The following is a 55,768-nucleotide window of genomic DNA, read 5'->3' on the forward strand; positions in this document are numbered from 1 at the left end:
CGCGCTGGCCACCGTCGGGGTCGGCGTCAGTGTCGGCGTGACGGCCGCCGGCGCCCACTACCTGGCCGGGCTGTCCTGGGAATCGGCACTCGTGATGGGCGCGGTGGTGTCCTCGACCGACGCCGCGGCGGTCTTCTCCGTCCTGCGCCGGGTGCCGCTGCCGCGGCGGCTCGCCGGCATCCTGGAGGCGGAGTCCGGCTTCAACGACGCCCCCGTGATCATCCTCGTCGTCGCCTTCTCGGCCACGGACCACGCGACCGGTCACTGGCACGTCCTGCTCGGCGAAATGGTCCTGGAACTGGCGGTCGGCCTCGCCGTCGGACTCGTCGTCGGCCGAGTCGGCGCCCTCGCCCTGCGGCACGTGGCGCTGCCCGCCTCCGGGCTCTACCCGATCGCCGTGCTCGCGCTGACCGTTCTCGCGTACGCCGCGGGCGCGTTGCTGCACGGCAGTGGCTTCCTCGCCGTCTACGTCGCCGCCGTGCTCCTCGGCAACGCCCGCCTGCCGCACCGCCCGGCGACGCGCGGCTTCGCGGACGCGGTGGCGTGGGTGGCGCAGATCGGCCTGTTCGTCCTGCTCGGACTGCTCGTCAACCCCGGCGACCTGTGGAACGACATCGGCCCGGCACTGCTCGTCGGCGGCGCGCTGACCCTGGTCGCCAGGCCGCTGTCGGTGGTGGTGGCGCTGCTGCCGTTCCAGCTGCCGTGGCGGGAACAGGCGATGCTGTCCTGGGCCGGGCTGCGCGGCGCGGTGCCCATCGTGCTCGCCATCATCCCGGTCGTGGGCGGCGTCGAGGACAGCGACCGGATCTTCTCGGTCGTCTTCGTGCTCGTGGTGATCTTCACACTTCTGCAGGGCCCCACGCTGCCCTGGCTGGCGCGGCGGCTCGGCCTCGCGGGCAGTGAGCAGGCCGTGGACGTGGACATCGAGTCCGCGCCGCTCGACCGGCTCCGGGGGCACCTGCTGTCCGTGACGATCCCCGGCGCCTCGCGCATGAGCGGCGTGGAGGTCCGTGAACTGCGGCTGCCCGCCCAGGCCGCCGTCACCCTCGTGGTGCGCGACGGCACCAGCTTCGTGCCGCAGCCGGACACCGTGCTGCGGCACGGCGACGAGTTGCTGGTCGTGGCGACGGACGCGGTACGGGACGCCGTCGAACGGCGGCTGATCGCCGTGGGGCGCGGTGGGAAGCTCGCCGGATGGCTCGGCCGGGGCGGCAGCACGGGGCTGCGGGGGCAGCGGGAGTGAGCGGCAGTGGACTTCCGGACCCGGAATGTTGCACGATGGAGCGTCGTTAGCACTCCATGACCATGAGTGCCAGGAGGAAGACGTGCCGACGTATCAGTATCAGTGCACCGAGTGCCACGAAGGTCTCGAAGTGGTGCAGAAGTTCAGCGATGACGCGCTGACGGTGTGCCCGGCATGCCAGGGGCGGCTGAAGAAGGTGTTCTCTGCCGTCGGCATCGTCTTCAAGGGCTCCGGGTTCTACCGGAACGACAGCAGGAGCAGCTCGGCCTCCGGCAGCCCGGCCTCGTCCTCCGCGGGCGGCAAGGGCGGCAAGGACGGTAAGGAAGGCGGCAAGGAGGGCAAGGGCGGTGAGAAGAAGGGGGAGGCCGCTTCCTCCTCGTCCTCTTCGGGCTCCTCGTCCTCGGCGTCCGCCTCTTCCTCCTCGGCATCGTCTTCGTCGAGCGCCGCAGCCTCCGCCGCATGAGCGCCGGGGGCGGGGACGCCGCCCGGCAGGCGGACATAGGCGTGATCGGCGGTTCCGGGTTCTACTCGTTCCTCGACGAGGTGACCGAGATCACCGTCGACACCCCGTACGGCCCGCCCAGTGACACGCTGCTGCTCGGCGACATCGCCGGCCGGCGCGTCGCGTTCGTGCCGCGCCACGGCCGGGGGCACCATCTGCCGCCCCACCGCATCAACTACCGCGCCAACCTGTGGGCACTGCGTTCGCTCGGCGTGCGGCAGGTCCTCGGGCCCTGCGCGGTGGGCGGGCTGCGCCCCGAGTACGGGCCGGGCACCCTGCTGGTGCCCGACCAGCTCGTCGACCGCACCAAGGGCAGGCCGCAGTCCTTCTTCGACGGCGAGCCCAGGGCCGACGGGACCCAGCCGAACGTCGTGCACGTCTCGTTCGCCGACCCCTACTGCCCGGCCGGGCGCGCGGCGGCGCTCGCCGCGGCGCGCGGGCAGGACTGGGACGCGGTGGACGGCGGCACGATGTGCGTCATCGAGGGGCCGCGCTTCTCCACCAGGGCCGAGTCCCGGTGGCACGCCGCGCAGGGCTGGTCGGTCGTCGGGATGACCGGGCACCCGGAGGCGATCCTCGCCCGCGAACTGGAGCTGTGCTACACCTCGCTGGCGCTGGTCACCGACCTGGACGCGGGCGCGGAGGTCGGGGAGGGCGTGTCGCACGCCGAGGTCCTGGAGGTCTTCGCGGCGAACATCGGGCGGCTGCGCGAGGTGCTGTTCGACGTCGTCGGCCGCCTTCCCAAGGACCGCGACTGCCCCTGCGGGACGGCGCTGCTCGGCCAGGACCCGGGGATCGCCCTGCCGTAGCAGGGGGCCGGATGGGCTCGTGTGGGGCTCGGGTGAGTTTCTGTGGGTGACGAGGTTTTCCACAGGGGCCGGGTTGTCCACAGGTCCGAGCGGGATTCGGCGCGGGCGGGCACGGTGGTGCCATGCAGCGCACACCGGCCCCGGCCCTCTCCGCCTCGTCCCCGGCCCTTCTTGATTCCGCGCCTCTCGATTCCGCGCCCCTCGACTCCGCACCTCTTGCTGCCACTTCCCCGGCTCCCGCTCCTCCGGCTCCGGCTGGTTCCGCGGCGGCGCAGCGTGCCGGGCTGCTCCCGGCCACGGCCGTCCCCGAGTTCGGCCCCGTGCGCCCGCGCGGCGGGCGGGGGCGGCTGCGGCGCGCGCTGCGGCGGCACCGCCGCGCGGTGGCCGCGGCGCTCGCCGTCACGGCGGCGGCCCTGGCCGTCGCGGCGCCCCGCGCCGCGGGGCCGGCGCCGGCCGCGCCCGCCGAGCCGGCCGCGCGGGAGGGGCCGCCGGGCGCCGGGCCGGGCCGCGGCTCCGGCGCGGCGGACGACCGGGTTCTCGCGCCGGTCAGGATCACCGATGCCGACGCGGTGCGGCTGTTGCGGCCGGGTGACCGGGTGGACGTCCTGGCCGCCACCGCGGACGGGGCCGACGCTTCGGCGGCTCCCGCACGGGTCGTCGCCGGACGGGCCCGCGTCGTGGACGTTCCCGAGGCGCCCGAGGCCGCGACCGCGGGCGGCGTGACGGAGGCCGCCCGGGGTGCCCTGCTGGTGCTGTCCGTCCCGCCCGGCACGGCGGCCGCCCTGGCCGGCGCCGCCGCGACCGCGGACCTGGCGGTGACCAAGTGGTGACCATCCGGGGCCTGCTCACCGGAAAGTGGGTACGGAATTGGACAGCTTCGCCCCGGCTGATGCAGCTTGGACGGTTCAAGCAGCGTGCGCAGGCGCGCAGAGCCTGCGGTGTGGACGAGAGGCGTATCCGTGACCGAGGAGAGGAAGGGCGTCCTGACGGGCGTCAAGGACACGATGGAAGGGTTCCGCACCTTTCTCCTCCGGGGGAACGTGGTGGAGCTCGCGGTCGCCGTCGTCGTCGGCACCGCCTTCACCAGCATCGTCAACTCGGTGGTGGAGGGGGTCATCAATCCCCTCGTCGGTGCTTTCGGCACCAAGGACCTGGACGCCTACCAGTCGTGCCTGCGCGGGCCCTGCGAGGTCAACGCGGCGGGCGAGATCGTGTCCGGCATCCCGATCCGCTGGGGCTCGGTCCTCAGCGCCTCGCTGACCTTCCTGATCACCGCGGGCGTGGTGTATTTCCTGATGATCCTGCCCCTCACCCGCTACCAGGCGCGGCGGCAGGCCAAGGTCCCGGTCGCCCCCGTGGTGCAGACGGAGCTGGAGCTGCTCGCCGAGATCAGGGACGAGCTGGTCGCGCAGCGCACGCACCGCACGGAGGCCGTCACCGTCGGTGCCCAGCGGTCGGATCTGCCGGACGAGCCACGCGAACGGGAGTAGCCGCGGCCGGTCAGAGGTGGTGGGGCGGCTTCTCGCTCAGGAAGCGGGCGACGTCCCCGGTCTCGGCGTCCTCCGGCGGGTCACCCCATCCGCGGTCCGAGTCGTCGGACGACCGGCGCTCCAGCGGATCGTCGAAGTCCAGGGCGCGCCCGGTGTCCGCCTGCGTCCGGCCGGGGCGCGAGATGTCACTCATGCTGCCAGCGTACGGCCGCGGCGGCAGCGTCCCGGGACTCAGGGCCTCGTGCCACCAGCAGTCCCGGCCCGGCTGCCAGGGCACCGGGCGGGCCACCTGCGGCACCACCAGGACCGTGTGGACGGTCGGGGAGCCGACGAGCGCCCGGTCGAGCAGGGCCTTGGTCCCGTACACGCGGCCGTTGGAGTGGCAGGCGTCCGCGGTGATCACCACCCGTGCGTCCGAGCCGCGCAGCCGGTGGCGCAGGAGACCGTGCCGGTCTCCCAGCGGCAGTGAGATACGCAGCGCGGAGAGCTGGACACAGGCGAGGGTGACTATCACGGACTCCAGGCACATGGGCAGGAGCACCGGCACCGGGTCCCCCGCGCGCACACCGAGGCGCCCCAGCGCTCGTGCCGCGCGCTCGCTCTCCCACAACAGCTGGGCGTGGCTGAGCACGTCGGCCGGGCCGAAGCCGCCGCCCGAGCCGCCTTGATCTCCCGACATGACCGGCAGCCTCGCCGTTGGCGATTGACGTCCGATAAACGTCCGCTGTACGCGGGTGCTGCGCGTGCGGCGCGTGGTACGCAGGAGGCATGGATGAGGACTCACGGGCCACGACGGGGCCCCTGGACGCGCTGACGGACGTGGCGGGGCTGTGCGTGGGCCACGCCCAGCGGATCGGGGACGGCTGGCTTTCGGGCGTGACGGTGGTGCTGACACCCGAAAGCGGGACGGTCGCCGCGGTGGACGTGCGGGGCGGCGGCCCCGGCACCAGGGAGACGGACGTCCTCGACCCGCGGAATCTGGTGGAGCACGTGGATGCGTTCACCCTCAGCGGGGGCAGCGCCTTCGGTCTCGATACGGCGGGCGGTGTCGTCGCGTGGCTGGAGGAGCAGGGCCGTGGCTTCCGGGTCGGGCCCGATCCGGCGGCGGTGGTGCCCATCGTGCCGACGGCCATCCTGTTCGACCTGGGCCGCGGCGGTGACTGGCGGGCCCGGCCCGATGCCGCGCTCGGCCGGGCCGCCGCCGAGGACGCGGCCGCCCGCGGGACGGGGGCCCCCGTGCCCGAGGGCACGGTGGGCGCGGGCACCGGCGCCAAGGCCGGCGGGTTCAAGGGCGGGATCGGCACGGCCAGCACGGTGCTGCCCTCCGGCGTCACGGTGGCCGCCCTCGCCGCGGTCAATGCCGCCGGATCGCCGGTCGACCCCGCGTCGGGCGCCCTCTACGGCGAGGAGGGCGGCCCGGTGCCGTCCCCGCGACGGCACGCCGAGGCGTGGCACCGGCTCGTAGCGGCCCGCGAGGAGACGGTGCGCAGGTCCGTGACGTCCGGGCGCCCCCCGTTGAACACCACGCTCGCCGTCGTGGCCACGGATGCCGCGCTGTCCGCCGCCCAGGCGCAGAAGCTGGCGGGCACGGCGCACGACGGGCTGGCCCGTGCGGTGCGTCCCGCGCATCTGATGAACGACGGGGACACGGTGTTCGCCGTGGCCACCGGGGGGCGGCCGGGGCCCGCGGGGCCGACGCCGATCGAGGCCGCGCTCGCGTTCAACACGATCCTGGAGGCGGGGGCGCATGTGCTGGCGCGGGCCGTGGTCAAGGGGGTGCTGGCCGCGGACGGGGCGGACACCCCGGGCGGGGTGTTCCCCTCCTACCGGGACCTGTACGGCCGGGAGTGAGATGGCGCCGCCCTGCCGTCCGGTGCCTTCCCGGTCCCGAGGCCGGGGTCAGGCGCGCCGCACCTCGGGGCCCGCCGCCTCGACGGCGGCGGCGTCCGCGGCGGTCAGGCCCTCGTCGGTGATCAGCAGGTCCACCTGGGCCAGGGTGCCGAAGCGGGCGAAGTGTTCCTGCCCGTACTTGCCCGAGTCGGCCAGCAGCACCACCCGGCGGGCGGCCGACATCAGGACCCGTTTGACCGCGGCCTCCGCCAGGTCGGGCGTGGTCAGGCCCGAGTCGGGCGCGAAGCCGTTGGTGGCGAGGAAGGCCACGTCCGCGGTGATCTCGCCGTAGGTGCGCAGCGCCCAGGCGTCCACCGCGGCCCGGGTGCGGGTCCTGATCCGGCCGCCGACGACGTGCAGGTCGATGCCGGGGTGGTCGGCGAGCCGTGCGGCGAGCGGCAGGGCGTGGGTGACGACGGTGAGCGCGGCGTTCAGCGGTAGGGCGGCGGCCAGGGCCGCGGTGGTGGTGCCCGCGTCGAGGAGCACGCTGCCCCGGTCCGGCAGAAGGTCGAGGGCGGCGCGCGCGATCCGCTCCTTCTCGGTGACCGCGGTGGATTCGCGTTCGCTGAGGTCGGGCTCGAAGTCCAGCCGGCCCGCGGGGATCGCGCCGCCGTGCACCCGGCGCAGCACGCCGGCCCGGACGAGCGTCTTCAGATCGCGCCGGACGGTCTCCGCGGTCACGTGGAACTCGTCGGCGAGCGTGAGGACTTCGACGCGCCCGCGTTCCCTGGCGAGCCGGAGGATCGCCTGTTGCCGCTCCGGTGCGTACATCTGCGTTCCGGTCCGCCCGTGCCCGATCGTTTGTTTGATTTCGGATGCTACGCCGATGGGTCCCCCGCGTAAACGGACGCGTACGGGAAACGCCCGGCCCTCGCGGCGAGTTGCCGCGAGGGCCGGGCGCTGTCGGCTCGTGCTCAGTGCACCATCACCGGGATGGGCGCACCCTCGTCGGAACCTTCGCCGGAGGCGTCGGTCCCGTGGCCGCTGCCCTTGCTGTTGATCAGCAGGGCGGAGACGACGGCCGAGCCGAGGACGATGAAGAACGCCCACCAGATGGCCGTGGTGTAGCCGTGGACCATCGACTCCAGCACCAGCAGGCGCTCGTTCGTCGCACCGGCCGCGTGGTCGGTGACGTACGCGGTGGTGGCGCCGGCCGCAATGGTGTTCAGCAGCGCGATGCCGATGGCGCCGCCGACCTGCTGGGACACGTTCACCATGGCGCCGGCGACGCCCGCGTCGGTCGGCTTGACCCGCTCGGTGGCCAGGCTCATCGCCGGCATGAACGCGGTGCCCATGCCCAGGCCGAGCAGCACCTGCGCCGGCAGGATGACCGCGGCGTAAGAGGTGTCGATGCTGAGCTGGGTCAGCAGCAGCATGCCGAGCGAGGCGACCAGGAAGCCGGGCACCATCAGCATGCGCGCCGGGACCCTGGTGACCAGCCGGGCACCGACCTGGGTCGAGCCGATGATCATGCCCGCGACCATCGGCAGGAACGCCACACCGGTCTTCACCGGCGAGTACCCGCGCACGACCTGGAGGTAGTAGGTCAGGAACAGGAACAGACCGAACATGCCGACGATCGCCAGGCCGAGCGCCGCGTACGCGCCGCCCCGGTTGCGGTCGGTGATCACCCGCAGCGGCAGCAGCGGGGACTTGACGCGCGACTCGACGATGCCGAATGCCGCGAGCAGCACGACGGCGGCGACGAACATCGTGACGGTCACCGACTCGGTCCAGTCCTCGTGCTCGGCCCTGGCGAAGCCGTAGACGAGGGCGACCAGGCCGAGCGAGGCCAGGACCGCGCCGGGGATGTCCAGGGTGGAGCGGTTGCGGGCGTTCTCCGGCTCGTGGATGTACATCATGGCGCCGACGGCGGCGATCACGGCGAACGGAATGTTCACGAAGAACGTCCAGCGCCAGTCCAGGTAGTCGGTGAGCGCCCCGCCGAGCAGGAGGCCGATGGCGGCGCCCGCACCGGCGATGGCACCGAAGACGCCGAACGCCTTGGCCCGTTCCTTGGCGTCGGTGAACAGGATGGTCAGCAGCGACAGCGCGGCCGGGGCGAGCAGCGCGCCGAAGACGCCCTGGAGCGCGCGGGACAGGTAGAGCATCGCCTCGTTCGACGCGGCGCCGCCCAGGGCGGAGGCGAGGGCGAAGCCGACGAGCCCGATGACGAAGGCGCGACGCCGTCCCCACAGGTCGGCGACGCGGCCGCCGAACAGCAGCAGGCCGCCGAACGCCAGGGCGTACGCGGTGATGACCCACTGCCGGTTGCCGTCGGATATGCCGAGGTCGGTCTGGGCCGAGGGCAGAGCGATGTTCACGATGGTGCCGTCGAGGACCACCATCAACTGGGCGAGGGCGATGAAGAAGAGCGCTTGCCAGCGCTTCGGGTCGAGGGAACCGTGAGCGGGGCTCACGGTCTTTTCCGGTGGCATAAGGGTGACAAACCTCACGTGGCGTTGGTGCATGGGCGGGCGGATGGGAGCCCCGTACTGAGGACTCGGGTGACGGGCCGAACTCAGCGCTGGGCGCGGCGCCGGGTTGTGGTGGCGGTCAGCAGAACTCGTCCTTGAGGTCTTCGAGGCTGCTCGCCTGGCCGGGAAGCTCGCTGCGGGGCGGCGTGCGCAGGCCGTCCAGGAACACCTGGAGATGGCGCCTGGCCATCGTGCTCACGCCGGGACCCTGGGTGCCCGGCACGGGCAGGGTCAGGCGGGCGACCGCGATCAGCAGATCACCGGAGCCGATGTCGCCGCGCAGCTGGCCGGACGCGTGGGCCCGGTCGACCAACTGCTGGGTGACGCGGTGCATGCGCTCCCGGCTGGCTACCAGGCGCGGGTCCTCCCGGTCGATGCCGAAGCCCAGCATCGGGCAGAGGCCGCCGACCCGCTCCTCGGCGGAGTCGAGGACCATGCGGCACAGCGCCTCGAAAGGGTCGTGCACGCTCTCCAGGGCCTGCTGGGCTCGCTCGATGATCCGCTGGTTCACATAGAGCAGCACGTGGAACAGCAGCGACTCCCGATCCGGGAAGTGCCGGTACAGCGTGGCATTCCCGACTCCGGCTCGTCGAGCGATTTCGTCGAGGGGCACGTGCGGCCCGTTCTCGACGATGGCTTCGCGGGCAGCGGCGAGGATGCGCTCGCGGTTGCGGACGGCGTCGGCGCGCAACCGGGTGCGTGTGGCCGTGGACTTGAGGGTCACCTTGCCGCTCCCTGCTGGGGTGAACAACCGGGGAGTCAGTCCCCGCTTGCCTGGACAATGCTCTAAACGGAGAGGCAGTCCCCGCTTATTTCGCGGGGTGATGTGTCGTGTGTCACATCATGTCGGGATGGGTGCAAGCGCGGCGGTGTGAGCGCGTCAGTCGAGCGCGGCGGTGCGAGCGGGAGCGGGCGGACGGCAACGAGCCCCGTACCGCCGTGGGTGGCGGTGCGGGGCCGTGGGGGTGGCCGGTCTGTGCGGCCGCCCGGTGCCGGGCGGCCGGCGGCGGCGGTCAGGCCGCGGCGTCGAAGCCGGAGTCGTTCGCCATGCGCTTCAGCTCCAGCAAGGCGTGCTTCTCGATCTGCCGAATCCGTTCGCGGGTCAGACCGTGCTGCTTGCCCACCTCGGTGAGCGTCCGCTCACGGCCGTCCTCGATGCCGTACCGCGCCCTGATGATGGCCGCGGTGCGGTCGTCGAGGCGGCTGATCAGGTCCTCAAGACCCTCGCGCCGCATCATGACGAGCACCGACTGCTCGGGCGAGGCCGCGGAGGTGTCCTCCAGCAGATCGCCGAACTGGGTCTCGCCCTCGTCGTCCACCGACATGTTGAGGCTGACGGGATCGCGGGCCCAGTCCAGGACGTCCTGGATGCGCTCCGGCGTCGAGTCCAGCTCGGCCGCCATCTCCGAGGGCTCGGGCTCGCGGCCGTGCTCGCGGTTGAACTCCCGCTGCACGCGCCGGATGCGGCCCAGCTCCTCGACCAGGTGAACGGGCAGCCGGATCGTCCGCGACTGGTCGGCGATGGACCGCGTGATGGCCTGCCGAATCCACCAGGTCGCGTACGTCGAGAACTTGAAGCCCTTGCTGTAGTCGAACTTCTCAACGGCCCTGACCAGGCCCGCGTTGCCCTCTTGGATCAGGTCGAGCAGCGGCAGGCCGCTGCGCGGATAGCGCCGGGCGACGGCGACGACGAGGCGCAGGTTGGCACGGATGAACGCGTCCTTGGCGCGCTCCCCGGCGGCGACAATGGCCTCCAGCTCCTCCCGCGTGGCGGAGGCGGCCGCGCCATCCGCCGCCGGCTCCTCCACGCCCCGCAGGATGCGCCCCGCGTACAGCCCCGCCTCGATCGTCAGCGACAGCTCGACCTCTTTCGCAGCGTCGAGCAGCGGGGTACGGGCTATCTCGTCGAGATACATCCCGACCAGATCGCGCTCCGTGGCATCGCTGCCTGCGCTGGACCGGACACTGCCCGCCGCTTCGACACTGTCATCGGTGTCCGGACGCCGGGCGACGGCACGGGTTGCCATACGTGCTCCCTTGCGAAGTGATCAAATGTGGTCCTCTTCGGACCGGACCGGGCTGCCCCCTTGCCGCCCGCATCCATAACGAATCAACGACGGGAATCCGGACAGAATTCCCAAGCCGTGCATCTTTTTCCCGGGGATGCAGTACCCTGCCCGGCCACATGCACCCGCCCGGGACCATGCAGGACATCTCTCCCCACATCCATCCCCACATCCCTGAAGACGAACGGGACGCTTCGTTAGTTGCGTCCGGGTACCCAGCGCCCGCACCGCCATGCGGCGCACGGCCCGTTCCGGCCACCCGGGGCGCACGCGTCCCTGGTGACGAGCCCGCCCGGCCCGGGTAGGTTGCCGGTCAGCGCCTCCCCCGTCCGGCGGGGGACCCGGCCCGTCCGGGGAGCGGAACGGACAGGGCAGGTCTTGACAGGGGGCGGGGCACATGCGCAGGGGCGGCAGCGGCGGGCGAAGCGGCGCCGGCCACCCAGGGGGCACGGCCGGGTCCCGGGGCGCCGGGCGCACGCGGGGCGTGCCACCGGCCGTCAAGCGCTGGATCGCCCACCGGCGCAACACCGAGCTGGCGATGGTGCTCTTCGCCGTCGCCATCGTGACGTTCGGGCACGTGGCCGCCGGTCTGGCCATGTATGAACGGGTGCCGTCCGGGCTGCCCGCGTACGCGGCGCTGCTGGGCGGCACCGCCCTGGCCGCGCACCTGGCCGTGCGGCGCTTCGCCCGGCACGCCGACCCGCTGATCCTGCCGGTCACGGTGCTGCTCAGCGGCCTCGGCCTGGTCCTGCTCGACCGCCTCGACCAGGCTTACGCGGCGCACTACCCGCCGGACAACTACCAGTCCGCGCCTGCCGCGCCCGACCAGGTGGTCTGGACCCTCGTCGGCGCCGCGCTGTGCGTCGCCACCCTGATCGTTCTGCGCCATCACCGGGTCCTGGCGCGCTACACCTACCTGGGCATGGCGCTGGCCATGCTGCTGCTGATGGCCCCGGCGCTGTTCGGCGCCGACCAGTTCGGCGCGAAGCGCTGGATCACGCTGGGGCCGCTGTCCGTGCAGCCGGGGGAGTTCGTCAAGGTCATGATCGTCGTGTTCTTCGCCAGCTACCTCATGGCGAACCGCGACGCCCTGGCCCTCACCGGCCGCCGTTTCCTCGGGCTCGCGCTGCCCCGCGGGCGCAATGCGGGACCGGTGCTGCTGGTGTGGGCCGTCAGCCTCGTCGTCCTCTTCTACGAACGCGACCTGGGCACCTCGCTGATCTTCTTCGGCGTGTTCGTGCTCATGCTCTACATCGCCACCGAACGCACCAGTTGGGTCCTCCTCGGCGGCCTGATGGCCGCCGCCGGCACCGCCGTCGTGGCCGCGACGCAGCAGCACGTCAAGGGCCGGGTACAGGCGTGGCTCGACCCCATGGCGATCTTCCTCCCCGAGGACGAACGCCCGCCGGGCCTCATCTCCGACCAGTCCGCGCAGGCCCTGTTCAGCTTCGGCGCGGGCGACCTCACCGGAACGGGCCTGGGCGAGGGCCACTCCTACCTCGTCGGGTTCGCGGGCCGCAGCGACTTCATCCTCGCCAGCGTGGGCGAGGAGCTGGGCCTGGCCGGTGTGACGGCCGTCATCCTGCTGTACGCGCTGCTCATCCAGCGCGGCATCAAGGCGGCGATCTCCGTCACCGACCCGTTCGGCAAGCTGCTGGCCGCCGGTCTTTCCTGCGTGCTCGCGCTCCAGGTCTTCATCGTCTGCGGCGGCGTGACCGGGCTGATCCCGCTCACCGGCAAGGCGTTGCCGTTCCTGGCGCAGGGCGGCTCCTCGACGGTGGCCAACTGGCTGCTCGTCGCGCTGCTGATCCGCGTCAGCGACAGCGCGGGCAAGGCCGCCACCGAGCCTGCGGGCAATGCCACGATCCTCACCCCGGCCATCACCGACGACACCCCGCGCCCCGCGGCGTGACCCGCCGCGGCGCGCCGTTCCCATCCGTTATGCGTGGAAGGACTCAGCGAACGTGAACCTCCTCGACGACGCCAACACCCTCGCCGACGAGCTGGTGCGCCTGCGGCGCACGCTGCACGGCGTTCCCGAACTGGGCCTCGACCTGCCGCGGACCCAGGAGGCGGTGCTCGCCGCCCTCGACGGGCTGCCGCTCGACATGTCCACCGGCCACGGCCTCAGCTCCGTGACGGCCGTGCTGCGCGGCGAACACCCCGGGCCGACCGTGCTGCTGCGCGGCGACATGGACGCGCTGCCGGTCGCCGAGCGGACCGGGCTGCCGTTCGCCGCCCCCTCCGACCGCATGCACGCCTGCGGGCACGATCTCCACACCGCGATGCTGGCCGGCGCGGCCCGGCTGCTGTCCGCGCACCGCGACCGGATCGCGGGGAACGTGCTGTTCATGTTCCAGCCGGGCGAGGAGGGCTATAACGGGGCGGGGCGCATGATCGACGAAGGGGTGCTCGAAGCAACGGGGGAGCGCCCGGTGGCCGCGTACGCCCTGCACGTGATCTCACACACCTGGGAGTCCGGGGTCTTCGCGACGCGCGGCGGACCCGCGATGGCTGCGTCCAGCGTGCTGGATGTGACGGTCCGCGGCGCGGGCGGACACGGCTCGGCGCCGCACCGCGCGAAGGACCCGATCCCGGCCGCCTGCGAGATGGTCACGGCGCTCCAGACGTGGATCTCCCGCAGCTTCGACGTCTTCGACCCGGTGGTGCTGACCGTCGGGAAGTTCCACGCGGGCACCCAGTCCAACATCATTCCGGACACCGCCGCCTTCACCGCGACCGTCCGCAGCTTCTCGGACGAGACCCGCGCCCGGTTGCGCCAGGGGACGGTCGCCGTGTGCGAGGGCATCGCCGCGGCGCACGGGCTCGGCGTGGAGGCGCGGTTCACCGAGCAGTACCCGGTCACGGTCAACGACGCGGCCGAGGCCGCGTTCGCCGCGGACGCCGTCCGCGACGTCCACGGGGAGGAACGTTACGCGGGCATGGACAACCCGCTCCTCGGCGCCGAGGACTTCTCCCGCGTCATCGAGGCGGTGCCCGGCGCGATGATCTTCCTCGGCGCGACCATGCCCGGCCTGCACCCCGACTCGGCCCCCACCAACCACTCCCCGCTGGCCGCCTTCGACGAGGCGGTACTGCCGGACGGGGCCGCGCTGTACGCGGAACTGGCCGTGCGCCGCCTCGCCGCCGCCTAGGTCCTGTCCTGTCGATCTTGTCGGATAAGCCCGCGGCGTCAGATGCGGTGCATCGCAAGGCGCCGCGCGATTCGGTAACGCAGCGAGGTGCCGTAGCTGGCGTCGCGGGCCCGGCAAGATCGGCCGGACAGGGCCTAGCCGCTGCCTGGCCGGGGACCGTCCCCGCCCGTTCGCCTTCCGGCCCTCGCCGTTCCGGTGTCGACCGACTGGCGGCACAGCCGGAGCGCGCCGCCGCCGCCCGCCGTACCGTGAAGCAGACGCCAACGGTACAAACCGGACGCATCGGGCATGCGGCTGAAGGAGGGCGGCACCTATGGCGGCTGAACTGGCGGCGGACCCCGCGGACGACCCGACGGGCTCGACGGGCCCGGGCCCGACGGACCCGGCGGCCCCCGCGGGCCTGGGCACCTGTACCGGTCCCGAGCTCCGCGAGGCCGAGGCCGAGGCCCACGTCCGTGCCGCCTGCTTCACCACCGGGCCGCCCGTCCGGACCGGCATCGAGCTCGAATGGCTGATCCGCGACGCCCGCGACCCGGCGCGCCTCCCCACCGCCGAGGCGCTCGACGCGGCCCTCGCGCCGCTGGCCGCGCCGGGCGCACTGCCCGGCGGCGGCCGGCTCACCCGCGAACCCGGCGGCCAGATCGAGCTGAGCAGCGCCCCCGCCACCTCCCTGGCCGCGTGCCTCGGCGCCGCCGCGACCGACGTGAGCCACCTGCGCCGGCACCTCGCCGACACCGGCCTCACCCCTGTCGGCCTCGGCCTCGACCCGCAGCACGCCCCGCCCCGGCTGCTCGACCACCCCCGCTACCGGGCCATGGAAAGCTACTTCGACCGCTTCGGCCCCGCCGGCCGGGTCATGATGCGCGCCACCGCCGCCGTTCAGATCAGCGTCGACGCCGGAGACGAGACCGGCGGCCTCACCGGCTACCGCCGCCGCTGGCAGCTCGCCCACCGGCTCGGCCCCGTCCTCGTCGCCGCCTTCGCCAACTCACCGCTGTGGCGTGGGCGCCCCACCGGCTGGGCCTCCACCCGCCAGGCCCTGTGGGCCCGCATCGACCCCGGGCGCACCCGCCCGCCCGAGACCGACACGGCGGGCGAGCCCGACCCGCGCGCCGCCTGGACCAGGTACGCGCTCGACGCCGCGCTGCTGTGCGTCCGCCGCACCCCGCCCGCCGCGTGGACCGCACCGGCCGGGCGAACGTTCCGCTCCTGGCTGCGCGGCCCGTACGGTGAACGCCCGCCCCGCCTCGCCGACCTCGACTACCACCTCGGCACCCTCTTCCCGCCCGTCCGCCCCCGCGGCTGGCTGGAACTGCGCATGATCGACGCCCAGCCGGGCGACGACTGGACCGTCCCGCTCGCCGTCGCCCGCACCCTGCTGGACGATCCGGCCGCCGCCGACGCCGCGTTCGCCGCCACCGAACCCCTCACCGGCGGCCGCCCCCTGCCCCGCCCCGACCTGTGGCTGCGCGCCGCGCGCCTCGGCCCCGCCGACCCGCCGCTCGGCGCCGCGGCCCGCGCCTGCTTCGCCGCCGTCGACGACGCCCTGGCGCGCGACCCGGCGTGCGCCGCCGTGCGGCGCGCCGTCGCCGACTTCGCCGACCGCTACCCCGACCGCGGCCGGTGCCCCGCCGACGACCAGCTCGAAGGAGCCAGGCGATGAGTGAGGACACTCTCATCCCCGAAGCCACCGCCGTCCCCGTCCGGGAACGCGCCCGCATCGCCCTGTCCGCCGCCCGCCGCCGGACCCTCGCCCTCACCGACTGCCTGCCCGACGGCGAACTCACCGCCCAGCACTCGCCGTTGATGTCCCCTCTCGTCTGGGACCTGGCGCACATCGCCAACCAGGAAGAAATCTGGCTGCTGCGCCGCGCCGGCGGCCGGCCCCCGCTGCGCCCCGAACTCGACGCGCTCTACGACGCGTTCCGGCACCCGCGCGCCAGCCGCACGGCGCTGCCGCTGCTCACCCCGGCCCAGGCCCGCCGCTACCTCGCCACCGTCCGCGACCACGCCCTCGACGTCCTCGCCGCCACCCCGCACCCGGGCGACGGCTTCCTCTTCGGCATGGTCGCCCAGCACGAGCAGCAGCACGACGAGACGATGCTCGCCACCCACCAGCTGCGCCGCGGCCCCGCCGTGCTGAACGCCCCCGCCCCGCCGCCCGCCCCGCCGCCCGCCCCCGGCGACGCGCTGCCCGCCGAAGTCCCCGTCCCCGGCGGCCCGTTCACCATGGGCACCGACACCGACCCCTGGGCGCTCGACAACGAACGCCCCGCGCACGTCGTGGACGTGCCCGCGTTCCGGCTGGACACCGCGCCCGTCACCAACGCCGCGTACCAGGAGTTCATCGCCGACGGCGGCTACGACGACCCCCGCTGGTGGCACCCCGACGGCTGGCTGCACCGCACCCGCGCCCAGCTCACCGCCCCCGCGTTCTGGCGCCGCGACGGCAGCACCTGGCTGCGCCGCCGCTTCGGGCGCACCGAACCCGTTCCGCCCGCGGAACCCGTCCTGCACGTGAGCTGGTACGAGGCCGACGCGTACGCCCGCTGGGCCGGGCGGCGGCTGCCGACCGAAGCCGAATGGGAGAAGGCCGCCCGCCACGACCCCGCCACCGGCCGCTCCCGCCGCCTGCCCTGGGGCGACGACACCACGACCGGGCCCGCCCACGCCAACCTCGGCCAGCAGCACCTCCAGCCCGCCCCCGCCGGCGCCTACCCGGCCGGCGCCGCGCCCTGCGGCGCACGGCAGCTGCTCGGCGACGTGTGGGAATGGACGGCGAGCGACTTCACCGGCTACCCGGGCTTCGCGGCCCACCCCTACCGCGAGTACAGCGAAGTGTTCCTCGGCGACCGGTACAAGGTGCTGCGCGGCGGATCGTTCGCCACCGACCAGGTCGCCTGCCGCGCCACGTTCCGCAACTGGGACCTGCCCGTGCGGCGGCAGATCTTCGCCGGGTTCCGCACCTGCCGCACCGAGGAGCCGGGCTGATGTGCCGCCACCTCGCCTACCTCGGCCCGGCCAGACCGCTGGCCGAAGTCCTCACCGACCCGCCCCACAGCCTCTACCGGCAGTCCTGGACGCCCTCGGTCAACGCCGACGGCTTCGGCGTCGGCTGGTACCCGCCCGAGAACGGCGCCGGACCGGTCCGCTACCGGCGCGCCGTTCCCATCTGGTCCGACGCCAACCTGCCGGGCCTCGCCGCCGTCCTGCGCAGCGGCGCCGTGCTCGCCGCCGTCCGCTCCGCCACCCCCGGCACCAGCCACGACGAGGCCGCCGCGGCCCCGTTCGCGCTCGGGCGCTGGCTGTTCAGCCACAACGGGGCCGTACCCCGCTGGGAGCTGCTGCCCGCCGACACCGGCGAACCCCTCACCGCCGCGGAGCTCCTCGGCCTCGACGCGCGCAGCGACTCCGCGCTGCTGTGGGCCATGACCGGCCGCCGCCTGACCGCCGGCCTGCCGCCCGGCGAGGCCCTGGCGGACATCGTGCGCACCACCACCGCCGCACGGCCCGACGCCCGGCTCAACCTGCTCCTCACCGACGGCAGCACCATCGCCGCCACCCGCCACGGCGACACCCTCTGGTACCGCCGCCGCGACGAAACCGAAGTGACCGTCGCCTCCTCGCCCGTTCCCGGCGAACGCGGCTGGCACGAGGTCCCGGAACACTCCCTGCTCCTCGCCGGCCGCACCACCACCGAGGTCGAACCACTGTGAAGGGACGCCCCATGCGTATCACCGTCGACCGCCGCCTGCCCGCCGACCACGCCGCCCGCGCCCTGCGCGCCGACGCCGAGAGCGCCCTCACCGGCCGCCCCAAGAGACTGCCGCCGAAATGGTTCTACGACGAGCACGGCAGCACCCTCTTCGACCGCATCACGCGCCTCCCCGAGTACTACCTGACCCGCGCGGAACGCCAGATACTCAACGCCCGCGCCGAAGAGATCGCCCGCCTCACCGGCGCCAGAACCCTCGTCGAACTCGGCTCCGGCACCTCCGCCAAGACCCGCGTCCTGCTCGACGCCCTCACCGCCGCCGGAACCCTGAAGCAGTACGCGCCCGTCGACGTCAGCGACACCACCCTCGACCGCGCCGCAGAGGCCATCAGCCGCGACTACCCCGACCTGCGCGTGGCCGCCACGGTCGCCGACTTCGAAACGGACCTCCCGCTCCCGGAACCGGGCCCGCGCCTCGTCGCGTTCCTCGGCTCCACCATCGGCAACCTCGACACCGAACAGCGCGCCGCGTTCCTCGCCCGCCTCCGCACCGCCCTCACCGGCGAAGGCGACGCCCTGCTGCTCGGCGTCGACCTCGTGAAGAGCCCCGCCACCCTGATCCGCGCCTACGACGACGACCAGGGCGTGACCGCGGCGTTCGACAAGAACGTGCTGCGCGTCCTGAATCGCGAACTCGGCGCGGGCTTCGACCTCGGCGCCTTCGACCACAAGGCGCTGTGGAACGCGGAGGCCGAGCGCATCGAGATGCGCCTGCGCGCCCGCGTGGCCCACAGCGTCGAGATCCCGGCCCTCGGCCTGACCGCGGACTTTGCCCGCGGCGAGGACCTGCGCACGGAGATCTCCGTGAAGTTCCGCCGCGAACCGCTGACCGAAGAACTCACCCGCGCCGCGTTCACGGTCCCCCACTGGTGGCCCGACCCCCAATCCCGCTTCGCCCTCCTCCTGGCCACCCCCACCTGACCCCACCAACCCATTCCCACCCCACGCCCTGAACCCGGTACGCTAACCCCCGGCAACGCCTCAGCCTCAGTAGCTCAGGGGATAGAGCACCGCTCTCCTAAAGCGGGTGTCGCAGGTTCGAATCCTGCCTGGGGCACGTGTGTGACCTGCGGTCGATGGAGCATCGTCGCAGGTCACAGCCGTTTTCGGGGCCGCGCATCACGGGGTTGCATACCTGGGGCGTACCTGGCTGATACCTGCGACTGACCGGGGAGTTGACGGCTCCGTCTCCCAAATTCCTCCCAAATGGTCGTGGCCTCCGCGCTGATCGGCCCGGGGGCCGTCTCGACGGCCCTCCTCCGCGGAGGAGGGCCGCTCGGCGCGTCCACGACGCCCTCCTCACCACCCACGACGAGCCGTTCGTCACGCTGATGGTCAACCCGGCGGCTGGCGACGGAAAGGTGCACGTGCTCTACAGGTCGTGGGGGCACAGCCGTCCCTGGCCTCGCCGGTGCTGAGCGTGATGATCCGCACTATCCGCTGACCGGCGCCTTCACCGAAGCGAACTGCCGGACCCGCACCGACCCGGTTGTTCCGGACGGCGATGTGCAGGGGGAGCGGGCGGCGCTCAGGGTTCGCGGGACGAGGTGGCGCAGGCGTTGTGCGGTGGCGGAATCGGCAAGATATGCGCAAAGTGGTGTGTATTCGAAGAAAGGGGACTCCGTGATCGTCCAGAAGCTTCACGAGGCCGGACTCCGCAGCGAGCACGCCTACTGTGCCGGATTCGTCAGCATCGGCCTGACGGTCGCCAGCTGGGTGGCGTCGCTGAAGGCCGAGCCGGGCGGGGATGTGGCCAGGGCAGACCGGTGGGGAATTTTCGTGGGCGAGTGGGCGCCAACGTTCTTCGGGCTGGGGATCGCTTTGGCAATGTACGAGAAGCACGATCACTGACCTCCGGCGCGCTGCCCGGTGGTCCGCCGCACCGCCGTGCCGCGAGCCATGTTCTGCGCGCCAGTGCCGGCAAGCTGCTGTGCGGGCTGCCGGTGGTCCGGCATGCGACGGGAGGCGCCCCCGGTTATAGCGGGCGGTCGGCCGATGGCTGGCCGGCTACGTGCTCTTCGCACTGATGGTGATCGCCCACTGGGGCATAACGAGTCCACCGTGCTGGTTGCCGGCCGACGGGGAGAGGCGTGAGCGGGACCAGCGTGCCGGACGGACGGCAGACACTACGCTGAGTCCAGCGGGATCGGGCCCGCCGCACAGTGTCCGGGAGGTGCTTCATGACGTCCGAGATGATGGCCCCGGCGTGGATGCATGAGCAGATCACGGCGGAGGAGTACGACTCCTGGTCCGAGGAGCAGTGCGCCGGAATCGAGACCGTTGGACGGAATGGTCGTCGTGAGTCCGAGTGCGTCCACGCGGCACAACCGGCCGACCCGGATTCTGGCGAACGCCTCGGATGCCGCCGCGGGCCCGGAGCGGAATGCCGACACGGACTTCGACGTCCGGCTTCAGGACGTTCCGCTGACCAATCGCCGCCCGGACGTCGTCGTGTACCGCGCGGACACGATCGACATCACCCCCACCCGCCCTGAGCATGTGCTGCTGGTCGCGGAGGTGGTGTCGCCCGGCTCCGAGACCACCGACCGGATCGTGAAGGTCGACCAATACGCCAAGGCCGGCATCGGCTTCTACTGGCGGATCGAGCAATCCGCGACAGGCGTTCCGCTCGTGTACACCTACGTTCTCGACTCCGCGACGAAGACTTATCGGGACGGAGACGTGTTCACCGGCGTCCTCAAGGTCGCGGCTCCCTTCCCGGTGGAATTGGATCTCACCCGGATCTGACCACGTGCTGACCAGCCGACGGCGGCGCGTGAGCGATGCGTGAGCGGACTGCCCGGTACAGGGCGGCACGAGCCGGATCAAGTGGCTCGCCGCGCGGCTCTGACCAGGGGAAACAGCGCCCCGCGGCAGCGCCAGGCACCCCCCGGCGAGGACTCGATCCCACTCCTGAAGCGGGTGTCGCAGGTTCGAATCCTGCCTGGGGCACAGGGGCGAACGCCCCGGATCGGGTCTGGTCCGGGGCGTTCTGCATGTCGGGAGGCGCGGGAGCTGTTCGACCGCGTCGTGGAAGGGCTGGGGCTCGGTATCGAGCTTGCCGCGGACCGGGCGGCGGTCACACTGTGGATGACACCGTTCCGGCGGACTCGCACGATCACCACGCAGCATGGAGGAAGGCACAGTGAAGCGCATCGGCATCATCGGGGTGGGCGAGCTCGGGCGGGCCGTCGTGACGGGGCTTTGTGACGGGGGTGACGAGTCGCCGGAGGTGTTCCTGTCTCCTCGGGGGGCCCGTGCGGCCGCGGAGCTCTCCGGGCGTTACGAGGGCGTGCAGGTGTGCGCCGGCAATCAGGCGGTCGTGGACCGCTCCGAGATGGTGCTCATCGCCGTACGCCGCCAGGACCGGCACGAAGCGCTCGCCGGCTTGCGGGTGGACGACGACAAGGTCGTGGTCAACGTGATGGCCGGTGTCAGCAACGACGACCTGCGCCGGACGCTGGCCACCGACGCCCCGCTGGTCCGGGCCATCCCCCTGCCCGACGTAGCCGAACGCCGCTGCGTCACGGTCACGTACCCGTCGCACCCGGTAGTGGACCCTTTCTTCGAGTACCTGGGCGGGGTGCTCCCCGTCGCGGACGAGGCGGCCTTCAACGTCTTCTCCGCACTGACGGGAACGCTGACCACCCACTACTCGTACCTCGCCACCCTCACGTCGTGGGCCATCGGCCAGGGCATCGCCTCCGAGGACGCGGACCGCTACGTGCGCGGTCTCTTCCAGGGGGCCGGCCGCGCCCTGAGTGATGAGGCCCGCTCCCTGCACCAGCTCGCGGCCAACCACGAGACTCCGAACGGAAACAACGAGCGCATCCGCACCACATGGTTCGACTCGGCCAACTCCGCGGCCCTCGCCAAGGTCCTCGACGACCTCCTCGCCGACCTGAAACGGCCCAGGTGAAGCAGGTAACGGGCAGGGCCGTCAGGTCCTCGCGGGGCGGGAGGTGTCCAGGGCCAGGTGTGCTGCCAGGGTGGCGAGCACCGTGCCCATGACGTACCGCTGGGCGCGCAGCCAGCCGGGGCGTCGTGCGAGGAACGCGGCGATCGTGCCCGCGGCCAGCACGAACGTGCCGTTCACGGCCACCCCGATGATTACCTGGACGCTGCCGAGGAGGAAGCCCTGCGCCATGGCGTTCCCTGCCTCCGGGTCCACGAACTGGGGGATGAGGGACAGGTACATGAGGGCGATCTTCGGGTTGAGCAGGCAGGTCATCAGCCCCATGGTGAACAGCCGGCGCGAGGACTCGCCCGGCAGCTCCTGCCGGGCGAACACCGCTGCCCCGCCCGGTCGCAGTGCCTGCCACGCCAGCCACGCGAGATAGCCGGCGCCGGCCAGCTTCACGGCAAGGTACAGACCGGGAACGACGGTGAAGACGGCCGACAGGCCGAGGTTCGCCGCCGTCAGGTAGATCAGGAAGCCGAGAGCCACGCCGCCCAGCGACACAAGACCGGCGCTCCGGCCCTGGGTGATGCTGCGTGACACGAGGTAGATCATGTTGGGCCCGGGCGTCAGCACCATCCCGAGGGCGACTGCTGCGACACCGGCTACCGCGCCTGCTGTGATCATCCGTTCAGAATTGCTGACGCCTGCCGTGGCGCACCAGTTAATTCTTCCGCGGTCGATTCGTAAGCGGACCTGAACGGTGGCGGGACGTTTCGGCAGGGGCGCGCGGGTTATTCGGAGGGGCCTGGCCGTCCAGAGGGAAAGGAGGCCGCAGTCATGTTGAGAGCCATAGCGGACATCTTCCGGGCGATCGGCGGTGCCGTTGCCACGGTGGTGTCATTGCCGTTCCGGCTCGTCGCCCGGCTTTTCGGGGGCGCTTCCGACACCGCGCACCGGCGGCACTGACCGGCGGGGCGGGTCAGGCGCCGGTGCGGTTGTACTCCTCGACCCGGTCGGGGGCGGGCAGGGCTCGACGCCCGCCTCGCGCACCTGGGCGGTGAGCTGGGCGACGTGGCGGGCGAAGGCCCGCACCAGCGTTTCCAGGCCGAGCAGCCGCCGGCGCAGCCGGTCGTTCTCCGTGTCGACCCGCTCCACGCCGGCTTTGAAGACCGCCAGGTCCGCCAGCCGGTCCTCGGGGCCGACGGCGGTCCCGGCGGCCTGCCGGTGCGCGTCGCCCTGGCCGCATACGAGCTGCCGACCGCCGCGGCCAGCGGGCCGCCCACGGCCGCCATGGCCGTCCACAGCACGTTCATCCCCGCGCGCCCTTTCCCGCGGTGCCCGGCGCGGGCACCGCGTACTCCGGCATGGCCGATGCCCACAGGCACACCCCGACGTGGGTGGTCGCGTAGCAGACCGCGACCCACAGCCCCTGCCCGTACGAGCCGGAGAACGCGCCGGCCACGTAGGCCGCCGTCCACACCGTGGGCGGTGTCAGCAGGGCGGCGAATCCGCTCAAGTCACCCCCGATCCGCACGCACGCGGCCACGGCGGCGGCCGCGCCGGCCGCGATCCACAGCCAGGCCCACGCGTGCAGCGGGGCGGCGTCGGTGAGGAGGGCGAGGCCGCGCGGGTTGGGCCATGGGGTCGAGCAGGTACTGAAGGCCCCGGACCAGCTCGCCCAGGCCCACGACGAGCAGGAACGTGCCGCGGCGGGGTCAACGCGCACCTCCCTTGGCGTCCGGTCCCCGGGAGAAGCCCGCGCCGGGCCGCAACCGCGCAGCGGCGGCCGGTGATTACCTCGAACGTGTGCCGGGGAACAGACCGGTGGACCGGTGGACCGGTGGACCGGTGCCCGGCGTTGGCCTGGTGTTCGCCGCGTGTTGGGGCGTGGGGCATCACAGACCGGTGGCAGCCGGACCATACTGCGGGCCGTCGGACGAGGGAACGTGGAGGTATTCGTCATGACGGACATGCACCAGGCGCGCGAAGCGCGGGAGGGGCGCGCCACCGGGCGGCGCGCCGTGCTGCGGGGCGGTGTCGCCGCGGCGGCCGGACTCGCGGTGCCGGGAATCGTCGCGGGGGCCGCACCGGCGTTCGCGCTGTCCGGGCGCCCGGCGGCGCGCTGGGGCGTGCAGGCCGGTGACGTCACCACCTCCTCAGGACTGGTGTGGGTGCGTTCCGACCGGCCGGCCCGCATGATCGTCGAGACCTCGGCGACCGAGTCGTTCCGCCGCCCGCGCCGCTGGTACGGGCCGCTGCTCGGTCCCGGCACCGACCACACGGGCACCACCGCGCTGCACGGCCTGCCGCCGGGGGAGCAGGTCCACTACCGGGTGCTCCTGGCCGACCCGCACGATCCGCGCCGCACGGGCGAGCCGGTGGCGGGCACGTTCCGTACCGCGCCCGCGCGGCGGCGCGACGGCGTGCGCTTCGTGTGGTCGGGCGACCTGGCAGGGCAGGGCTGGGGCATCAACCCGGGGCTCGGCGGCTACCGCGCGTTCGCCGAGATGCGCCGCCGCGACCCGGACTTCTTCCTCTTCAGCGGCGACACCGTCTACGCCGACGGGCCGATCGAGGAGAGCGTCACCCTGCCGGACGGCAGCGTGTACCACAACGTGACGACGCCGGAGAAGCGGAAGGTCGCCGAGACGCTCGACGAGTACCGCGGCAATTTCCGCTACAACCTGCTCGACGAGAATCTGCGCCGCTTCAACGCGCAGGTGCCGACCATCGTGCAGTGGGACGACCACGAGGTCACCAACAACTGGTACCCGGGGGAGATCCTGGCCGACGACCGCTACACCGAGAAGTCCGTGGACGTGCTCGCCGGGCGCGCCCGGCAGGCGTTCGCGGAGTACTTCCCGATCTCCACGCTGCGTCCCGGGCGCCGCGAGGGCCGCGTGCACCGGGTGGTGCGCCACGGCCCGCTGCTCGACGTCTTCGTCCTCGACATGCGGACCTTCCGGAACGCCAACTCGCCAGGACGGCAGCCCGACGACGCCCAGGGCATCCTGGGCCGCGAGCAACTGGACTGGCTGAAGCGGGAGCTGAGCCGTTCCCGCGCGGTGTGGAAGGTGATCGCCGCCGACATGCCGATCGGTCTGGTCGTGCCGGACGGCGAGACGGACATCGAGGCCATCGCCAACGGCGACCCGGGCGCCCCGCTGGGCCGGGAGCTCCAGATCGCGGAGCTGCTGCGCTTCATCAAGCGCCGCCGCATCACGGGAACGGTGTGGCTGACCGCGGACGTGCACTACACCTCGGCGCAGCACTACCGGCCGGAGCTGGCGGCGTTCGGCGACTTCGAGCCGTTCTGGGAGTTCGTCAGCGGGCCGCTGAACGCGGGCGCGTTCCCGGCGAACGCGCTGGACGGAACGTTCGGCCCGGACCGGGTGTTCGTGAAGGCGCCGGAGGCGTCGAACGTGTCGCCCGCCGAGGGCTACCAGTTCTACGGCGAGGTCGAGATCGACGGCGACGGCGGTGAACTGACCGTGCGGCTGCGGGAGGTGGACGGCCCTGTGCTGTTCTCCAAGACCCTTCAGCCGGGCCGGGTCGGCCAGTAGGGGGCCGAACCGGGCATACCCGGCCGGTCCCGGGCGCGGGTCGGCCCGGCGGGGCACCGCCGGGCCGATCATGACCGCATGGCAGATGACCCGGACAGCGCCGGCGAGCCGCTCGGTGGCGCGGGGCGGCTCACCACCGCTTCGCCCGGCGGGCGGCGGGTGCTCGGCAGCGCGGTGCTCGGCTCCGGTATGGCGATGCTGGACAGCACGATCGTCACCGTGGCGCTCCCGCGCATCGGCGCGGACTTCGACGTTCCGATCTCCGATCTCCAGTGGATTCTGAACGCCTACATGCTGACGCTCGCCGGGCTGATCCTGCTCGGCGGCGGGCTCGGCGACCGGTTCGGCCGCAGGCGGGTCTTCGTGTGGGGCGTCGTGTGGTTCACGGTCGCGTCCGTGCTGTGCGGTCTCGCACCGTCGGCGCCGCTGCTGATCGCGGCGCGGGCGCTCCAGGGCGTGGGCGGGGCGCTGCTGACGCCGGGTTCGCTCGCGCTGATCCAGTCCTCGTTCGACCCGGACCAGCGCGCGAAGGCCGTCGGCCTGTGGTCCGGGCTCGGCGGCGTGGCGACCGCGTTCGGTCCCTTCCTCGGCGGGTGGCTGGTCGACGGGCCCGGCTGGCGCTGGATCTTCCTCATCAACGTGCCGCTCGCGGCGGCCGTGCTGCTGCTGACGCGCGCGGTGCCGGAGAGCAGGGACTGGACGGCGGGGGGCCGGTTCGACGTGCCGGGCGCGGCGCTCGCGGCCCTGTCGCTGGGCGGCATCACCTACGCGCTGATCAACGCCCCCGCGTTCGCCGCGCTTGCGGGCGGGGTGGCGCTCGGCGCGGCGTTCGTGTGGTGGGAACGGCGCGCGCCGCGGCCGATGCTGCCGCTCGGGGTGTTCAGGTCGCGGCTCTTCACGGCGGCGAACCTGGTGACGCTGTGCCTGTACGCGGCGATCGGCGGCATCTTCTTCCTGCTGCCCACCCAGCTTCAGAACGGGCTCGGCTACGACGCGCTGACCGCGGGCATCGCCTCGCTGCCGGTGACGCTGCTGCTGACGGTCCTGTCCGGCCCTGCGGGTGCGCTCTCGCACCGGATCGGGCCGCGGCTGCCGCTGACGCTCGGCCCGCTGGTCGCGGCGGCCGGTCTCGTGCTGCTGTACCGGGTGCACCCGGGCGGCTCGTACTGGACGGACGTGTTTCCCGGCGTCGTCGTGCAGGGCCTGGGGATGGCCCTGTTCGTGGCGCCGCTGACGGCGACCGTGCTGGCGTCCGTCGAGGTCAGGCGGGCGGGGGTGGCAAGCGGCGTGAACAACGCGGCGGCGCGCGTCGCGCAGCTGGTCGCCGTGGCGGCGCTGCCGCTGGCGATCGGCCTGTCCACGGACGAGTACCGCTCGGCCGAGGCCGTCGACCGGGCGTTCGGCAAGGCGGTGCTGCTGTGCGCCGGGCTGATGGTGCTCGGCGCGGTCATCGCCTGGTTCACGGTGCCGGGACGGCTGCTGCCGCACGCCCCGGCGCCGCAGTGCACGCGGCACTGCGCGGTCGGGGCCCCGCCGCTCGAACCGGGCGGGCACCGTCGTGGGAACGGCTCATCAGCGCAGGCGGGGAGCGGTGCACCGGGTGATAGTTGACGCATGACGTCGCCCCCCGCCGGGCAGCCGCCCCGGCCGCCCGCGCCCGCGGGGGCGGTGGTCGCCGAGGCGGCCGGCGAGGTGGTCCCGGCGCGGCTGTGGACGCGCGACTTCGGTCTGTTCTTCACGGCGCGCGGCATCGCGAAGCTCGGCGACATGATGCTGCCGGTCGCGCTGGCCGCGGGCCTGGTCCAGCACGGCGGCGGAGCGGGCGCGGTGGGCCTGGCGATGGCGTCGTTCACCGGCTGTTTCGCGGGCTTCGTGGTGTTCGGCGGCGTCATCGCGGACCGCTTCGAGGCGCGGGCGCTGATGATCGGCGCCGACGTGGTGCGGATCGGCACCGAGGCGCTGGCCGCCGTGCTGTTCTTCACCGGCCACGTCGTGCTGTGGCAGGTGTGCGTGATCGGCGCGGTCAACGGGGTGTGCGCCGCGATGTTCCAGCCGGGCGTGGCGAGCACCGTGCCGCGCCTCGCGCACGACGTGCAGGCCGCGAACGGCGCCATCCGCACGGCCGAGTCCTGCATGGCGGTACTGGGTCCCGCGGCGGCCGGCGTCCTGGTCGGCTGGACGTCCGCGGGCTGCGTGTTCGCCGCGCACGCCGGAACGTACCTGCTCAGCGCCCTGTGCCTGCTGCTGCTCCGGCTGCCGGAGCGGCCGGTGCGGCCCGCGGCTGGGACGTTCCGAGCGGATCTGGCGGAGGGGTGGCGGGAGTTCCGGGCCAGGACCTGGATGTGGGGTGCCATCGTCGTCTGGATGATCCTCATGGGCGCGGCGTGGGGCCCGTCCGTTCCGCTGGTGGCGACCGAGGTCATCACGGCTCACGGCGACGGCACGTACGGCCTCGTGAACTCGGCGCTCGGCGCAGGCATGGCCGTCGGCGGGCTGCTGGCCATGCGCATCAGGCCGCGGCACCCGCTGCGCGCGGGGGCCGTCGCGCTGTTCGGCTTTTTCCTCCAGCCGGTGACGGTCGGCGCGGGGCTCGGGGTGGCGGCGATCGTCGCGGGCTTCGTGGTGGCGGGCGCGGCGATGGCGTTCTGGAGCGTGATGTGGGCGACGAGCATCCAGACGCAGGTGCCGGGGACCGTGCTCAACCGCATCCACGCCTACGAGGTGGCAGGTTCCGTGGTGATGATGCCGGTCGGCCAGGCCCTGGCCGGCCCGGCCGCCGGTCTTTTCGGCGCGTCCCAGGTGCTGCTGGCGGCGGGCGCGGTGTCGCTGGCGGCGAGCGCGGCGCTGCTGGCGGTCCCCGCGGTCCGCAACCTCACGCGGGTGGATCAGCGGCCCCTCGCGCGGCACGCCTGACGGTCCGCGGGCGGGGCGCGGTGGGGCCGGGCGCGGGCGGCCGCGGCTCAGGCGCCGAGCGGGCAGGGCAGGGAGGGGGCGGTGCCGTTGGGGGAGCAGCCGATGACGTCGAGGGTCAGGAAGCCGGTGCCACGCAGGTACCACCCGGCGTGGACGTCGCCGCCCGCCGCGAGGCGGGCGGCGGACCGGCCGGCGAGCGCCGGGACGGCCTGCCGTTCCCGTTCGACGGCGAACGCGGGCGCCGCGCGTTCGCTCTCCTGCCGGAACCACGCGGCCGCCTCGGCCGCGGTGCCGCAGGTGCGGGCGACGGCGGCGGCGGGCCGCAGCAGCCAGTCGCTGATGCGGAGCGGGGTGCAGGGGTTGGCGAGGAACCCGGGCGCCGGCGGCGCGCCCGGCGCCGCCGCCGGCCGCCGGTCGGCCTCCTGGTCGAAGACGCGGCGTTCGCCCTGCCAGTGGTAGGCGTGGAAGTGCGCGGGCCCCATGGTCCATGGTTCGACGCCCGCGCGGCCCTGCTGAACGGCCAGGGCGGTGACGCGGTGCCGCGGTGACGCGGTGCCGCGCCGGGCGGCGCTCAGCGCCGCGTGGCCCGCGGCGGTCAGGCCGGCTGCGGTGTACTAGACCGGTCGCCGAGTGACCAGGCGGCGCGCGCGTTCAGGCGGGTGGCCCTGCGCGGCGTGTCCGGTTCCGCAGGTCGGCGGGTATGCGACCGGCCGCCCGCGGGCAGGGAGTGCATGCGGGACCAGGACGGCACGGCGAGATGGGGCGAGGGCATGAGGGCGCGGCTTCCGGCGGCGGTGGTGGCGGTGGTGTCGGCGGTGGTGCTGACGGCGGGCGGCTGCGACGCGGCCGGTACCGAGGACGCGGACGACGCGGCGGGCACGGGCGGCACGAGCGGGGCGCCGCCGGAGAGCGGCACGCAGCTGCCAGGACTGCCCGACGCGGCCACCGCCGCCGACCGGCTGGCGGCACTCACCGTGGCCGAGCCGCGCGCCATGACCGGCTACTCGCGCGACCGCTTCCCGCACTGGGACAGCGCGGACGGCTGCACCGTGCGGCAGACCGTGCTGCGCCGCGACGGCGAGGACGTCACCGTGGACGACGACTGCCGCCCGGTGTCGGGCACCTGGTTCAGCGCCTACGACGGCGAGGAGTACACGGACGACGGGGACGTCGACATCGACCACGTGGTCCCGCTGGCCAACGCATGGCGCTCCGGGGCCGACGCGTGGACCGACGACGAGCGCAGCGCGTTCGCCAACGACCTGGCGCAGCCGCAGCTCATCGCCGTCGGCAGCCGCGTGAACCGGGAGAAGGGCGACCAGGCGCCGGACGCCTGGCTGCCGCCCGCCGAGGAGTTCGGCTGCACCTACGCCCTGGCCTGGACGACGGTCAAGCACGCCTACGAGCTGACCGTGACCACCGCGGAACGCGACCGGCTGGCCGGTCTGCTCGGCACCTGCGGGTGACGCGGGCGGCGCCCGCGGTGCTGCATCATCCTGGGGTGGACGATTTCGGCACGAGTGGACGCATGACCTTCGAGGCGAGGCACAGCCGCATGCGCGGCTGGTACGTCGTGGACCCCGTGGGAAGCCTGGTGCACGTGCCGGGCGACGACGGCCGTCCGAGCGCGGCGTTCTTCGGCACGGACGAGACGGCGGCCCGCACCCTGGCCGCGCACCTCAACAGCCAGCACGACATCGCCGACGGCCCGGCCTAGACAGGCCGGGCCGCCGGTGCCGTGCTGCGGTGCTGTCTTGCTGTCTGGCTGCCGTGCTGTCTTGCCGTGCTCAGCGGGCGAACGTGCTGTCGCAGTCCATGCACTGCCACCGGCGCGGCATGCCGGTGCTCGTCACGTTGATACTGCCGCAGCTCGGACACTTCATGTGAACTCCCCATCCGCTCGCCTGACATCACGCCTACCACACCGGCCGGCCGCGGTCACGGCCCGCTGCCGATGCTGCGCCGGTTGGCCTGCCGGACCTTCTCGCGCAGCAGGTCGCTCGCGTTCACCTGCCGGACGTGCTCCGGGAGCACGTTCCAGACCAGCCCGCCGCGGATGGGTCTCAGCTGGTAGGTGACGCCGTCGTGGCCCACGACCACCCCCGCCCGGCCCAGCTCGGTGTCCTGCGCGAGTGCGCCCAGCTCGATGCCGGGGCCCGCGCGCCCGGAGCGTGCGCGTTCTTCGCGCGCCTGTGGTTCCTGACTGCTCGTCGCCATGAAGGCTCGCTCCCCTGCGCTCTCCAGCGCTCTCCAGCGCTCTCCGTGGTGAGACGGTCACCAGCATCCCGCGCGACCGGCGTTCCGGCCAGTCCGGGTACGTGGCCGATTCGGCAGAGGCAACGCAGGAGTTGGCGATCTCCGCACGCGGGTACGAGCATGCCCGCCGGTCGCGCGCCCCCCCGCGCGCAGAGGACGGGGGGACCACCACCGGGTGGTCCCCCCCTGCGCTCACAGGGCGTTCGCCCGGGTGATCTCGGAGAACCAGCGGCCGCTGTCCTTCAGCGTGCGCACCTGCGTCTCGAAGTCCACGTGGACCAGGCCGAACCGCTTCGAATAGCCGTGCGCCCACTCGAAGTTGTCCAGCAGCGACCACACGAAGTAGCCGCGCAGGTCGACGCCTTCCGCGAGGGCCCGGTGCGCGGCCCTGAAGTGCTCCTCCAGGTAGCGCCGCCGGTCCTCGTCGTGGACGCGCCCCTCACGTGTGACCTCGTCCGCGAATGCCGCGCCGTTCTCCGTCACGTACAGCGGCAGCGGACCGTACTCGCGCGAGACCCGCGTCAGCGTCTCGTACAGCCCGTCCGGGTCGATCTCCCAGCCCATCTCGGTCTGGGGCACCCCGCGCTTGACGAACTCCACGTCCGGGGAGCCCACCCAGTGCGTGGGCCCCGGCCGCGGCGCGCCGGCGCGCACCACGTGGCGCGAGTAGTAATTCACGCCGAGGAAGTCGAGCGGCGCGGCGATGGTCGCCAGGTCGCCGTCCCGCACGTGCTCGGTGCCGGTGACCTCCGCGATGTCCTTCAGCACGTCGGCCGGGTAGGAGCCGCGCAGCATCGGGTCCAGGAAGAAGCGGTTCATCAGGCCGTCGATGCGGCGGGCGGCGTCCCGGTCCGCCGCGCTGTCGGTGACCGCGTCCACCGGGTACAGGTTGACGGTGACACCGACGCTGCGCGCTCCCTGGGCGCGCAGCACCTCGGCGGCGAGGCCGTGCCCGAGCATCAGGTGGTGCGCGGCGCGCACCGCGGCGGCGCCATCGGTGCGGCCCGGCGCGTGGTGGCCGCTGGCGTAGCCGAGGAACGCGGCGCACCACGGCTCGTTCAGCGTCGTCCAGTCCTGCACCCGGTCGCCGAGACGCTGGTGGATCAGCGCCGCGTACTCCGCGAACTTCTCCGCGGTCTCGCGGCGCGGCCAGCCGCCCGCGTCTTCGAGCACCTGCGGCAGGTCCCAGTGGTAGAGCGTCACCCAGGGCTGGATGCCGTGGTCGAGCAGGCCGTCGACGAGGCGGCTGTAGAAGTCGACGCCCGCCCCGTTGACCGGGCCGTACCCCTCGGGCTGGATGCGCGGCCAGGCGAGCGAGAACCGGTAGTGCGTCACGCCGAGGTCGGCGAGCAGCGAAATGTCCTCGGGGTAGCGGTGGTAGTGGTCGTCCGCGAGGTCACCGGTCTGGTTGCGGAACACCTTGCCGGGGGTGTGGGAGAAGGTGTCCCACACCGAGGGCAGCCGGCCGTCCTCGTGGACGGCCCCCTCGATCTGGTAGCTGGCGGTGGCCGTTCCCCAGGCGAAGCCCTCGGGGAACTGCTCAGGGCTCAGTTCGTTTGTCATGAGAAAAAGTTCCCGGTGTTTCGGTGTTTTTCAGTATTGCCAGTGAGATGGGGGCGCATGCAGCCCGTCGAGGGTAAGCCACAGATCATCCGGGATCGGCCAGGCGGCCAGGCGCAGGGTTTCCGCGACGCGTTCCGGCCGGGTCACGCCGACGACGGTGGCGGCGATGCGCGGGTCGCGCACGGCGAACTGGATCGCGGCGGCGGGCAGGGGCACGTCGTACCGCGCGCAGGCCGCCGCCATCTCGCGCACCCGCGTCAGGACCACCTGATCCGCGGGCGAGTAGCAGTAACGGGCGTGCTGGTCGGGCCCCTTGGCCAGGATGCCGCCGCCGAACGGGGCCGCGTTGACCACGCCGAGGCCCGCCGCGCAGGCGGCGTCGATGAGCGCGTCCGCGGAACGGTCGACGAGCGTCCACCGGTTGTGGGTGAGCAGCACCTCGAACGCGCCGGTGGCGACGTAGCGTTCCATGAGCCCGACCGGGCCGCCGGCCACGCCGATGTGCTCGGCAAGACCCTCCTCCCGTATCCGCACCAGCTCCTCGACCGGACCGCCGGGCGCCACGGCCTCGTCGAACGGCATGTGCTCAGGATCGTGCAGATACAGCAGCTGCAACCGGTCGAGACCGAGCCGTTCCAGACTGCCTTCGAGCGAACGGCGTACCTGCGCGGCCGAATAGTCACCGGTCCGCTCATCGCGGTCCACCTTGGTGGCCAGCACGAAGCCGGGCGGCAGCCCGCCGTGTTCGGCCAGGGCGGTGCCGATGAGCCGTTCACCGCGGCCGGCGTTGTAGCCCGCCGCGGTGTCCAGGAACCCGGCCGGGCTGTTCAGCACCTCCCGCACGGTCGCCACGGCGCGGTCCTCGGGCACGTCGTAGCCGAACACCGCGGGCATGCCGGACAGACCACTGGTGCCGAAGCAGATCTCCGGCACCAGCAGTCCGGTGCCGCCCAGGCGGTGCCGCGGCAGCGCGGCCTCCCCGGCGCTCATCGGGCACACTCCGGTCGCGGCGCGGCCACGGGGACTTGGGTGGTGGGCATGGCGGGTCTTCCTTCCCTCGGTGCGGCGCGGGCGGCGGCCGGTCACGGCCGCACGTCCGCATCAGCACCATGATGATCGGCCGGACGCGCACGGCAGGGGAGGCGCACAGACGGCGGCACGCGGCAGCGCGGGCCGCCCGCGTGCTCCCGGCGGGACATGTGACGCTGGAACGGCGAAGGACTCTGGTACGAGCGGGAGGCACCGAGGAATGACAACAACACCCAGGCAGGCGGGAACGGGCACGGCGGGAACGGGCACGGCGGGAGTACAGGCGGCGGGAACGGGGGAGACCGCGGCCGAGCACGCCGCCGCCGGCGCGCGGGGGAAACGCCGCAGTGGCGCGTGGTTCGCCGCCGAGGGCCGCAACGGTTTCATCCACCGTTCGTGGATGCGTAACCAGGGCTTCGGCCCGGAAGTCTTCGACGGCCGTCCCGTCATCGGCATCGCCAGCAGCTGGTCCGAGCTGACCCCCTGCAACGCGCACCTGCGCGACGTCGCCGACGCCGTCAAGCGCGGCGTGTGGGAAGCCGGCGGCCTGCCGCTCGAATTCCCCGTCATGTCGCTCGGCGAGACCCTCATGCGCCCGACCACCATGCTGTTCCGCAACCTGATGGCCATGGAGGCCGAGGAGACCATCCGCGCCAACCCGCTCGACGGCGTCGTCCTGCTCTCCGGCTGCGACAAAACCACCCCCGCCCTGCTGATGGGCGCCACCAGCGTCGATCTCCCGGCCGTCATGGTCACCGGCGGGCCCATGCTCAGCGGCAAGTTCCAGGGCCGCGACATCGGCTCCGGCACCGACGTCTGGCGGCTGAGCGAGGAAGTCAGGGCCGGCCGCATGTCGCCCGCGGACCTCAGCGAGGCCGAGGGCTGCATGTCCCGCAGCCGCGGCCACTGCATGACCATGGGCACCGCCTCCACCATGGCGTGCGTCGCCGAGGCCCTCGGCATGCAACTGCCCGGCTCGGCCGCCATCCCCGCCGTGGACGCCCGCCGTTACGCCCTCGCCCAGGCGGCGGGCCGCCGGGCCGTCGCCCTCGTCGAGGAGGACGTCAGGCCCTCGCACGTCCTGACCCGCGAGGCGTTCGAGAACGCCATCCGCGCCAACGCGGCGCTCGGCGGCTCCACCAACGCCGTCGTCCACCTGCTCGCGCTCGCCGGGCGCGCCGGAGTGCCGCTCGACCTCGACGACTTCGACCGGCTGACCACCGAAGTGCCGGTCCTGGTCGACCTGATGCCCTCGGGCCGGTTCCTGATGGAGGACTTCTACTACGCCGGCGGGCTGCCCGCCGTCCTGCGGGAACTGGACACGCTCGGCCTGCTGCACCGCGAGGCACGCAGCGTCGGCGGCGGCACGATGCACGCCGCGACGGAAAGCGCCCCCTGCTGGAACCGCGAGGTCATCCGCGCCGCCGGGGAACCGTTCCGCCCGGCCGGCGAGGGCACCGTCGTGCTGCGCGGCAGCCTGTGTCCCGACGGCGCGGTGCTGAAGATCTCCGCCGCCTCACCGCACCTGCTCAAACACCGCGGGCGCGCGCTGGTCTTCGACCGCGTCGAGGACTACACGGCCGCGGCCGACGACCCCGACCTGCCGGTCGACGCGGACACGATCCTCGTGGTGCGCAACGCCGGCCCCCGCGGCTACCCCGGCTTCCCCGAGGTCGGCAACGTTCCGGTCCCGAAGGTCCTGCTCGATGCGGGCGTCGAGGACATCGTCCGCATCAGCGACGCGCGGATGAGCGGCACCGGCTACGGCACCTGCGTGCTGCATGTCGCGCCGGAAGCCGCCGTCGGCGGCCCGCTCGCGCTGGTCCGCACCGGCGACTGGATCGAACTCGACGCCGCCGCCCGCCGCCTCCACCTCGACGTGCCCGCGGAGGAACTGGCCACCCGCACCCCGCAGGCGCCGACCGAGCCCAAGCCGGAACGCGGCTGGGCCAAGCTCTACACCGAGCACGTCATGCAGGCCGACCGCGGCGCCGACCTCGACTTCCTGGTCGGCCGCACCGGCGACGCCGTCCCGCGCCACTCGCACTGACCCCGGCGGGGCTCACTGCGGCAGGAGTCACTGCGGCGGGCGGTAGTTCTCCGCCTTGTCCAGGATCGCCGTGAAGCGCTCCCACTGGGCCGCCGCCTCCGCAGTGGGCCCCACCGTGAAGTCCTCCGGATCGAGAAAATCAAGTCGCTCCCGCGTGGCCGGGTCCAAGTCCCGCCACGCGGCCTCATCCTGCGGTGACCGAGCCACAGTCGTCGCACACCCAGTTGCCGTTGTTAAGCCTGCGGCCGTTCCTCGACCCGCATGATGGACATTCCACAGGGCTGCCCCCTCACGCATCCCTCGCTGTGGGGCACCGACTGTAGCGTGCGGCGCGCAAGGGCCGCAGCCCCCGGTGCGGCGGCGGGCGCGCACCGGGAACCCGCCCGCCCGCGGGCGGGCGCCGCGGCTCAGCCCAGGCGCGTCAGCCGGTCGGAGAACCCGGGCTCGGACAAGTCCTCCGCCAGGGCCACCGGTGTGGCCGGTCCGCCCTCCCCGTCGCCGACCGTGAGCACGCCGACCTCGGTCCCGGCGTCCGCCGAGCCGGGAACGCCGTCCTCGCCGCCGGTCACCTCGATCCCCACCTCAAGTCCCGGCCAGCCGACGGCCGGAACGTCCTCGGTGACGGTCACCGGCGTCTGCCCGCCGAGCCCGTCGTCCACGTACCCGACGACGTCACCCGCGGCGATCACCGTCTCCGCCCGCAACTGCTCCTGGGCGAACGTCATCAACTGGCTGCCCGATTCGAGTGCCTGGCTGAGGATCGAGTTGTCCGCCGGGTGCGGCGGCTGGTCGAGCACGGCCCCGACGATGAGGTGCGAGGTGCCGTCGATCTCCTGCCTGGCGGCGAACATCAGGTTGCCGCCGGCGATGGTCGTGGTGCCGGTCTTGATGCCGACGACCCCGCCGACCGGCACCAGCCCGTTCCAGTTGCCGTGCCGGGTTCCGTTGCTGTCCGTGTACTCCGGCATGATCACGATCTGCCGGAAGACCGGGTCCTTCATGACCTCCCGCGCCAGCTTCGTCTGGTCCTCGGACGTCGACACGGTCTCCGGGCTCAGCCCGCTCGGGTCGGTGTACGTGGTGTTGTCCATGCCGAGGGCCGCCGCCGCCTCGTTCATCTTCTCCACGAAGGCCTCCTCCGAGCCGGCGTCCCACCGGGCGAGCAGCCGGGCCACATTGTTCGCGGACGCAATCATGATGGCCTTGAGCGCCTCGTCCTGCGTCAGCGTGCTGCCCTCCTCGACCTCGACGGTCGACTCGTTCTCCTCGCTCAGCCCGGCTTCGTCCTCGGCCCGCTGGTCGACGGGGATCTCGGCGCCCGTCTCACCCTCCGCCATCGGGTGGTCGCGGAGAATGATGTAGGCCGTCATCACCTTCGCAACGGACGCGATCGGCACGGGTTCCTGCTCGCCCGACGAGCCGAACGTTCCAAGACCGTCGACCGACAGCGTCGCCTGCCCGGCGGCAGGCCACGGCACGGACGGGGTCTCGCCCTCGAAGGTGTACGAGTCCGCGGCGGTCAGCTCAAGGCCGGGATCGGGCAGCGGGCGCAGCGACTGGGCCACGACGAAGACGATCAGGAGCAGGACCGCCAGCGGCGTCCAGATCTTCACCCGCCGCAGTGCGGTCCGCAGCGGAGTGGGCGGTGGCGCGGGCCGGTTGGTGAGTGAGGCGAGCAACTCCAGCGGGTCGCGCGGCGCCTCCGGCGCCTCCGGCGGCGCGGGGGGCGCGGGCGGCGGCGCGGGCGGCTCGTCGGGCGCGCGCAGGGTGGTGGTCTTCTGATCCTTGCCCTGGTCCTTGCCCTGATCGGCCTTCGGCGGCGGAACCCGCAGCATGGCCGTACGGTCCGACTCCTGTGCCGGCTCCGCGGCGTCTGCCTGCTCGGGCAGCCGCAGCATGGCCGTGCGATCCGACTCGGTGCCCTTCGGGGCGGTGGTGGGCTCGACGTCGCGTTCCGGCGTTTCGGCCGGGCCCGCTATGGCCCCGAGGTCGGCGGTGGCGGTATCCGCGGCCGGCTTCGGCCTCTTGACGGATTCCCCCGGCTCCGCCTCATCCGTCTCCTTGGGCAGCCGCAGCATGGCCGTGCGATCCGACGCATCCGCGTCCCGGCCCCCCGCCGAGCCCGCGGCGGACGGCTCCTCCGGGTCCGCGTCCGGGTCCGGCTCCGCTGCGGATGGTTCGTTCGTGTCTGCCGCCGCTTCCGCTGCCGCGGCGGGGGGCGCGTCTGTGCCCGCGTCCGCGTCCGCATCCGCTGCGGACGGCTTCTCCGTGTCCGCCTTCGCCTCCGTGGCGGCAGGCTCCTTCGTGTCCGCGGGTTCCTCCGCCTCAGTCTCCGCCGCCGCGGCAGGAGATGCGTCTGTGTCCGCGGGCTTCTCCGTGTCCGGCTCCGCTGCCGCGGCGGGAGATGCGTCTGTGCCCGCGTCCACCTCCGCATCCGCTGCGGACGGCTCGTTCAAGGGCGGCGAGGGGTTTGTGGGCTTTGTTTTGATTTCGGGTTCTTTTTCCTCGTTCGTCGCTTCGTCGGTCCCGCTCGTGGCCGTCTCCCGGTCTCCGGCCGTGGCCGGTGTCCTGTCCTCGCCCTCGGATGCCTGCCGTGCAGGTGTCCCCGTGCCCCCACTCACTCCCGTACCCCTGAACTCCCGTACCTGCTCCGGCACTCCGCCGGTCTCCTCGGCGGCCTCGTCGGCAGCCGGCTTCTCCTCGTCCCCGGGAACCTTCGCCTCCTGGGGAACCCTTCCGGGGTCCTCAGGCGTCTTCTCCGATGACTCCTGCTCCCGCTCCCGCTCCGAACTGTCCGGGGACTCGCCCGCCACCCGTGCCTCCCTACGCGTCGATCAAGAAATGGCCGCTGGCTCTACCAGTCTGCCGGGTCCTGTGCACCTCGGTACGACGAGCCGGTGGTGGCGGAAACCTGCTGCCTGTACCCAAGGACGACAACGACATATCTACGGGTTCCCTCACAAAACAACCACGCACCCTCGACAGAACAATGTGAGAGGCGTCACCCTGTCTTTCATCCACGCGGGGAGGCATGGATGGGCAGGAGTCGTAGAACCATTCCGGAGGAGCTGCTGCTGCTCGCTCTGGACCCGGCCACGGGTACCACCGCGCAGCCGCAGTCGCTCGACCTCGGCCTTGCCGGAGCACAGCTCGTCGAGCTGGCCCTGGCGGGACGGATAGCCCCTGATGGGGACCGAATAGCCGTGGTGCTGCCACGGCCGACCGGAGATCCCACGCTGGACTCCGCACTGGAGTTGCTGCGCAGGCGCGGCAGTCCGGTCCGGGCGGTCCACTGGATCGGCGGGCCCAGACTCGGGCTACGCCAAACGTATCTCACGCACCTGGAACGCTGCGGCATGGTGCACGCGGTGGAGAACCAGATGTGCGGGGTCTTGCCGACGACCCGGTACCAGGCGACGGAAACCGCGGTCAGCAGGCAGATCCGGGCGCGGCTGGACACCGCGATCCGCACCGGCACGCCACCGGACGCGCGGACCGCGGCCCTGGCGGCGCTCGCCCACGCCGTGGGCCTGGGCAAGCACCTGTATCCGGGCAACGAGGGGCGCTCGTCCCGTTCCCGGCTGCGGGATCTGATCAGGCACGACCCGATGGGCGGCCTGGTGGCACACGCCGTGATGGACGTGCAGAACGGCGTGGCCGGCCAGGCGGCCGCGGTGCGGCGCCCGCAGCAGGGCACCGCGCGCAAGACGACGGGACGCGCCTCGGCGCCCGCGGCGGCTATGGCTGTGGTCGGACAGTCGCAGCAGATCAGCGGTGACCAGACGAGGCGGAGAGGAGTGACACGAGCCGCGGTACGGCCTTCGCTCTCGCACTAGGCGCACACGTGCACGGACAACCGCATTGATGACCTAACCGGGAGCCGCATTTCGAGCACGGGGTGTGGCGGCGGCCACAGACGAGGGCCGTTGCCGCACCCCATGCTTGTGATCGGCCACCCTCTGTCGCGAAATCCGAGCGGATGCACCGCGTCTGGTGGCACTCTGCTTGGTAACGCGGTCCTCGGGCCGATCATTTCGACGGAGGTGCACAGTCCGTGGTGGGCAACGTCAATCCGACGGTCCGGCGGCGCCGGCTCGGCCAGGAGCTGAGACGGCTCCGCGAAGAGCGCGCCATGACCGCGGAAGAGGTGGCGGACCGGCTGCTGGTCTCCCAGTCCAAGATCAGCAGACTTGAGAACGGCCGCCGCAGTATCAGCCCGCGCGACGTGCGGGACCTGTGCGGGGTCTACGGGGTGGACGACCAGCGGCTCGTCGAGTCGCTGATGCAGATGGCCCGCGAGTCCCGCCAGCAGGGCTGGTGGCACGCCTTCGCGGAGCTGTCGCCGACCTACAGCGTCTACATCGGCCTGGAGATGGACGCGTCCTCGTTACGCGTCTTCGAACCCCAGGTGATTCCCGGGTTGCTCCAGACCGCCGACTACGCCACCGCGCTCATAGCGGGGGCCCTGCCCGAGGTGGGTCCCGGCGAGGTCGGGAGCCGGGTGCAGGTGCGGATGCGGCGGCAGCAGCGGCTCTGGGAGGACAGGACTCCCCTGCGCCTGTGGGCCGTCGTCGACGAGGCGGTGCTGCGCCGCGAGGTCGGCGGGCGGCGCGTGATGATGGAGCAGATGCAGCGGCTTTCCGAGTGCGCCGCGCTGCCGCACGTGACGCTCCAGGTGCTGCCGTTCTCGGCGGGCGCGCACCCGGGGGTGAACGGGCAGTACGCGATCCTCGAGTTCCCCGAGGCGTCCGACTCCACGGTGATCTACCTGGAGGGCGGCACGAGCGACCTCTATCTGGAGAAGCCGCACGACGTGCAGCACTACAGCGTCATGTACGAGCATCTGCGCGCGCAGGCGCTCAGTCCCGAGGCGACGCGCCGCTTCATCGAGGAGCTGGCCGGGACGTTCCGCGCGGCGGTCTCCTGACGCCTTCGGCGCCCGCGGAATATACCTGCAACGACTGGGCCCCGTGCGGAAGTTGGGCGCGGACCATCCAGTCGAGTGAAGCGGCACATCATTGGGATTTCCGGACTAGTACGGTCGCGGCATCACTACTGACCGTCAAGATCCGGAGCGGACATGGTAATTGAGCAAGGCGTGGCGCGGGCCTGGATCAAGTCCTCCTATTCGGGGGGCAACGGGGCGTGTCTGGAGGTGAGGTTTCCGGCGCGGGACGTGCTCGCCGTGCGCGATTCGAAGGACCCGGCGGGGCCACTGCTCGGCTTTCCGGCCGGTTCGTGGTCGGCGTTCCTCGATGCGGTCGACGCCGTCGACGTGGTACACGCCGCAAGCTGCTGAAGGCCGCCGAGGACCGTTGAGGGCCGTTGAGGGCGGGGCCCGGCGCGCGTCACGGGGCACGAGGAACGTTCGGTAGTGATCAGCTCGTGGCGGTGGTGCGGAGTCCGGCGTCCGCCGCATGTGCGAGCCGGACGTGCAGCACCTACGCTGACGGTACAGGGAGGTGCTATCGCACATGTCCGAATCATCCGCGTCAGACGAGCAGCGTTCCGACGGTCTCCCTACGCCCGACCACCTGCTGCACACGGGGGCGGAGAAGCCGCTGGACCCGGAGGACCTGGTCCGTCTCAGCGGCAGGGAGCCGACTCCCGAGCGGGTCGAGGAGGCCAGGCGGCTGCTGGAGGAGCACGGACCGGCCGCCGCGGAGCGCTATCTGCCGTAGTCCGCCGTAGTCCGCCGCCCCGTCGGGCGGCGGCCCCGGCGTGGCCGGAATGATCCGGTGACCCACCTGGTTGGCCCGGGGAAGGGCAATCACGATCAGGGAGGCGTACCGCCGTGGCCGATGAACGATCTGGCAACGACAGCATCAGGGGCGAGCGGCGCGGGCGGGCGCCCGTGCCGCTGTCCGTGCTGGACCTGGCTACGGTCGGTGCCGGGCTGACGGCGACGCAGGCGCTGCGCGCCACGGCGGATCTCGCGAGGCAGACCGAGCGGCGCGGCTTTCACCGGTTCTGGGTGGCCGAGCACCACTCGATGCCGGGCGTCGCCAGTTCCTCGCCCACCGTGATCCTCGGGCACCTGTCGGCGCGGACGGAGCGCATCCGGCTGGGGTCCGGCGGCGTGATGCTGCCGAACCACCCGCCGCTGGTCGTCGCGGAGCAGTTCGGCACGCTGGAGGCGCTGGCTCCCGGTCGGATCGACCTGGGCCTCGGGCGGGCGCCCGGGACGGACGGCCCGACCGCCGCCGCGCTGCGGCGCGGGCGGGCGGACGGCGCGGACGAGTTCCCGCAGCAGGTGGCGGAGCTGGTCAGGTTCCTCGACGACGACTTCCCCGACGCGCACCCGTACTCCAGGATTCACGCCGTGCCGGGTCCTGTGCAGGGCACCCTGCCGGGCGGGGTGCAGTCGCCTGCGCGTCCGCCGGTGTGGCTGCTCGGCTCCTCCGGCTTCAGCGCCGAGCTGGCGGGGCGGCTGGGCCTGCCGTTCGCGTTCGCGCACCACTTCTCGGCGGCGCACACGGTTCCCGCGCTGGAGCTGTACCGGCAGACCTTCCGGCCCTCCGGGGTGCTGGACGCGCCGTATGCGCTGATCGGGGTGTCCGCGCTGGCCGCCGAGGACAGGCAGGAGGCGCACCGGCAGGTGCTGACGGGCGCGCTGTCGATGATCCGGCTGCGGACCGGGCGGCTCGGTCTGGTGCCGTCGCCCGAGGAGGCGGCGGCGTATCCGTTCAGCGAGGTGGAGAAGGACTTCCTCGACGGCTGGCTCGCCAACGTGGTGTACGGGACGCCGGAGGTGGTGCGCGAGGGGCTCGACGCCCTGGTGAAGCGCACCGGCGCGGACGAACTCATGATCACCGCCAATGCCCACACCCCCGCGGCGCGGTTGCGCAGCTACGAACTGATCGCCGACGCCTACGGGCTGCCCGCGGCGTAGCGACCGCGGCGGCTCGGATTTGCGGCGTCTACGCGCCATTTCGTCCGAACATCTTGCACACCCCTTTTGTTTCTTTTCTGATGGTGACTCAACTGCGGTATGCAAGCCGATAGTCGGGCCGCGGCCGGGCGCCGGCGGGCGGTTGGCGCGGGACCGGCGAGGGGCTAGGGTGCCGCCACGCGTTACCGAACGGGGGAGCACCATGGTGCACAAGCCGAGCGTGCCCAAGGACCTCGACCATCCGCGGCGGCTTTGGGCGCGGGCGACGGCGCTGGGCATGCTGGCGACCGCGGGCCTCGAAGGGGACGACTACCGGCTGGCCGCCGGCCGGTTGCGGTGCGACAGTCAGGGCGGCAGTTACTGGTGGCGGATGAGCCTGCACGGCGCGGGCCGCGCGGTGTTCTGCGGCCAGGACGCCGACGGCAGCCACGGCCATCTCCGCCGCGTGCCCGTGGACTTCCTGGCCGGCGGGCCCGGCTGGCTGCCGTGGCGTGACCTGCGCGCGGAGCAGGACGACTGCGCGCTCGGCTACGTCTACTGGTGGCACGACGGCGCGTGGGCGCGCGCCCCCTACCCGGATGACCTGGTGGACGACGGGCTCGGGCTGTCCGCGGCGTGGGTCGGGGACGATGCCGAGCTGGTCCTGCTCCTCTCGGAGGCGGCGGAGGCGGCGGAGGCGGCGGAGGCCGGCGCGCAGGTGAGCGGCGCGCTCGTGGCGTTCCTCGACCGGGCCGAGGAAGCGACGGTCGACGGGGCGGCGGTCCGGGCGCTGCTCGGCGCGTTCACGCCGACCGAGCCGCCCAAACCGCAGGCGGTCGAGTCCGCCCTCGACTTCGCCGCCCGTGCCGCCCTCACGCCCGGCGGCGTGCCGCGGCGCGGCCGGGCCGCGCACACGGGCTGAGCCCGCGGTCCGGCCCGGCGGCCGGGGCCTGTCAGACGGCGGGCGCGTAGGTGACGGTGACCGGCGCGTGGTCGGACCAGCGCTCCGGGTGGCTGGGCGCCCGTTCGACCTCCGCCTTCAGGGCGCGCGCGGCCAGGCCAGGTGTCGCAATGTGGTAGTCGATGCGCCAGCCCGTGTCGTTGTCGAACGCCCGGCCGCGGTAGGACCACCAGGTGTAGGGGCCGTCCTGGTCCGGGTGCAGGCCGCGCACGACGTCGGCGTAGCCGCAAGCGGGCGCGAGGACCCGGGTCAGCCAGGCGCGCTCCTCGGGCAGGAAGCCCGAGTTGGTGCGGTTGGCGCGCCAGTTCCTGAGGTCGGCCTCCTGGTGGGCGATGTTCCAGTCGCCGCAGATCAGCACCTCACGGCCGGCCGCGGCGGCGCGGTGGCGCAGGGCGGTGAGGTAGGGCAGGAAGGCCGCCATGAAGCGCTCCTTCTCGTCCTGTTTGGGGGTGCCCGCCTGGCCCGACGGCAGGTAGAGGCTGGCCAGCGTGACGCCGGGCAGGTCGGCCTCCAGGTACCGGCCGGACGACTCGAACTCCGGCTCGCCGAAGCCGACCCTGACCGCCTCGGGCTCCTGCCGGGTGAGCAGCGCGACACCGGCGCGGCCGCGGGCCGCGGCCGGTGCGTACACGGCGTGCCACCCGGCGGGGGCGCGCACCTCGTCGGGCAGCTGGTCCTCCTCGGCGCGCACCTCCTGGAGGCACACGGCGTCGGCCGCGGAGCCGGCGAGCCACGGCAGGTAGCCCTTGCGCGCGGCGGCCCGCAGGCCGTTGACGTTCACACTGGTCACGGTCAGCACCGTTCGACCGTACACCGGGGCGGGCGGGTGCCCGCGCCCGTGCGGTCACAGGGCGATGAGGCCCGCGGGCGTGGGGCGGAATCCGCAGGCGTCCAGGTAGAACGGGCGCAGGTGCTCCTCGAAATCGACGTGCAGCCAGGTGCAGCCGGCGGCCCTGGTCTCCTCGGTGGCCGTGGCGACCAGGGCGGTCGCGATGCCCGCCCGGCGCAGCCCCCGCTCGACCACGACGTCGAGCAGGAACGCGTGTCCGCCGCCGTCCCAGGCGACGTTGCAGAAGCCGGCCAGTGCGCCGTCGGCCGGCCGCCTGGCGCAGACCCAGCCCAGGCTGTGCCGCTCCAGCTGCCCGCGCCAGTCGTGGCCGACGGGCGGGTGTCCGAAGCCCGCGGCGTGCAGCCGTTCCACCTCGTCGTTGCCGAACGGACCGCGCCAGGTACAGGTGATCGTCGTGTGCATCCGCCGAGGGTAGGGGCCGGAAGTGTGTGTGGCCGCCGGTTTTAGGATGACCGGTATGGACCTTCTGCCTGTGCGTTTCGACCACCCGGACGCCATGAAGCTGAACGACCTCGTGCAGGCCGAGTACACGGAACGGTACGGCGACGGCGATGTGACGCCGCTCGACCCGGCCATGTTCGACCCGCCGCGCGGCCTCTACCTGCTCGCCTACGACCGCATCGGCCGCCCCGTCGCCACCGGCGGCTGGCGGGCCAGGGACGCGGACGACGGGTATGCGGACGGCGACGCCGAGATCAAGCGGATGTTCGTGGTCCGCGAGGCGCGCGGGCGCGGCCTGGCCCGTCTCATCCTGGCGCGCCTCGAGGAGTCCGCCCGCCTCGCGGGCCGGACGCGCGTGGTGCTTGAGACCGGCACCATGCAGCCGGAGGCCATCGCGCTGTACGAGAGCAGCGGCTACGTGCCGGTCGGCGCGGCGGGGAAGTTCGGCGCCTACCGGGACTCGCCGGAGAGCCGCTGCTTCTTCAAGGCCCTCTGAACGGCCGTCCGAACGGTCGCATGAACGGTCGCATGAACGACCGCCCGCGAGCCCCGGCAGCGGGGCCCGCGGGTCGGCGGACGGGTCAGCTCCGGGCCGCGGCCGGCACCTGCTGGTCGTCGTCGGGCACGGGCGCGGGCCGCGCGCCGGGCCCTGGGCGCCTGCCGAGGAGCACCCCGGTGAGACCGAGCGCGATCCACACCAGCACCACGGTCAGCGGGAAGCCGATGGCCGCGCCGTCGAAGCCGGAGACCGAGCGCAGCATGGTGACGCCGGAGCCGGTGGGCAGCAGCTGCCCGATCATGCCGATCGGGTCCGGCAGCATCTCCGGTGCCGAGACGGCCCCGGACCAGGGCGTGCCGAGCAGCACCAGGACCAGCGCGCCGGCGCCGACCCCCGGCGGGCCGAGCAGGGAGACGCAGCCGGCGACCAGCGAGGCACCGGCCAGCACCATCAGCCCGAGCACCGAGGCCACCGCGAGCCAGGAGCCGTCCAGCGCCTCGAGCCAGCTGTGGCCGATGAGCGCCCCGACGGCGCCCACCAGGGCGGCGGCGCCGACCAGGGCCGCCAGGGCGTGGCCGCGGCGCAGCCCGGCGAAGCCGACCGCGGCGCCGGTGATCATGCCGGCGAGGCCGAGCGGCAGCACCGAGGTGTTGAACGCGGCGCCCCGCGGATCGCCCGGCGGCCCGGGTACGACGTCGACGACGGCCACCTCGGTGCCCTCGGGCGCCTGCTGGGCCGCCAGCTGCGACAGCAGCTGGGCGACCGCGGGGCCGCCCGCGGTGGCGGTCAGCATCTGCGGCGGTGCTTCGGGCGAGAGCACGAACGCGCCGTAGACCTCGCGGTCCTCGATGGCGGCCCGTGCCTGCGCCTCGTCCGCGTACACATGGACGTCGAACGAGCCGTCCTGCGCGCGCAACTGCTCGGCGACGGGACCTGCGGCGGCCTCGGGCCCGGCCACGCCGACCGGCAGCTCGTTGGGCGCCATTCTCGCGACGGGCCAGGAGAACGCCCATAGTGCGAACGCGACGAACACCGGGACCGCCAGGACGAGGACAAGGGCGGTGCGAGCCGAACGGGCGGACGTCAGCGGGGACTTGGGATCGGTTGGTGAGGCGGACACCGGGCCGTACCTCCATAAAGAATGATCGTTCGTTTTCCTTGGGGACCACCGTGCTCCTCCGGCCCTCACCTTGTCAAGAAGGAATGTTCGTTTTAGCCTGGGGCGCATGGCCCGCGTTTCCCACGAGCACCTCGAAGCCCGCCGGCGGCAGATCCTGCAAGGTGCCGCGCAGTGCTTCGCCCGGAACGGGTTCCACGGCACGTCGATGCAGGACGTGTTCAGGGAGACCGGCCTGTCCGCGGGGGCGGTGTACCGCTACTTTCCCGGCAAGGAGGCGATCATCGCGGCCCTGGCGAAGGAGGTGCTCGCCACGATCGGCGAGGCGTTCGACGACGCGCTGAACGCGGAGCGGCTCCCCGGGCCCCACGAGATCCTCGGCGACGCGCTGCGCCGGGTGGACGCCCTGCTCCTGTTCCCGCCGCCGCTGGTGGTGCAGGTCTGGGCGGAGACGTTCCGCAGCGAGGAGCTCGCGGACGTGCTCCGCGGCGCCATCGGGACGCTGCTCGGCACGTGGACCACGATCGTGGAGGCTTACCAGCGCAGCGGTCTCATGCGGCAGGATGTGCCGGCGGAGCACGTGGTGCGCGCGCTCCTCGCCTGCGCCCAGGGCTTCCTCGTGCAGCGGGCGCTGCTCGGGCCCCTCGACTTCGACGTGCTCAGGGACGGCCTGCTCGGGCTCATGTCGTTCCAGGACCCGGGTGCCCCGGGGTCGCCGCACGGCTCCGCGGCGCCGGCCGAAGCCGGCTGACGGGGGACCGGCGCCGGGCCGGCGCGGGCGTCAGCGCGGCCGGTTCAGCTCCGCCCTGAGCCTGCGGTCGAGAGCCAGCGAGACCTCGGCGTACACGGCCTGCTTCGCCAGCGGGCGCAGCCGTTCCAGCGCCTGCGTCAGCCGTTTCACCTCATCCTCGCCGACCGGCCCCGCCGGCCCCCCGGGGCCGAGCAGCTCGGGCAGCACGTGGCGCCGCAGCAGCTCCGTGAACACCCCGGCCAGCGCATCCGCGTGCTCGCGCAGCTCGCGGCCCGCCGCGAGCAGGGCCGCCAGCGGAATGCCCTCGCCGACCAGCGCCGAGGAGGCGTCCAGCAGATCGCGACTCAGATGCACCACGTCGTCGCCGTCCACCGCGATCCAGCCGGTCCGCAGGGCCGTGGCCAGCAGCTCCGGGTCGGTCTCGCCGTCGTAGTACGCGGCCAGATCCTGCGGGGTGAGCCGGACCCGCTCCTCCTCGGCCCACGGGGAGGGCTCGGCGAGCCCGAGCAGCTCCGCGGTGCGCCCGGCGTCCGCGCCCTCGGCGAACGCGTCGATCAGCTGGGTGATCCCGCCGAGCGTGTGCCCGCGGGCCAGCAGCGCGGAGACGGTGCGCAGCCGGGCGAGGTGGTGCTCGCCGTACCAGGCGATGCGGCCCTCGCGGCGGGGCGGCGGCAGCAGCTTGCGCTCGCGGTAGAAGCGCAGCGTTCGCTCGGTGATACCGGCCGCCGCCGCCAGCTCCGCGGCGCGGTACTCGCGCGGCGCGTCGCCGTCCCCGCCCCCGCCCCCGTCGCCGCCGCGGTCCCCGCCGCGGTCCGCCGGCTCCCGCCGGTCCTGCTGCTGCCCTGCCACGCCTGGAAGTGTAAGGAGTGCGCACCCCCTACCGATCAGTAGAGTTCTGCCCTACCCTCCAACCGTGCCAGTGATTACTGGCGTGGTTGCCCTCGGCGGGGCCGTTCTCAAGGAGGCGGAACGCCATGCATGTACGGGTGGCAGTGATCGGCGCCGGATTCGGCGGTCTCGGGGCCGCGGTGCGCCTGCGCCGCATGGGTATCACCGACTTCGCCGTGCTGGAACGCGCGGACGCGGTGGGCGGCGCCTGGCGGGACAACACCTACCCGGGCTGCGCCTGCGACGTTCCCTCGCACCTCTATTCGTTCTCCTTCGCCCCCGACCCCCGCTGGCCGCGCAGCTTTTCCGGGCAGCGGCACATACGCGCCTACCTCGAACGGGTCACCGACGCCTTCCGGCTGCGGCCGCACATCCGCTTCAACTCCGAGGTGGAGTCCGCCCGCTGGGACAACGACGAGCTGCACTGGGTCATCGGCACCACCGGCGGCCCCCTCACCGCCGACGTCATCGTCTCGGCCACGGGGCCGCTGTCCGAGCCGAGGCTGCCCGATCTGCCGGGGCTCGACAGGTTCCCCGGGCGCGTCTTCCACTCGGCCCGCTGGGACCACGGCCACCCGCTGCGCGGCACCCGCGTCGCCGTCGTCGGCACCGGGGCCTCCGCCGTCCAGTTCGTGCCGCGGATCGAACGCGAGGTCACCGCCCTCACCGTCTTCCAGCGCACCCCGCCGTGGATCATCCCGCGCGCCGACCGGCCGATCACCGGGCTCGAACGCCGGCTGCACACCGCGCTGCCGTTCACCCGCGCCGCCCGCCGCCAACTCCTGTGGGGCATCAGGGAACTCCAGGTCGGCGCGTTCGCCAGGCACCCCGGCCGGATGAAGGCCGTCGAACGCGTCGCCCGCCTGCACCTGCGGCGCGCCGTCAAGGACCCCGGGCTGCGGCGCAGCCTCACCCCCGACTACCGGATCGGCTGCAAACGCATCCTGCTGTCGAACGACTGGTACCCCGCGCTCACCCGGCCCCACGTGCGGCTGATCGACACCGGGCTGCGCGAGGTCCGCGGCAGCACGCTGGTGGCCGCCGACGGCCGGGAGGCGGAGGCCGACACGATCATCTTCGGCACCGGCTTCCACGTCACCGACCTGCCGATCGCCGACCGCATCAAGGGCAGCCGCGGCACCACCCTCGCCGAGGAGTGGCGCGGCGGCATGGCCGCCCTGCGCGGCACCACCGCGGCCGGATTCCCCAACTTCCTCACGATCATCGGCCCCAACACCGGGCTCGGCAACAGCTCGATGATCCTCATGATCGAGGCCCAGCTCGACTACCTGGCCGACTACCTGGCCACGCTCGGCGCCCTCGCCCCCGGCGGACGCGCCGCCCTCGCGCCGCGCCCCGAGGCCGTGGCCGCCTGGAACGACCGCGTGCAGCGGCGCCTGACGCGTTCGGTGTGGAACACCGGCGGCTGCACCAGCTGGTACCTCGACGCGAACGGCCGCAACACGACCGTCTGGCCCGGCACCACCGGTGAGTTCCGCCGCGTCACCCGGGCCGTCGACACCGCCGAGTACGAGGTGATGACCCGTGCCTGAGACCCCGGAGACCCCGGAGACCACAAAGCCCCCGGAGACAGCCGCACCCGACGAACGCACCGTCGTTTCCACCGGCGGCGCCCGCCTGCACACCGAGGTCCACGGCCCCGACGGCGCCCCCACCGTGGTCCTCGTGCACGGCTGGACCTGCAACGTCACCTTCTGGCGCCCGCTGATCCGCCTCCTGGCACCGGACCACCGCGTCGTCGCCTACGACCAGCGCGGCCACGGCCGCACCCCCGCCACCCCGGGCAGCTGCTCGGCCGACTCGCTCGCCGACGACCTGTGCGCCGTGCTGGAGGCCACCGTCGAACCGGGCACCAAAACCGTGCTCGCCGGGCACTCCATGGGCGCCATGACCGTCGTCGCCGCGGCCGGCCGCCCCGCGCTGCGCGACCGCGCCGCCGCCGCCTTGCTGTGCAGCACCGGCATCGACCGGCTGGCGGGCGAGTCCACCGTCATCCCGCTGCGCCCCGGCCGCCTCCGGCTGCGCGGGCAGCACCTCTTCCTCACCACCCGGCTGCCCTACGGCCCGGTCAACGCTCTCGCCGAACGGCTCGTGCACTACATCACCATGGGCCGGGCCGCCACCGCGGCGCAGCGTGCCGAGATCACGCGCATGGTGCACGCCTGCCCCCGCGGGCCGCGCGCCGAATGGGGCCGCGTCCTGGCGGGGCTCGACCTGTCCGCCCGGATCGACGCGCTGACCCTGCCGGTCGTGCTCGTCCAGGGCACCGCCGACCGGCTCACCCCGCTCGTGCACGCCCACCGGCTCGCCGCCCGGCTGCCGAGCCCCGCGGGCTTCCACCGCCTCGACGGCATCGGGCACATGACGCCCTACGAGGCCACCGAGGTGATCGCCGAACGGCTGCGCGCCCTGACGAAGGAGCACCTGTGATGGCCCGGACCCCCCGCGCGGACCTGACCGGACAGGTCGTGGTCGTCACCGGCGCCGCCCGCGGCATCGGCGCCGCGCTCGCCGCGAAGCTCTCCGCCAGAGGCGCGCGCCTCGCCCTCCTCGGCCTCGAACCCGGGGAGCTCGGGCGCGTCGCGGACGCGCTGCCGGGCGAGGCGGCGCACTGGCATGCGGACGTCACCGACTCGGCGGCGATGCACGAGGCCGCCGCCGCGGTCACCCGGCGCTTCGGCCGGGTCGACACCGTCGTCGCCAACGCGGGCGTCGCGACCGGCGGCCCGTTCGCCGCCTCCGACGAGACGGCGTGGCGGCGCGTCATCGAGGTGAACGTGATCGGCTCCGCGGTCACCTGCCGCGCGTTCCTGCCCGCCCTCGTCGACAGCAGGGGCTACTACCTCCAGATCGCGTCCTTCGCCGCCATGGCCCCCGCCCCGCTGATGACCGCCTACTGCGCCTCCAAGTCCGGCGTGGAGGCGTTCGCGCACAGCCTGCGCGCCGAGGTCGCGCCCTCCGGCGTGCGGGTCGGCGTCGGCTACCTCAGCTGGACCGACACCGACATGGTGCGCGGCGCGGACGAGGACGAGGTGCTGGCCGAGCTGCGCGGCCGGCTGCCCTGGCCCGCCGGCCGCACCTATCCGCTCGACCCGGCCGTCGAACGCCTCGCGGCCGGCGTCGCGCGCCGCGCCGCGCACGTGTACGGGCAGGCGTGGCTGCGCGGCGCGGTACCGCTGCGCGGCTTCCTGCCCGCCGTCATCGGCGGGCACCTCGGACAGCGCGAGCTACGCCGCGTCGCCCCGCGCCTGGCGCGCGTCGCCCGCCGCGGCCTGGTCGGCGCGGGCGGCGCCGCGGCCGAACGGGAGCGTCCTGGCGCGTGAGGGATCAGATGCGCAGGGCCCCGGGCGGGTGGCCGAACGTCCTGCCGCAGGCCGTCAGGGCGAGCACCGCGGCGCCCTCGGCCCGGGTTCCGGGGCCGAGGGCCAGCGGGTTGACGGAGGCGCGGCCCGCGACCAGCGCGGCGGTGCGCGGGCCCGCGATGCCCAGATCCCGCGTGACGGCCTCGTACGAGGCGAGGAACGCCTCCGCCACCAGCGCGTCGACGTCCGCGAACGCACCATCGGCGAACGCCGCCTCGTGCGGCAGGGCGTCGGCGGGCTCGGCCGGATGCCGGGCGCCGGCCGTCTGCTCCGGGTACGTCGCGTCGTAGAACCTGACCACCTCGCCGCGCTCCGCGAAACACCACGCCGACCAGTCGTCTGCGCACCGCGCGCCGTACCAGTGGGCGGTGCCGAAGCGGCGGCTCAGCGCGGTGCACCGCCGCAGGACCGCGCCGCCCGGCGGCTCGCCCGCCGGGCGGTGCGCCTCGCCCGTCGCCGTGCCGAAGACCAGCGTCCAGCCGTCGAGGACCGGACTGACATACATCCGGGCACAGGCCCCGTGGTCCGCGCCCGAGTGGTGGTCGTGGCGCCATGCGGAGGCGCCGAGCCGCATGGTGACCCGCTCCGCGCCCGACAGGCCGAACGCGTCGAGCACCGCGGGCAGATCCCCGGTGGGCAGCGCGAACCACGGCCCGCACAGGTGCATCGGCTCCGGCACCTCGCCCGGTGCCCTGATCCGGATCAGCCGCCGCACGGCGGCCGCGTCCCGCGCGTCGAGCGCGGCCGGGCCGCCGACCGCCGCGAGCAGTTCGAGAGCGGTGCGGCGCACCCCCGCCGGGGCGCGGGCGCGCCGCACCTCCCGCAGCAGCGGCAGGACCCCGGGGCCCGCGTCCGCCAGCGCCCACCCGGCGCCCGCCCTGACCTCGGCCACCGGATCGGCGAGCAGCGGCAGCAGCAGCCGCGCCGCCGGGAGCGCGGCCGGGCCGCGCTGCTGGAGGGCGTGCGCCGCGGCCTCGCGCACCCGCGGGTGCGGGTGCGCGAGCGCCGGGGCATAGGCCGTGGGGGAGTGCAGTTCAAGTCCGGAGAACGTCCAGCCGGCGCGGACCGCCGCCGTCCGCGTCGGCGCGGCGGCGATGACCGCCGCGAGCGGCCGTAGCGCGGGCTCGCCGATGCGGCGCAGCAGCGCGGCGGCCTCCGTCCAGTCCACCGGCGGGTCCTCGTCCGTCAGGACGCGCAGCAGCGGCCCGACGGCCCGCGCGCCGCGGTCCACCAGGGCGTGCCGGGCCGCGTCGGCCGCCGCCCGGCCGGTGGAGGTCTCGTCCACCCCCGCGCCGATCCGGCCGATGAGCCGGAGCAGCTGATGGATCTCCATAGGAATCGGAGCATATCGGCCCGCACTGTCAGCGGGCCGGGAACCGCCAACGGGTCTGGCTGTAGGCGCCCTTGCGGAATCCGAAGGCGGTATCGGGCGCCACCTCGAACGCCAGGGCCGCGCCGCCCTCCGCGTGGTGCAGCGCGCCGTCGCGCGCGGTGAACGTCCAGTCGCTGCCGTACTTCTCCGTGTACGCCTCGGCGACGCGGGTGAGCACCGCCTGATCCCGCACCCGCCGCGCGGTGCCCTCGACGGTGATGTCGAGTCCGTGGGACAGCGCGTTGGTCCCGGTGGTCAGGACGACGCGGGGGTTGGCCGCCAGGTTGCGCGCCTTGCGTTCCTGCGCGCCGGTGGTGAAGACCGGCACGTCGTCCAGCAGCACGGACAGCAGGGGCGTCACGTGCGGGCGGCCGTCGGGGCGCACCGTGGTCAGCCAGAACACTTCGGCCGCGGCCAGCGTCTCGCGGGCCTCGCCCCAGGCGGCGGCGGTGGCGTCCGGCTCGCTGTAGCGCGCGTCGAGTTCGGTCACCGGCTCGGTGGTCGGCATCCGGTCCTCCTCGGTCGGAATGGGTCGTTCCCCCGGGCAGACCCGCGGCGCGGCGCGAACTCATCGGAGTGGCGGGGAACGCGCGAGGGCGCATCCGCGCGGTGTCCGCCGCGGATGCGCCCCTGGAACCGCCGTGCCGCCGTGCCGCCGTTCAGTCCCGGTCGCGGTTCTGCCGGCGGTAGTCGTCCGCCTCTTCCTTCGCCTTCTTGCCGGTCCGCTTGGCCCGGTCCTTCAGGCTGCCCTGCTCGTCGTCGCCGCCGTGCTTCTCGCCGTCGCCCTTGTTGCCCATGGCGTCCTTGGCGCGCTCCTGAAGCTCCTGGGCCTTCTCCCTGAACTGGTCTGCCATGCCCATGTGCACTCCTCGACATATGAGAACGGTGGGGCGTGACCAGCGTTACATGGGCTCACCTTCTTCGCATTCCGGACCATAGCTCGCGGAAGGGCTGTAACCGACCGTGCGCGGGGGCAGCGGCGGTCGGCCGCGGTCCGGCAGGTCCCGGTAGCCGGGCGGGGAGGCCGCCGGATGCCGTTCCAGCAGGTCGAGGGCCACGCGGACGGCCGTCTGCAACAGCACGGTGCGGCCCTCGGCCCAGTCCACCGGCGTGCGCAGCGCCTCGATGTCGGGCACGACGCCGTGGTTCTCGACGTCCCAGCCGTAGGCGTCGAACCAGGCCGCGTTCATCGGCACCGTGATGTGCGTGCCGTCGCCCAGCTCGTGCTGGCCGGTGATCCCGACCACCCCGCCCCACGTGCGGCAGCCCACCACCGGACCGATGCCGAGCAGCCGGAACGCCGCCGTGATCATGTCCCCGTCCGACGAGGTCGCCTCGTCGGCCACCGCGACCACCGGGCCGCGCGGCGCGTTGGAGGCGTAGCTGACCGGCTGCGCGTTGCGGGTCAGGTCCCAGCCCAGGATGGTGCGGGTCAGCTTCTCGACCACCAGCTCGCTGATATGCCCGCCCGCGTTGCCGCGCACGTCCACGATCAGCGCCTCGCGCGAGAACTCCATCCGCAGGTCCCGGTTGAACTGCGCCCAGCCGGAGCCGCCCATGTCCGGGATGTGCACGTAGCCGCACCGTCCGCCGCTCAGCTCGCGCACCACGTCGCGCCGCCTGGCGACCCAGTCCTGGTACCGCAGCGACCTGTCGTCGACCAGCGGTACGACCGCCACCCGGCGGCTGCGGCCCTCCTCCTCGGCGAAGGCCAGCTCCACGCTGGTGCCGCCGGTGCCCGCGAGCAGCGGCCACGGCCCGGCGACGGGGTCCACCGGCCGGCCGCCCACGTGGGTGAGCACCGCGCCCTCCCGCACGCCGGACCCGGCAAGCGGCGAACGGGCCCTGGAATCGGAGGAGTCACCGGGCAGGATGCGTGCCAGCTGCCACGAACCCTCCTTCGTGCGCGAGAAGTTGGCGCCCAGCAGCCCCTGCGCCCGCTGGTAGTGCGGCGGCCCCTCGTTCCTGCGGGCCGCCGAGACGTACGCGTGCGAGGTGCCCAGCTCGCCCACCGTCTCAAGCAGCAGATCGGCGAACTCGTCCGGGCTGGCGACGCGCCTCACCAGCGGCCGGTACTGGGCGAGCACGGCCGGCCAGTCCACGCCGCACATGCCCGGCTCCCAGAAGTAGTCCCTGATGATGCGGCCCGCCTCCTCGAACGCCTGCCGCCACTCCGCGCCGGGATCGGCGACGTGCACGATGCGCCGCAGGTCGACGTGCACCTGCGCGTCACCGTCCCCGCCCTCGGTGGCCGGCACCGTCCGCAGCTCGTCGCCCTCGCTCACCACCAGCCGCGTGCCGTCGCCGCTCGGCGCGAACCAGTCGACGTCGTCGGTGAGTTCGGTGCGCTTGGCTTTCACCAGGTCGAAGTGCTCCAGGGTCGGTTTGCCCGACATGTTGTCCGGGTTGACGAACGTCTCGCCCAGCGCGCCCGAGATCGGCCAGCGCAGCCACACCAGACCGCCGCCGCTGACCGGGTACAGCGACGAGTACTTGGAGGCGGGCACCGGGAACGGTGTGACGCGGCTGCCGAGCCCGTCCGCCTCGACGCGCACCGTGCCGTCCTCGCCGCCGGTGTCGTCCGGGTCGAGCCCGCCGGCCGCGGGGCGGCCCTCCGGGGTGATGGCGAACGGGGAACGGGTCGCGGACGACAGCGGGACCAGGTAGGGGCGGCTGCCGAGCGGGAAGGACAGGCCGCCGGTGTGCACGTCGTACACCGGGTCGAAGCCGCGCCAGGAGAGGAAGGCCAGGTAGCGGCCGTCCTGGGTGAACACCGGCTCCTCGTCCTCGAACCTGCCGTCCGTGACGTCGAGGACCGTGCGCTCCGCCGCGCCGAAGCGCACCAGCCTGATCTGGCTGAGGGAGCGCCCGATCCCGGGATGCGCCCAGGCCAGCCATTGCGAGTCGGGCGAGAACGCCAGATCGCGCACGGGCCCGTTCACCGACCGGATCAGCTCGACGACCTCCCCGGCCGGAAGCGCGCCGCCGCCCCCCGCGGCGGGCTCCTCGGGGGGCTCTGCGGCCTCCTCGGCGGACGCTTCGGGGGACTCTTCGGGGGGCGGGACCGCGAGGACCAGGAGGCGGCCGTCGTGGGCGGCCACCGCGAGGGTGCGGCCGTCGGGGGACGCGGTCAGTTCGCGCACGCGCCCCAGCCGGCCCGCCGCGAGGCGCACCGGGTCCCGGCCGCCGCTGGCGCGCGGCAGGTAGGCGATCTCGATGGCGTCCTCGCCCGCCGCGTCCGTGATGTAGGCGATACGGCCGGTGTCGCCCAGCATCTCCGGCAGCCGGACGCGTACCCCGGGCGTCGCGGCGAGGGCGCGGGCCGGGCCGTCGCGGTGCGTGAGCCAGTACAGCGCCCCGCGAACGCACAGCGCGCTCGCGCGGCCGGTGGTGTCCACCGAGAGCGCGTCGACGTGGCTGGCGGTCCGCACCTGGTACGGGCGGCGGCCGGTGCGCGGGCCGCCGAGCCGCACGTCCAGGCGGCGCGGCACCGAGCCGGGGCCCAGGTCCTCGGCCAGCCACAGGTCGCCCCCGCACTGGTAGACCACCCGCCGGCCGTCCGTCGCCGCATGGCGGGCGTAGAACGCGTCGTGGTCGCTGTGCCGCCACAGCTCGGTGCCGTCGGGGCGGCAGGAGTACAGGTTCGCGACGCCCTCGTGGTCGGAGAGGAAGGCGATCCGGTCGCCGACGAACATCGGGCTGTCGACGTGCCCGTTCAGGTCCGGCAGCAGCCGTTTTCCGTGCAGCCACAGCTTCCCTGCGGCGCCGCCCCGGTACCGCTTCCACGCGGCCGGCTCGTGCGGCGCCTTGCCGGTCAGCAGCAGCGTGCGGCGTTCGCCGCCGCAGCCGCTGACCGCGATGTCCGCCACCGGGCCCCAGGGGAGCTGGTCGCCGGGGCCGCCCGCGGTGGGCACGCCGTAGGCCCAGGTGTAGTGCGAGAACGGCTGGTTGTG

At 73.4% G+C, this 55,768-nt stretch carries 55 protein-coding genes, 1 tRNA gene and 2 pseudogenes (2 of these 58 cut by a window edge); 35 read left to right on the plus strand and 23 right to left on the minus strand.

Going from position 1 to position 55,768, the window contains the following annotated elements:
• The 5 genes from STBA_RS21965 to STBA_RS21985 all read left to right on the plus strand — a co-directional run.
• Window positions 1-1,243, plus strand: the 3' portion of a protein-coding gene (locus STBA_RS21965; RefSeq protein ID WP_079252084.1) for a potassium/proton antiporter. Its footprint begins 248 nt before the window's first position; 1,243 of the gene's 1,491 nt are visible here — the last part of the coding sequence; its start codon lies beyond the left edge, outside the window; it ends in the stop codon at window positions 1,241-1,243.
• Window positions 1,244-1,325: 82 nt separating this feature from the next.
• Window positions 1,326-1,706, plus strand: a complete 381-nt coding sequence (locus tag STBA_RS21970) for an FmdB family zinc ribbon protein (RefSeq protein WP_077060893.1) — start codon at window positions 1,326-1,328, stop codon at window positions 1,704-1,706.
• The gene (locus STBA_RS21975) at window positions 1,703-2,554 is read left to right on the plus strand and encodes an S-methyl-5'-thioadenosine phosphorylase (RefSeq protein WP_077060894.1); all 852 of its coding nucleotides are present in this window, start codon (window positions 1,703-1,705) and stop codon (window positions 2,552-2,554) included. The genes STBA_RS21970 and STBA_RS21975 overlap by 4 nt, the downstream gene beginning before the upstream one ends.
• A 320-nt stretch (window positions 2,555-2,874) precedes the next feature.
• Window positions 2,875-3,384: an RcpC/CpaB family pilus assembly protein gene (locus STBA_RS21980; RefSeq protein WP_366510851.1), complete on the plus strand. Its 510-nt coding sequence runs from the start codon at window positions 2,875-2,877 to the stop codon at window positions 3,382-3,384.
• 174 nt (window positions 3,385-3,558) lie between these two features.
• A complete protein-coding gene (locus tag STBA_RS21985) occupies window positions 3,559-4,044 on the plus strand; it encodes an MscL family protein (RefSeq protein ID WP_079252451.1) in 486 nt (161 codons plus the stop codon).
• A 10-nt stretch (window positions 4,045-4,054) separates the two neighbouring features.
• Here STBA_RS21985 and STBA_RS21990 read toward each other — a convergent pair whose 3' ends face one another.
• Complete coding sequence (locus STBA_RS21990) at window positions 4,055-4,723, minus strand: AMP-binding protein (protein WP_077060897.1); 669 nt, start codon at window positions 4,721-4,723, stop codon at window positions 4,055-4,057.
• 89 nt (window positions 4,724-4,812) lie between these two features.
• Here STBA_RS21990 and STBA_RS21995 point away from each other — a divergent pair, with 89 nt between their 5' ends.
• Window positions 4,813-5,895, plus strand: coding sequence for a P1 family peptidase (locus tag STBA_RS21995; RefSeq protein WP_077060898.1), 1,083 nt, complete (start codon window positions 4,813-4,815; stop codon window positions 5,893-5,895).
• Window positions 5,896-5,943: 48 nt separating this feature from the next.
• On the opposite strand, the gene STBA_RS22000 is transcribed toward STBA_RS21995, so the two are convergent.
• From STBA_RS22000 to STBA_RS22015, 4 genes are all read right to left on the minus strand, one after another.
• On the minus strand, window positions 5,944-6,705 hold the full coding sequence (locus STBA_RS22000) for a DeoR/GlpR family DNA-binding transcription regulator (RefSeq protein WP_077060899.1): 762 nt from the start codon (window positions 6,703-6,705) through the stop codon (window positions 5,944-5,946).
• A 143-nt stretch (window positions 6,706-6,848) separates the two neighbouring features.
• On the minus strand, window positions 6,849-8,354 hold the full coding sequence (locus STBA_RS22005) for an MFS transporter (RefSeq protein ID WP_253194908.1): 1,506 nt from the start codon (window positions 8,352-8,354) through the stop codon (window positions 6,849-6,851).
• Between the two features lie 136 nt (window positions 8,355-8,490).
• Window positions 8,491-9,135 (minus strand): TetR/AcrR family transcriptional regulator, encoded by a 645-nt coding sequence (locus tag STBA_RS22010; RefSeq protein WP_077060901.1) that lies wholly within the window; start codon window positions 9,133-9,135, stop codon window positions 8,491-8,493.
• 289 nt (window positions 9,136-9,424) lie between these two features.
• Window positions 9,425-10,438, minus strand: a complete 1,014-nt coding sequence (locus STBA_RS22015) for a sigma-70 family RNA polymerase sigma factor (RefSeq protein ID WP_077060902.1) — start codon at window positions 10,436-10,438, stop codon at window positions 9,425-9,427.
• 577 nt (window positions 10,439-11,015) lie between these two features.
• On the opposite strand from STBA_RS22015, the gene STBA_RS22020 reads away from it, so the two are divergent.
• The 11 genes and pseudogenes from STBA_RS22020 (at window position 11,016) to STBA_RS22070 (ending at window position 21,326) form a co-directional block, all read left to right on the plus strand.
• The gene (locus STBA_RS22020; protein WP_077063495.1) at window positions 11,016-12,389 is read left to right on the plus strand and encodes an FtsW/RodA/SpoVE family cell cycle protein; all 1,374 of its coding nucleotides are present in this window, start codon (window positions 11,016-11,018) and stop codon (window positions 12,387-12,389) included.
• 52 nt (window positions 12,390-12,441) lie between these two features.
• Window positions 12,442-13,632 carry a M20 family metallopeptidase gene (locus STBA_RS22025; RefSeq protein ID WP_077060903.1) on the plus strand — a complete coding sequence of 397 codons (1,191 nt, stop codon included), beginning with the start codon at window positions 12,442-12,444 and terminating at the stop codon, window positions 13,630-13,632.
• A 313-nt stretch (window positions 13,633-13,945) separates the two neighbouring features.
• Complete coding sequence (gene egtA, locus STBA_RS22030; protein ID WP_079252087.1) at window positions 13,946-15,295, plus strand: ergothioneine biosynthesis glutamate--cysteine ligase EgtA; 1,350 nt, start codon at window positions 13,946-13,948, stop codon at window positions 15,293-15,295.
• Entirely contained in the window at window positions 15,292-16,623 is a 1,332-nt protein-coding gene (gene egtB / locus STBA_RS22035; protein ID WP_077060904.1) for an ergothioneine biosynthesis protein EgtB, read from the plus strand. The genes egtA and egtB overlap by 4 nt, the downstream gene beginning before the upstream one ends.
• Complete coding sequence (gene egtC, locus STBA_RS22040) at window positions 16,623-17,348, plus strand: ergothioneine biosynthesis protein EgtC (RefSeq protein ID WP_077060905.1); 726 nt, start codon at window positions 16,623-16,625, stop codon at window positions 17,346-17,348. Before egtB ends, egtC begins: the two co-directional genes overlap by 1 nt.
• Before the next feature lie 11 nt (window positions 17,349-17,359).
• Window positions 17,360-18,328: an L-histidine N(alpha)-methyltransferase gene (gene egtD / locus STBA_RS22045; RefSeq protein WP_077060906.1), complete on the plus strand. Its 969-nt coding sequence runs from the start codon at window positions 17,360-17,362 to the stop codon at window positions 18,326-18,328.
• A gap of 63 nt (window positions 18,329-18,391) precedes the next feature.
• A tRNA-Arg gene (locus tag STBA_RS22050) sits at window positions 18,392-18,464 on the plus strand.
• A 217-nt stretch (window positions 18,465-18,681) separates the two neighbouring features.
• A pseudogene (locus tag STBA_RS38915) lies at window positions 18,682-18,851 on the plus strand (GNAT family N-acetyltransferase); the annotation flags it as partial.
• A 179-nt stretch (window positions 18,852-19,030) separates the two neighbouring features.
• A complete protein-coding gene (locus tag STBA_RS22060) occupies window positions 19,031-19,258 on the plus strand; it encodes a hypothetical protein (protein WP_077063497.1) in 228 nt (75 codons plus the stop codon).
• 329 nt (window positions 19,259-19,587) lie between these two features.
• Window positions 19,588-20,155: pseudogene (locus tag STBA_RS22065) on the plus strand (Uma2 family endonuclease).
• Window positions 20,156-20,537: 382 nt separating this feature from the next.
• Window positions 20,538-21,326 (plus strand): NAD(P)-binding domain-containing protein, encoded by a 789-nt coding sequence (locus tag STBA_RS22070; RefSeq protein WP_077060907.1) that lies wholly within the window; start codon window positions 20,538-20,540, stop codon window positions 21,324-21,326.
• 21 nt (window positions 21,327-21,347) lie between these two features.
• On the opposite strand, the gene STBA_RS22075 is transcribed toward STBA_RS22070, so the two are convergent.
• Window positions 21,348-21,992, minus strand: coding sequence for a LysE family translocator (locus tag STBA_RS22075; RefSeq protein ID WP_077060908.1), 645 nt, complete (start codon window positions 21,990-21,992; stop codon window positions 21,348-21,350).
• A 153-nt stretch (window positions 21,993-22,145) separates the two neighbouring features.
• On the opposite strand from STBA_RS22075, the gene STBA_RS38920 reads away from it, so the two are divergent.
• A complete protein-coding gene (locus tag STBA_RS38920; protein WP_253194910.1) occupies window positions 22,146-22,274 on the plus strand; it encodes an LPFR motif small protein in 129 nt (42 codons plus the stop codon).
• 343 nt (window positions 22,275-22,617) lie between these two features.
• On the opposite strand, the gene STBA_RS22080 is transcribed toward STBA_RS38920, so the two are convergent.
• Window positions 22,618-23,034: a hypothetical protein gene (locus STBA_RS22080; RefSeq protein ID WP_077060909.1), complete on the minus strand. Its 417-nt coding sequence runs from the start codon at window positions 23,032-23,034 to the stop codon at window positions 22,618-22,620.
• Window positions 23,035-23,269: 235 nt separating this feature from the next.
• On the opposite strand from STBA_RS22080, the gene STBA_RS22085 reads away from it, so the two are divergent.
• From STBA_RS22085 to STBA_RS22095, 3 genes are all read left to right on the plus strand, one after another.
• Entirely contained in the window at window positions 23,270-24,871 is a 1,602-nt protein-coding gene (locus tag STBA_RS22085) for an alkaline phosphatase D family protein (RefSeq protein ID WP_253194912.1), read from the plus strand.
• Between the two features lie 78 nt (window positions 24,872-24,949).
• A complete protein-coding gene (locus STBA_RS22090; protein WP_079252088.1) occupies window positions 24,950-26,482 on the plus strand; it encodes an MFS transporter in 1,533 nt (510 codons plus the stop codon).
• 3 nt (window positions 26,483-26,485) lie between these two features.
• The gene (locus STBA_RS22095) at window positions 26,486-27,784 is read left to right on the plus strand and encodes an MFS transporter (RefSeq protein WP_077060910.1); all 1,299 of its coding nucleotides are present in this window, start codon (window positions 26,486-26,488) and stop codon (window positions 27,782-27,784) included.
• Between the two features lie 47 nt (window positions 27,785-27,831).
• Here STBA_RS22095 and STBA_RS22100 read toward each other — a convergent pair whose 3' ends face one another.
• Window positions 27,832-28,266, minus strand: a complete 435-nt coding sequence (locus STBA_RS22100; RefSeq protein WP_077060911.1) for a hypothetical protein — start codon at window positions 28,264-28,266, stop codon at window positions 27,832-27,834.
• A gap of 249 nt (window positions 28,267-28,515) precedes the next feature.
• Here STBA_RS22100 and STBA_RS22105 point away from each other — a divergent pair, with 249 nt between their 5' ends.
• The gene (locus tag STBA_RS22105) at window positions 28,516-29,250 is read left to right on the plus strand and encodes an HNH endonuclease family protein (RefSeq protein ID WP_253194914.1); all 735 of its coding nucleotides are present in this window, start codon (window positions 28,516-28,518) and stop codon (window positions 29,248-29,250) included.
• 35 nt (window positions 29,251-29,285) lie between these two features.
• Complete coding sequence (locus STBA_RS22110) at window positions 29,286-29,501, plus strand: hypothetical protein (protein ID WP_253194916.1); 216 nt, start codon at window positions 29,286-29,288, stop codon at window positions 29,499-29,501.
• Window positions 29,502-29,571: 70 nt separating this feature from the next.
• Here the strand turns inward: STBA_RS22110 and STBA_RS39540 are convergent, their stop codons facing one another.
• The 4 genes from STBA_RS39540 to STBA_RS22130 form a co-directional block, all read right to left on the minus strand.
• Window positions 29,572-29,667: a hypothetical protein gene (locus tag STBA_RS39540; protein WP_079252089.1), complete on the minus strand. Its 96-nt coding sequence runs from the start codon at window positions 29,665-29,667 to the stop codon at window positions 29,572-29,574.
• A 55-nt stretch (window positions 29,668-29,722) separates the two neighbouring features.
• Window positions 29,723-30,001, minus strand: coding sequence for a hypothetical protein (locus STBA_RS22120; protein WP_253194918.1), 279 nt, complete (start codon window positions 29,999-30,001; stop codon window positions 29,723-29,725).
• A gap of 231 nt (window positions 30,002-30,232) precedes the next feature.
• A complete protein-coding gene (locus STBA_RS22125) occupies window positions 30,233-31,603 on the minus strand; it encodes a GH1 family beta-glucosidase (protein WP_077060913.1) in 1,371 nt (456 codons plus the stop codon).
• Between the two features lie 30 nt (window positions 31,604-31,633).
• Window positions 31,634-32,593: an aldo/keto reductase gene (locus STBA_RS22130; RefSeq protein WP_077060914.1), complete on the minus strand. Its 960-nt coding sequence runs from the start codon at window positions 32,591-32,593 to the stop codon at window positions 31,634-31,636.
• A gap of 259 nt (window positions 32,594-32,852) precedes the next feature.
• On the opposite strand from STBA_RS22130, the gene STBA_RS22135 reads away from it, so the two are divergent.
• Entirely contained in the window at window positions 32,853-34,682 is a 1,830-nt protein-coding gene (locus tag STBA_RS22135) for an IlvD/Edd family dehydratase (protein WP_079252090.1), read from the plus strand.
• A 27-nt stretch (window positions 34,683-34,709) separates the two neighbouring features.
• On the opposite strand, the gene STBA_RS37260 is transcribed toward STBA_RS22135, so the two are convergent.
• The 3 genes from STBA_RS37260 to STBA_RS22140 form a co-directional block, all read right to left on the minus strand.
• A complete protein-coding gene (locus STBA_RS37260; RefSeq protein ID WP_143659548.1) occupies window positions 34,710-34,889 on the minus strand; it encodes a hypothetical protein in 180 nt (59 codons plus the stop codon).
• Window positions 34,867-34,959, minus strand: a complete 93-nt coding sequence (locus STBA_RS39545; RefSeq protein WP_366510853.1) for a hypothetical protein — start codon at window positions 34,957-34,959, stop codon at window positions 34,867-34,869. Before STBA_RS39545 ends, STBA_RS37260 begins: the two co-directional genes overlap by 23 nt.
• A gap of 130 nt (window positions 34,960-35,089) precedes the next feature.
• Window positions 35,090-37,495 (minus strand): serine hydrolase, encoded by a 2,406-nt coding sequence (locus tag STBA_RS22140; RefSeq protein ID WP_077060915.1) that lies wholly within the window; start codon window positions 37,493-37,495, stop codon window positions 35,090-35,092.
• Window positions 37,496-37,717: 222 nt separating this feature from the next.
• Here STBA_RS22140 and STBA_RS22145 point away from each other — a divergent pair, with 222 nt between their 5' ends.
• From STBA_RS22145 to STBA_RS22170, 6 genes are all read left to right on the plus strand, one after another.
• Window positions 37,718-38,518, plus strand: a complete 801-nt coding sequence (locus tag STBA_RS22145; RefSeq protein ID WP_077060916.1) for a GPP34 family phosphoprotein — start codon at window positions 37,718-37,720, stop codon at window positions 38,516-38,518.
• A gap of 218 nt (window positions 38,519-38,736) precedes the next feature.
• Window positions 38,737-39,609, plus strand: a complete 873-nt coding sequence (locus STBA_RS22150; protein WP_077060917.1) for a helix-turn-helix transcriptional regulator — start codon at window positions 38,737-38,739, stop codon at window positions 39,607-39,609.
• A 153-nt stretch (window positions 39,610-39,762) separates the two neighbouring features.
• Complete coding sequence (locus STBA_RS22155) at window positions 39,763-39,981, plus strand: DUF397 domain-containing protein (protein ID WP_077060918.1); 219 nt, start codon at window positions 39,763-39,765, stop codon at window positions 39,979-39,981.
• A 175-nt stretch (window positions 39,982-40,156) separates the two neighbouring features.
• Window positions 40,157-40,363 (plus strand): hypothetical protein, encoded by a 207-nt coding sequence (locus STBA_RS22160; RefSeq protein WP_077060919.1) that lies wholly within the window; start codon window positions 40,157-40,159, stop codon window positions 40,361-40,363.
• A 113-nt stretch (window positions 40,364-40,476) separates the two neighbouring features.
• Window positions 40,477-41,574: an LLM class flavin-dependent oxidoreductase gene (locus STBA_RS22165; RefSeq protein WP_077060920.1), complete on the plus strand. Its 1,098-nt coding sequence runs from the start codon at window positions 40,477-40,479 to the stop codon at window positions 41,572-41,574.
• Between the two features lie 202 nt (window positions 41,575-41,776).
• Window positions 41,777-42,475 (plus strand): hypothetical protein, encoded by a 699-nt coding sequence (locus STBA_RS22170; RefSeq protein WP_079252091.1) that lies wholly within the window; start codon window positions 41,777-41,779, stop codon window positions 42,473-42,475.
• A gap of 31 nt (window positions 42,476-42,506) precedes the next feature.
• On the opposite strand, the gene STBA_RS22175 is transcribed toward STBA_RS22170, so the two are convergent.
• The gene (locus STBA_RS22175) at window positions 42,507-43,313 is read right to left on the minus strand and encodes an exodeoxyribonuclease III (RefSeq protein ID WP_077060921.1); all 807 of its coding nucleotides are present in this window, start codon (window positions 43,311-43,313) and stop codon (window positions 42,507-42,509) included.
• Window positions 43,314-43,358: 45 nt separating this feature from the next.
• The gene (locus tag STBA_RS22180) at window positions 43,359-43,766 is read right to left on the minus strand and encodes a GNAT family N-acetyltransferase (RefSeq protein WP_077060922.1); all 408 of its coding nucleotides are present in this window, start codon (window positions 43,764-43,766) and stop codon (window positions 43,359-43,361) included.
• A gap of 55 nt (window positions 43,767-43,821) precedes the next feature.
• On the opposite strand from STBA_RS22180, the gene STBA_RS22185 reads away from it, so the two are divergent.
• Entirely contained in the window at window positions 43,822-44,301 is a 480-nt protein-coding gene (locus STBA_RS22185) for a GNAT family N-acetyltransferase (RefSeq protein ID WP_077060923.1), read from the plus strand.
• A gap of 85 nt (window positions 44,302-44,386) precedes the next feature.
• Here STBA_RS22185 and STBA_RS22190 read toward each other — a convergent pair whose 3' ends face one another.
• Entirely contained in the window at window positions 44,387-45,424 is a 1,038-nt protein-coding gene (locus tag STBA_RS22190) for an ABC transporter permease (RefSeq protein ID WP_253194920.1), read from the minus strand.
• Between the two features lie 106 nt (window positions 45,425-45,530).
• Between STBA_RS22190 and STBA_RS22195 the strand changes: the two genes are divergently transcribed.
• Window positions 45,531-46,172, plus strand: coding sequence for a TetR/AcrR family transcriptional regulator (locus STBA_RS22195; RefSeq protein ID WP_077060924.1), 642 nt, complete (start codon window positions 45,531-45,533; stop codon window positions 46,170-46,172).
• A gap of 30 nt (window positions 46,173-46,202) precedes the next feature.
• On the opposite strand, the gene STBA_RS22200 is transcribed toward STBA_RS22195, so the two are convergent.
• Window positions 46,203-46,907 carry a MerR family transcriptional regulator gene (locus STBA_RS22200; RefSeq protein ID WP_077063504.1) on the minus strand — a complete coding sequence of 235 codons (705 nt, stop codon included), beginning with the start codon at window positions 46,905-46,907 and terminating at the stop codon, window positions 46,203-46,205.
• 239 nt (window positions 46,908-47,146) lie between these two features.
• Here STBA_RS22200 and STBA_RS22205 point away from each other — a divergent pair, with 239 nt between their 5' ends.
• Genes STBA_RS22205 through STBA_RS22215 form a run of 3 tightly spaced genes read left to right on the plus strand, consistent with a single transcriptional unit; the run spans window position 47,147 to window position 50,404 of the window.
• A complete protein-coding gene (locus tag STBA_RS22205; RefSeq protein WP_077060925.1) occupies window positions 47,147-48,613 on the plus strand; it encodes an NAD(P)/FAD-dependent oxidoreductase in 1,467 nt (488 codons plus the stop codon).
• Window positions 48,606-49,511: an alpha/beta hydrolase gene (locus STBA_RS22210; protein ID WP_077060926.1), complete on the plus strand. Its 906-nt coding sequence runs from the start codon at window positions 48,606-48,608 to the stop codon at window positions 49,509-49,511. Before STBA_RS22205 ends, STBA_RS22210 begins: the two co-directional genes overlap by 8 nt.
• Window positions 49,511-50,404: an SDR family oxidoreductase gene (locus tag STBA_RS22215; RefSeq protein WP_077060927.1), complete on the plus strand. Its 894-nt coding sequence runs from the start codon at window positions 49,511-49,513 to the stop codon at window positions 50,402-50,404. The genes STBA_RS22210 and STBA_RS22215 overlap by 1 nt, the downstream gene beginning before the upstream one ends.
• 4 nt (window positions 50,405-50,408) lie before the next feature.
• Here STBA_RS22215 and STBA_RS22220 read toward each other — a convergent pair whose 3' ends face one another.
• The 4 genes from STBA_RS22220 to STBA_RS22235 form a co-directional block, all read right to left on the minus strand.
• On the minus strand, window positions 50,409-51,776 hold the full coding sequence (locus STBA_RS22220; RefSeq protein WP_079252093.1) for a HEAT repeat domain-containing protein: 1,368 nt from the start codon (window positions 51,774-51,776) through the stop codon (window positions 50,409-50,411).
• Between the two features lie 28 nt (window positions 51,777-51,804).
• Entirely contained in the window at window positions 51,805-52,323 is a 519-nt protein-coding gene (locus tag STBA_RS22225) for a pyridoxamine 5'-phosphate oxidase family protein (RefSeq protein WP_077060928.1), read from the minus strand.
• 151 nt (window positions 52,324-52,474) lie between these two features.
• Window positions 52,475-52,669: a hypothetical protein gene (locus tag STBA_RS22230; RefSeq protein ID WP_143659549.1), complete on the minus strand. Its 195-nt coding sequence runs from the start codon at window positions 52,667-52,669 to the stop codon at window positions 52,475-52,477.
• Window positions 52,670-52,717: 48 nt separating this feature from the next.
• Window positions 52,718-55,768, minus strand: the 3' portion of a protein-coding gene (locus STBA_RS22235; RefSeq protein ID WP_077060930.1) for a S41 family peptidase. It continues 393 nt past the right edge of the window; the window shows 3,051 of its 3,444 coding nt (coding positions 394-3,444); its start codon lies off the right edge, out of view; its stop codon occupies window positions 52,718-52,720.

This window comes from Streptomyces sp. MP131-18, assembly GCF_001984575.1.
Taxonomy (GTDB): Bacteria; Actinomycetota; Actinomycetes; order Streptomycetales; family Streptomycetaceae; genus Streptomyces; species Streptomyces johnsoniae.

Excerpts from the sequence above, each read along its gene's own strand:
- STBA_RS21975 (WP_077060894.1), top strand. The coding sequence starts at position 1,703 with ATGAGCGCCGGGGGCGGGGACGCCGCCCGGCAGGCGGACATAGGCGTG.
- STBA_RS21985 (WP_079252451.1), top strand. The coding sequence starts at position 3,559 with ATGGAAGGGTTCCGCACCTTTCTCCTCCGGGGGAACGTGGTGGAGCTC.
- STBA_RS21990 (WP_077060897.1), bottom strand. The coding sequence starts at position 4,723 with ATGTCGGGAGATCAAGGCGGCTCGGGCGGCGGCTTCGGCCCGGCCGAC.
- STBA_RS21995 (WP_077060898.1), top strand. The coding sequence starts at position 4,813 with ATGGATGAGGACTCACGGGCCACGACGGGGCCCCTGGACGCGCTGACG.
- STBA_RS22000 (WP_077060899.1), bottom strand. The coding sequence starts at position 6,705 with ATGTACGCACCGGAGCGGCAACAGGCGATCCTCCGGCTCGCCAGGGAA.
- STBA_RS22015 (WP_077060902.1), bottom strand. The coding sequence starts at position 10,438 with ATGGCAACCCGTGCCGTCGCCCGGCGTCCGGACACCGATGACAGTGTC.
- STBA_RS22020 (WP_077063495.1), top strand. The coding sequence starts at position 11,016 with ATGGTGCTCTTCGCCGTCGCCATCGTGACGTTCGGGCACGTGGCCGCC.
- egtA (WP_079252087.1), top strand. The coding sequence starts at position 13,946 with ATGGCGGCTGAACTGGCGGCGGACCCCGCGGACGACCCGACGGGCTCG.
- egtB (WP_077060904.1), top strand. The coding sequence starts at position 15,292 with ATGAGTGAGGACACTCTCATCCCCGAAGCCACCGCCGTCCCCGTCCGG.
- egtC (WP_077060905.1), top strand. The coding sequence starts at position 16,623 with ATGTGCCGCCACCTCGCCTACCTCGGCCCGGCCAGACCGCTGGCCGAA.
- egtD (WP_077060906.1), top strand. The coding sequence starts at position 17,360 with ATGCGTATCACCGTCGACCGCCGCCTGCCCGCCGACCACGCCGCCCGC.
- STBA_RS22070 (WP_077060907.1), top strand. The coding sequence starts at position 20,538 with ATGGAGGAAGGCACAGTGAAGCGCATCGGCATCATCGGGGTGGGCGAG.
- STBA_RS22075 (WP_077060908.1), bottom strand. The coding sequence starts at position 21,992 with ATGATCACAGCAGGCGCGGTAGCCGGTGTCGCAGCAGTCGCCCTCGGG.
- STBA_RS38920 (WP_253194910.1), top strand. The coding sequence starts at position 22,146 with ATGTTGAGAGCCATAGCGGACATCTTCCGGGCGATCGGCGGTGCCGTT.
- STBA_RS22085 (WP_253194912.1), top strand. The coding sequence starts at position 23,270 with ATGACGGACATGCACCAGGCGCGCGAAGCGCGGGAGGGGCGCGCCACC.
- STBA_RS22090 (WP_079252088.1), top strand. The coding sequence starts at position 24,950 with ATGGCAGATGACCCGGACAGCGCCGGCGAGCCGCTCGGTGGCGCGGGG.
- STBA_RS22095 (WP_077060910.1), top strand. The coding sequence starts at position 26,486 with ATGACGTCGCCCCCCGCCGGGCAGCCGCCCCGGCCGCCCGCGCCCGCG.
- STBA_RS22100 (WP_077060911.1), bottom strand. The coding sequence starts at position 28,266 with ATGGGGCCCGCGCACTTCCACGCCTACCACTGGCAGGGCGAACGCCGC.
- STBA_RS22105 (WP_253194914.1), top strand. The coding sequence starts at position 28,516 with ATGCGGGACCAGGACGGCACGGCGAGATGGGGCGAGGGCATGAGGGCG.
- STBA_RS39540 (WP_079252089.1), bottom strand. The coding sequence starts at position 29,667 with ATGAAGTGTCCGAGCTGCGGCAGTATCAACGTGACGAGCACCGGCATG.
- STBA_RS22120 (WP_253194918.1), bottom strand. The coding sequence starts at position 30,001 with ATGGCGACGAGCAGTCAGGAACCACAGGCGCGCGAAGAACGCGCACGC.
- STBA_RS22125 (WP_077060913.1), bottom strand. The coding sequence starts at position 31,603 with ATGACAAACGAACTGAGCCCTGAGCAGTTCCCCGAGGGCTTCGCCTGG.
- STBA_RS22130 (WP_077060914.1), bottom strand. The coding sequence starts at position 32,593 with ATGAGCGCCGGGGAGGCCGCGCTGCCGCGGCACCGCCTGGGCGGCACC.
- STBA_RS22135 (WP_079252090.1), top strand. The coding sequence starts at position 32,853 with ATGACAACAACACCCAGGCAGGCGGGAACGGGCACGGCGGGAACGGGC.
- STBA_RS22145 (WP_077060916.1), top strand. The coding sequence starts at position 37,718 with ATGGGCAGGAGTCGTAGAACCATTCCGGAGGAGCTGCTGCTGCTCGCT.
- STBA_RS22155 (WP_077060918.1), top strand. The coding sequence starts at position 39,763 with ATGGTAATTGAGCAAGGCGTGGCGCGGGCCTGGATCAAGTCCTCCTAT.
- STBA_RS22160 (WP_077060919.1), top strand. The coding sequence starts at position 40,157 with ATGTCCGAATCATCCGCGTCAGACGAGCAGCGTTCCGACGGTCTCCCT.
- STBA_RS22170 (WP_079252091.1), top strand. The coding sequence starts at position 41,777 with ATGGTGCACAAGCCGAGCGTGCCCAAGGACCTCGACCATCCGCGGCGG.
- STBA_RS22180 (WP_077060922.1), bottom strand. The coding sequence starts at position 43,766 with ATGCACACGACGATCACCTGTACCTGGCGCGGTCCGTTCGGCAACGAC.
- STBA_RS22185 (WP_077060923.1), top strand. The coding sequence starts at position 43,822 with ATGGACCTTCTGCCTGTGCGTTTCGACCACCCGGACGCCATGAAGCTG.
- STBA_RS22195 (WP_077060924.1), top strand. The coding sequence starts at position 45,531 with ATGGCCCGCGTTTCCCACGAGCACCTCGAAGCCCGCCGGCGGCAGATC.
- STBA_RS22205 (WP_077060925.1), top strand. The coding sequence starts at position 47,147 with ATGCATGTACGGGTGGCAGTGATCGGCGCCGGATTCGGCGGTCTCGGG.
- STBA_RS22215 (WP_077060927.1), top strand. The coding sequence starts at position 49,511 with ATGGCCCGGACCCCCCGCGCGGACCTGACCGGACAGGTCGTGGTCGTC.
- STBA_RS22220 (WP_079252093.1), bottom strand. The coding sequence starts at position 51,776 with ATGGAGATCCATCAGCTGCTCCGGCTCATCGGCCGGATCGGCGCGGGG.
- STBA_RS22225 (WP_077060928.1), bottom strand. The coding sequence starts at position 52,323 with ATGCCGACCACCGAGCCGGTGACCGAACTCGACGCGCGCTACAGCGAG.
- STBA_RS22230 (WP_143659549.1), bottom strand. The coding sequence starts at position 52,669 with ATGGCAGACCAGTTCAGGGAGAAGGCCCAGGAGCTTCAGGAGCGCGCC.